This is a genomic window from Blastomonas natatoria, assembly GCF_003201955.1.
GTDB classification, from domain to species: domain Bacteria; phylum Pseudomonadota; class Alphaproteobacteria; order Sphingomonadales; family Sphingomonadaceae; genus Blastomonas; species Blastomonas natatoria.
On record NZ_QJJM01000004.1, the window covers coordinates 227,037 to 284,172 of the forward strand.

Annotated in this window: 52 protein-coding genes and 1 pseudogene (2 of these 53 only partly in view); 25 read left to right on the top strand and 28 right to left on the bottom strand. The window is 63.9% G+C overall.

Features of this window, described 5'->3' with window-relative positions; all coding sequences use genetic code 11:
* Together C7451_RS06765 and C7451_RS06770 are read right to left on the bottom strand one after the other, a co-directional pair.
* On the bottom strand, positions 1-366 hold the 5' portion of the coding sequence (locus tag C7451_RS06765; RefSeq protein ID WP_110298192.1) for a prenyltransferase/squalene oxidase repeat-containing protein. Its footprint begins 858 nt before the window's first position; the window shows 366 of its 1,224 coding nt (coding positions 1-366); the start codon lies at positions 364-366; its stop codon lies beyond the left edge, outside the window.
* A 23-nt stretch (positions 367-389) separates the two neighbouring features.
* Positions 390-1,664: a glycosyltransferase family 4 protein gene (locus C7451_RS06770; RefSeq protein ID WP_146215299.1), complete on the bottom strand. Its 1,275-nt coding sequence runs from the start codon at positions 1,662-1,664 to the stop codon at positions 390-392.
* An 819-nt stretch (positions 1,665-2,483) separates the two neighbouring features.
* On the opposite strand from C7451_RS06770, the gene C7451_RS06775 reads away from it, so the two are divergent.
* Positions 2,484-3,407 carry a hypothetical protein gene (locus tag C7451_RS06775; protein WP_110298194.1) on the top strand — a complete coding sequence of 308 codons (924 nt, stop codon included), beginning with the start codon at positions 2,484-2,486 and terminating at the stop codon, positions 3,405-3,407.
* Positions 3,408-3,425: 18 nt separating this feature from the next.
* Here C7451_RS06775 and C7451_RS06780 read toward each other — a convergent pair whose 3' ends face one another.
* The 4 genes from C7451_RS06780 to C7451_RS06795 all read right to left on the bottom strand — a co-directional run bounded on the left by C7451_RS06780 (position 3,426) and on the right by C7451_RS06795 (position 8,144).
* Positions 3,426-4,256: a hypothetical protein gene (locus C7451_RS06780; RefSeq protein ID WP_244181685.1), complete on the bottom strand. Its 831-nt coding sequence runs from the start codon at positions 4,254-4,256 to the stop codon at positions 3,426-3,428.
* Between the two features lie 94 nt (positions 4,257-4,350).
* A complete protein-coding gene (locus tag C7451_RS06785) occupies positions 4,351-5,664 on the bottom strand; it encodes an MFS transporter (protein WP_244181686.1) in 1,314 nt (437 codons plus the stop codon).
* Positions 5,665-5,770: 106 nt separating this feature from the next.
* On the bottom strand, positions 5,771-6,607 hold the full coding sequence (locus C7451_RS06790; protein WP_110298196.1) for a p-hydroxycinnamoyl CoA hydratase/lyase: 837 nt from the start codon (positions 6,605-6,607) through the stop codon (positions 5,771-5,773).
* Positions 6,608-6,698: 91 nt separating this feature from the next.
* A complete protein-coding gene (locus C7451_RS06795) occupies positions 6,699-8,144 on the bottom strand; it encodes an aldehyde dehydrogenase (protein WP_110298277.1) in 1,446 nt (481 codons plus the stop codon).
* Between the two features lie 75 nt (positions 8,145-8,219).
* Between C7451_RS06795 and C7451_RS06800 the strand changes: the two genes are divergently transcribed.
* Positions 8,220-8,663 carry a MarR family winged helix-turn-helix transcriptional regulator gene (locus tag C7451_RS06800; protein WP_110298197.1) on the top strand — a complete coding sequence of 148 codons (444 nt, stop codon included), beginning with the start codon at positions 8,220-8,222 and terminating at the stop codon, positions 8,661-8,663.
* A gap of 52 nt (positions 8,664-8,715) precedes the next feature.
* Here C7451_RS06800 and C7451_RS06805 read toward each other — a convergent pair whose 3' ends face one another.
* A complete protein-coding gene (locus tag C7451_RS06805; RefSeq protein ID WP_110298278.1) occupies positions 8,716-9,186 on the bottom strand; it encodes a DUF2269 family protein in 471 nt (156 codons plus the stop codon).
* Positions 9,187-9,422: 236 nt separating this feature from the next.
* On the opposite strand from C7451_RS06805, the gene C7451_RS06810 reads away from it, so the two are divergent.
* From C7451_RS06810 to C7451_RS06830, 5 genes are all read left to right on the top strand, one after another.
* Positions 9,423-10,361: a LysR family transcriptional regulator gene (locus C7451_RS06810; protein WP_110298279.1), complete on the top strand. Its 939-nt coding sequence runs from the start codon at positions 9,423-9,425 to the stop codon at positions 10,359-10,361.
* Between the two features lie 87 nt (positions 10,362-10,448).
* Complete coding sequence (locus C7451_RS06815) at positions 10,449-11,342, top strand: sterol desaturase family protein (RefSeq protein ID WP_110298198.1); 894 nt, start codon at positions 10,449-10,451, stop codon at positions 11,340-11,342.
* Positions 11,339-12,916 carry a tetratricopeptide repeat-containing sulfotransferase family protein gene (locus C7451_RS06820; protein WP_110298199.1) on the top strand — a complete coding sequence of 526 codons (1,578 nt, stop codon included), beginning with the start codon at positions 11,339-11,341 and terminating at the stop codon, positions 12,914-12,916. Before C7451_RS06815 ends, C7451_RS06820 begins: the two co-directional genes overlap by 4 nt.
* A 17-nt stretch (positions 12,917-12,933) precedes the next feature.
* On the top strand, positions 12,934-13,290 hold the full coding sequence (locus C7451_RS06825; protein WP_110298280.1) for a hypothetical protein: 357 nt from the start codon (positions 12,934-12,936) through the stop codon (positions 13,288-13,290).
* Positions 13,291-13,414: 124 nt separating this feature from the next.
* Complete coding sequence (locus C7451_RS06830; RefSeq protein ID WP_110298200.1) at positions 13,415-13,750, top strand: UrcA family protein; 336 nt, start codon at positions 13,415-13,417, stop codon at positions 13,748-13,750.
* 61 nt (positions 13,751-13,811) lie between these two features.
* Here C7451_RS06830 and C7451_RS06835 read toward each other — a convergent pair whose 3' ends face one another.
* Genes C7451_RS06835 through C7451_RS06875 form a run of 9 tightly spaced genes read right to left on the bottom strand, consistent with a single transcriptional unit; the run spans position 13,812 to position 24,800 of the window.
* Positions 13,812-14,741 (bottom strand): Vgb family protein, encoded by a 930-nt coding sequence (locus C7451_RS06835; RefSeq protein WP_110298201.1) that lies wholly within the window; start codon positions 14,739-14,741, stop codon positions 13,812-13,814.
* 27 nt (positions 14,742-14,768) lie between these two features.
* A complete protein-coding gene (atzF, locus tag C7451_RS06840) occupies positions 14,769-16,538 on the bottom strand; it encodes an allophanate hydrolase (protein WP_110298202.1) in 1,770 nt (589 codons plus the stop codon).
* On the bottom strand, positions 16,535-20,128 hold the full coding sequence (uca, locus tag C7451_RS06845) for an urea carboxylase (RefSeq protein ID WP_110298203.1): 3,594 nt from the start codon (positions 20,126-20,128) through the stop codon (positions 16,535-16,537). The genes atzF and uca overlap by 4 nt, the downstream gene beginning before the upstream one ends.
* Positions 20,125-20,760, bottom strand: a complete 636-nt coding sequence (locus C7451_RS06850) for an urea amidolyase associated protein UAAP2 (RefSeq protein WP_110298204.1) — start codon at positions 20,758-20,760, stop codon at positions 20,125-20,127. Before C7451_RS06850 ends, uca begins: the two co-directional genes overlap by 4 nt.
* Positions 20,761-20,778: 18 nt before the next feature.
* On the bottom strand, positions 20,779-21,603 hold the full coding sequence (locus C7451_RS06855) for an urea amidolyase associated protein UAAP1 (RefSeq protein WP_110298205.1): 825 nt from the start codon (positions 21,601-21,603) through the stop codon (positions 20,779-20,781).
* Complete coding sequence (locus C7451_RS06860) at positions 21,600-22,076, bottom strand: CopG family ribbon-helix-helix protein (protein ID WP_060980054.1); 477 nt, start codon at positions 22,074-22,076, stop codon at positions 21,600-21,602. Before C7451_RS06860 ends, C7451_RS06855 begins: the two co-directional genes overlap by 4 nt.
* Positions 22,076-22,870: an ABC transporter ATP-binding protein gene (locus tag C7451_RS06865; protein WP_110298206.1), complete on the bottom strand. Its 795-nt coding sequence runs from the start codon at positions 22,868-22,870 to the stop codon at positions 22,076-22,078. The genes C7451_RS06860 and C7451_RS06865 overlap by 1 nt, the downstream gene beginning before the upstream one ends.
* Positions 22,867-23,682, bottom strand: a complete 816-nt coding sequence (locus C7451_RS06870) for an ABC transporter permease (protein WP_110298207.1) — start codon at positions 23,680-23,682, stop codon at positions 22,867-22,869. Before C7451_RS06870 ends, C7451_RS06865 begins: the two co-directional genes overlap by 4 nt.
* A 26-nt stretch (positions 23,683-23,708) precedes the next feature.
* Positions 23,709-24,800 (bottom strand): putative urea ABC transporter substrate-binding protein, encoded by a 1,092-nt coding sequence (locus C7451_RS06875; protein WP_208625151.1) that lies wholly within the window; start codon positions 24,798-24,800, stop codon positions 23,709-23,711.
* A gap of 739 nt (positions 24,801-25,539) precedes the next feature.
* Between C7451_RS06875 and C7451_RS06880 the strand changes: the two genes are divergently transcribed.
* The 5 genes from C7451_RS06880 to C7451_RS06900 all read left to right on the top strand — a co-directional run bounded on the left by C7451_RS06880 (position 25,540) and on the right by C7451_RS06900 (position 31,827).
* Positions 25,540-27,993, top strand: coding sequence for a TonB-dependent receptor (locus C7451_RS06880; RefSeq protein ID WP_425266465.1), 2,454 nt, complete (start codon positions 25,540-25,542; stop codon positions 27,991-27,993).
* Positions 27,994-28,049: 56 nt separating this feature from the next.
* Positions 28,050-28,931, top strand: a complete 882-nt coding sequence (locus C7451_RS06885) for an MBL fold metallo-hydrolase (RefSeq protein ID WP_244181687.1) — start codon at positions 28,050-28,052, stop codon at positions 28,929-28,931.
* Positions 28,932-29,085: 154 nt separating this feature from the next.
* On the top strand, positions 29,086-30,075 hold the full coding sequence (locus C7451_RS06890; protein ID WP_110298210.1) for a sterol desaturase family protein: 990 nt from the start codon (positions 29,086-29,088) through the stop codon (positions 30,073-30,075).
* 17 nt (positions 30,076-30,092) lie between these two features.
* Positions 30,093-30,764, top strand: coding sequence for a hypothetical protein (locus C7451_RS06895; protein ID WP_244181688.1), 672 nt, complete (start codon positions 30,093-30,095; stop codon positions 30,762-30,764).
* A 58-nt stretch (positions 30,765-30,822) separates the two neighbouring features.
* Entirely contained in the window at positions 30,823-31,827 is a 1,005-nt protein-coding gene (locus tag C7451_RS06900) for an XdhC family protein (RefSeq protein WP_110298211.1), read from the top strand.
* Between the two features lie 26 nt (positions 31,828-31,853).
* On the opposite strand, the pseudogene C7451_RS20215 reads toward C7451_RS06900, so the two are convergent.
* The 3 genes and pseudogenes from C7451_RS20215 to C7451_RS06915 all read right to left on the bottom strand — a co-directional run.
* A pseudogene (locus tag C7451_RS20215) lies at positions 31,854-32,351 on the bottom strand (nucleotidyltransferase family protein); the annotation flags it as partial.
* Entirely contained in the window at positions 32,348-34,612 is a 2,265-nt protein-coding gene (locus C7451_RS06910; RefSeq protein WP_167398450.1) for a xanthine dehydrogenase family protein molybdopterin-binding subunit, read from the bottom strand. The gene C7451_RS06910 and the pseudogene C7451_RS20215, both read right to left, overlap by 4 nt.
* Entirely contained in the window at positions 34,612-35,139 is a 528-nt protein-coding gene (locus C7451_RS06915; protein WP_167398451.1) for a (2Fe-2S)-binding protein, read from the bottom strand. Before C7451_RS06915 ends, C7451_RS06910 begins: the two co-directional genes overlap by 1 nt.
* A 365-nt stretch (positions 35,140-35,504) precedes the next feature.
* Between C7451_RS06915 and C7451_RS06920 the strand changes: the two genes are divergently transcribed.
* Entirely contained in the window at positions 35,505-36,146 is a 642-nt protein-coding gene (locus C7451_RS06920) for a peroxiredoxin-like family protein (protein WP_167398452.1), read from the top strand.
* 144 nt (positions 36,147-36,290) lie between these two features.
* Entirely contained in the window at positions 36,291-36,866 is a 576-nt protein-coding gene (locus tag C7451_RS06925) for a sigma-70 family RNA polymerase sigma factor (RefSeq protein WP_244181689.1), read from the top strand.
* 6 nt (positions 36,867-36,872) lie between these two features.
* On the opposite strand, the gene C7451_RS06930 is transcribed toward C7451_RS06925, so the two are convergent.
* Positions 36,873-37,793 carry an MBL fold metallo-hydrolase gene (locus C7451_RS06930; RefSeq protein WP_167398453.1) on the bottom strand — a complete coding sequence of 307 codons (921 nt, stop codon included), beginning with the start codon at positions 37,791-37,793 and terminating at the stop codon, positions 36,873-36,875.
* A 289-nt stretch (positions 37,794-38,082) separates the two neighbouring features.
* Here C7451_RS06930 and C7451_RS06935 point away from each other — a divergent pair, with 289 nt between their 5' ends.
* From C7451_RS06935 to C7451_RS06955, 5 genes are all read left to right on the top strand, one after another.
* Complete coding sequence (locus C7451_RS06935; RefSeq protein WP_167398454.1) at positions 38,083-38,724, top strand: DUF1109 domain-containing protein; 642 nt, start codon at positions 38,083-38,085, stop codon at positions 38,722-38,724.
* 91 nt (positions 38,725-38,815) lie between these two features.
* Positions 38,816-39,085, top strand: a complete 270-nt coding sequence (gene bufA2, locus C7451_RS06940; RefSeq protein WP_110298216.1) for a BufA2 family periplasmic bufferin-type metallophore — start codon at positions 38,816-38,818, stop codon at positions 39,083-39,085.
* Positions 39,086-39,163: 78 nt separating this feature from the next.
* Complete coding sequence (bufB, locus tag C7451_RS06945) at positions 39,164-40,009, top strand: MNIO family bufferin maturase (protein WP_110298217.1); 846 nt, start codon at positions 39,164-39,166, stop codon at positions 40,007-40,009.
* Entirely contained in the window at positions 40,006-40,758 is a 753-nt protein-coding gene (locus tag C7451_RS06950; RefSeq protein ID WP_110298218.1) for an HvfC/BufC N-terminal domain-containing protein, read from the top strand. The genes bufB and C7451_RS06950 overlap by 4 nt, the downstream gene beginning before the upstream one ends.
* Before the next feature lie 75 nt (positions 40,759-40,833).
* Positions 40,834-41,490: a peroxiredoxin-like family protein gene (locus C7451_RS06955; RefSeq protein WP_208625152.1), complete on the top strand. Its 657-nt coding sequence runs from the start codon at positions 40,834-40,836 to the stop codon at positions 41,488-41,490.
* An 11-nt stretch (positions 41,491-41,501) separates the two neighbouring features.
* Here the strand turns inward: C7451_RS06955 and C7451_RS06960 are convergent, their stop codons facing one another.
* Entirely contained in the window at positions 41,502-42,371 is an 870-nt protein-coding gene (locus C7451_RS06960) for a LysR family transcriptional regulator (protein WP_110298220.1), read from the bottom strand.
* Positions 42,372-42,573: 202 nt separating this feature from the next.
* Here C7451_RS06960 and C7451_RS06965 point away from each other — a divergent pair, with 202 nt between their 5' ends.
* Positions 42,574-43,470 carry a LysR family transcriptional regulator gene (locus C7451_RS06965; RefSeq protein ID WP_110298221.1) on the top strand — a complete coding sequence of 299 codons (897 nt, stop codon included), beginning with the start codon at positions 42,574-42,576 and terminating at the stop codon, positions 43,468-43,470.
* A gap of 50 nt (positions 43,471-43,520) precedes the next feature.
* On the opposite strand, the gene C7451_RS06970 is transcribed toward C7451_RS06965, so the two are convergent.
* A complete protein-coding gene (locus C7451_RS06970; RefSeq protein ID WP_167398456.1) occupies positions 43,521-44,306 on the bottom strand; it encodes an alpha/beta fold hydrolase in 786 nt (261 codons plus the stop codon).
* Between the two features lie 184 nt (positions 44,307-44,490).
* Here C7451_RS06970 and C7451_RS19930 point away from each other — a divergent pair, with 184 nt between their 5' ends.
* The 3 genes from C7451_RS19930 (at position 44,491) to C7451_RS06985 (ending at position 45,955) form a co-directional block, all read left to right on the top strand.
* A complete protein-coding gene (locus tag C7451_RS19930) occupies positions 44,491-45,042 on the top strand; it encodes a TetR/AcrR family transcriptional regulator (RefSeq protein ID WP_167398457.1) in 552 nt (183 codons plus the stop codon).
* Between the two features lie 92 nt (positions 45,043-45,134).
* Complete coding sequence (locus C7451_RS06980; RefSeq protein ID WP_110298223.1) at positions 45,135-45,557, top strand: hypothetical protein; 423 nt, start codon at positions 45,135-45,137, stop codon at positions 45,555-45,557.
* Complete coding sequence (locus tag C7451_RS06985; RefSeq protein WP_110298224.1) at positions 45,557-45,955, top strand: VOC family protein; 399 nt, start codon at positions 45,557-45,559, stop codon at positions 45,953-45,955. Before C7451_RS06980 ends, C7451_RS06985 begins: the two co-directional genes overlap by 1 nt.
* Here the strand turns inward: C7451_RS06985 and C7451_RS06990 are convergent.
* The 3 genes from C7451_RS06990 to C7451_RS07000 form a co-directional block, all read right to left on the bottom strand.
* Positions 45,952-47,610 (bottom strand): DUF885 family protein, encoded by a 1,659-nt coding sequence (locus C7451_RS06990; RefSeq protein WP_110298225.1) that lies wholly within the window; start codon positions 47,608-47,610, stop codon positions 45,952-45,954. The genes C7451_RS06985 and C7451_RS06990 overlap by 4 nt on opposite strands.
* Before the next feature lie 48 nt (positions 47,611-47,658).
* Entirely contained in the window at positions 47,659-48,828 is a 1,170-nt protein-coding gene (locus C7451_RS06995; RefSeq protein ID WP_110298226.1) for a pyridoxal phosphate-dependent aminotransferase, read from the bottom strand.
* A gap of 164 nt (positions 48,829-48,992) precedes the next feature.
* Positions 48,993-50,318: a M24 family metallopeptidase gene (locus tag C7451_RS07000; RefSeq protein ID WP_208625153.1), complete on the bottom strand. Its 1,326-nt coding sequence runs from the start codon at positions 50,316-50,318 to the stop codon at positions 48,993-48,995.
* A 397-nt stretch (positions 50,319-50,715) separates the two neighbouring features.
* Here C7451_RS07000 and C7451_RS07005 point away from each other — a divergent pair, with 397 nt between their 5' ends.
* Both C7451_RS07005 and C7451_RS07010 read left to right on the top strand, forming a co-directional pair.
* On the top strand, positions 50,716-51,189 hold the full coding sequence (locus C7451_RS07005) for a MarR family winged helix-turn-helix transcriptional regulator (RefSeq protein WP_167398458.1): 474 nt from the start codon (positions 50,716-50,718) through the stop codon (positions 51,187-51,189).
* A gap of 134 nt (positions 51,190-51,323) precedes the next feature.
* The gene (locus C7451_RS07010) at positions 51,324-53,138 is read left to right on the top strand and encodes a tetratricopeptide repeat protein (protein ID WP_167398459.1); all 1,815 of its coding nucleotides are present in this window, start codon (positions 51,324-51,326) and stop codon (positions 53,136-53,138) included.
* Positions 53,139-53,144: 6 nt separating this feature from the next.
* Here C7451_RS07010 and C7451_RS07015 read toward each other — a convergent pair whose 3' ends face one another.
* From C7451_RS07015 to C7451_RS07025, 3 genes are all read right to left on the bottom strand, one after another.
* Entirely contained in the window at positions 53,145-54,923 is a 1,779-nt protein-coding gene (locus tag C7451_RS07015; protein WP_110298230.1) for a DUF885 domain-containing protein, read from the bottom strand.
* A gap of 5 nt (positions 54,924-54,928) precedes the next feature.
* Complete coding sequence (locus tag C7451_RS07020) at positions 54,929-56,239, bottom strand: NAD(P)/FAD-dependent oxidoreductase (RefSeq protein ID WP_110298231.1); 1,311 nt, start codon at positions 56,237-56,239, stop codon at positions 54,929-54,931.
* A 137-nt stretch (positions 56,240-56,376) separates the two neighbouring features.
* Positions 56,377-57,136: the 3' portion of a bile acid:sodium symporter family protein gene (locus tag C7451_RS07025; RefSeq protein WP_110298232.1), read on the bottom strand. 140 nt of this gene lie beyond the right edge of the window; only the last 760 of its 900 coding nucleotides appear in the window; the start codon falls outside the window, past its right edge; its stop codon occupies positions 56,377-56,379.

Sequence of the window (57,136 nt, forward strand, 5' to 3'; positions counted from 1 at the left end):
CTGCAAGCCCAGCAGAAAGTCGATCGCGCGGGCCGCACGGTCATGCCATTGCGGTTCATCCCAAAGCCTTGCCAGCCTGAGCAGGGTAGGAATGATATAGCCGGTCGTTTCCGGATAGCTGGACGACCAGCCGCTTGCCAGCTTGTAGCGCCCGGAAAAGCCGCCATCTCCCTGACTGTCCTGCGCAGCAGCAAGCCAGCGGGCAGCCGCGCGCATGGCGGCGTCGTCCTGTGCGCCCGCCTCGTCGACCGGGCCTCGGCCGCTGACCTGATGGAGCAGATAGGCGCCGTGCCCTGACACCCAGGGGCGGCAATCGAGCACATGGCGGGCAGCGGACTTGACGGCGGAGAGCATGGTTTCAGCCATAGCAGACGGGCTTTAAGGCGGGGCTAACGGAGGATCTGGGCAATGGCTGCATCCACCTGTTGAAACTGGGTTTCGCGCAGATAGGCATGGGTCGGACCTTCCGGCAGGTCGGGCAGCCGGCCTGCATGCGCATCCTTCTGCGCCAGCCATTCGACCAGCTGACGCGCTATGGCGTCCGGATCGGTCATGACAAGGCCGAACGGCCCCGCGCGCACGATGTCCGCAGCTTCCCCGGTGTCCGACCCGATAGACAGGATGGGGCGGCGCGCGCCGATATATTCGAACACCTTGCCAGGAATGATGGCATCTTCCGCCGGGTCGTTCCAGCGGCACAGCAGCAGCACGTCGGCCGCCCGCTCCAGCTCGAGAATATCGCGCCGGGGAATGGGCGGGCGAAGTTCGATACAGTCCGCAACACCGAATTGCTCGGCACCGGCCACGACGGCCGATTCCTCGTCATGGAAGAACACCACCCGGATGCGCGCACGAACCGAAGCATCGAGCCTCGCCAGTGCCGCAAGCAGCATGGTCGGCTCGCGCTGCCCCGCATAGATGATCCCGGCATGGACGATCGTCAGGCGGTGCGGATCATGGGCCGCGACGGAACCGAGCGACGCAAAGTCATCTGCGCCAAATCCGTTGTAGCTGAGCGTCACCGGGCGACCCAGCTTGTCGCCGATCCGCAGTGCAGCACCGCGGGTCAGCGCGACATGGCCTTGCGCCCTGGCCAATATGCCCCAGGCGTAGCGGCGCTGGACGGGATCGAACAGGGGATGGCCGTCGTTATAGGGGTTGCCCGCCCAGAGGTCGCGCAGTTCGGCCAGCCATGGCCGTTTCAGCCGCCGTGCGATCCGACAGGCGACCACATGGCCCGAATGCGGCGGGGCCGTCGAATAGATCAGGTCCGGCTGCCAGTGCTCAGCCATCGCGACGGCTTCGTCCACCGCCGGCTCGATCCAGTTGCGATACCGATCGGGAAAATGCGCGATCTGGCGATAGAGGGTCTGCAGACTGACCAGATACGGCTTGAACCGGTTCTCGCGCTTGACCAGCAGCTTCTTGACGCTGCCGGCTGCCTGCTCGAGCGGGGGCGCGGCCCGGCTGAAGGGAATGTAGCGCACGGCCTCTGGCGCCAGACAATGTTCGATCTGCCCCTTCACTGCAGGATTCTCGAGCGCGATCACGCGGACGTCATGCCCCTGTTCGCGCCACCAGCGCACCAGCATCGGCGCGCGCACGGCACCCAGCGGAGAATATGGCGGAAAGAAGCCGGCAATGAGCAAGATACGATGGGGCACGGATCAGACCTGATCAGCAACCGGCAACCCGTCGACGAGCATGATACCCGATGTGCGATGAATCGACTTGGATTGGGACACGCGGTTTCTCAGCCTCTGTTATCAGTCTTGTAAAGTCTGTTGCCCCGCTTCGCTGTCCGCGGATCGACCGTACCCAGGGCGCGGCTGGCGTCAGCAAAGATGCGAAACGGCACTGCGAAAGCGATGAGGCGCCTGATGTTCGGGCGCATTCACATGCCCTGGACAGGCGATGCCCCGCTGGCTTCAACTGCGACCCGAAGCCATCGAGGCATCACCGATATTCCACCCCCGGCATGATCCAGTGCAAGGCATCGCCTGCTCAAAGCAAGTCCACACATTGTTTCCGCACAAGGGCACACGTACCTTCCACAGCATCGAAGCAAATGAAATTAGAAAGCGACCGGCCATGCCAATAGAGAAAAACTATTGAAAACATTTAAAATCGGGTATTCTCATGTAAATTCCGGATTCCGCTATCTTCAAATTATCATATATAATAAAAATGTCCCGTCACAATCTGGAGAACATCAGACAGGAATTGCTGCTCACCTGCGGTGATTGAGGCATTTTTTCTATGGCTTTTCAACTCTGTGACGGCCTGACACCGCCTGCTCAGCCACCAGAGAGACGGATGCCCCACCTGCCCGCGTGTTCGTCGGCCTGCTGGTCTCATCGTCCGACGCTCCCTCCCCCGTCATGGCTTGGTCGGACCGATCAGGGCCATAGCCCGTTCCTGTATTCAGCCATCGTTCAGCGGATTTCGGAAGACATCGAAGCCCAATTTGCAGGGGATAGAGGATGATATTTCGTACGACTGCAGCGATCGCGTTTCTGGCAAACATCGCCCTGCCGGCGGCAGCAAAACCCGCAGCGCCGCTGAATTCCGAACTTGCCGTTCGGGCCGATGAGACAGTCGACTTCATCGCCAATGGCCAGACCTTGCGGTTTCGCCTGGCGCCAGACGCCATTTCCGTGCCGACCCTGAATGCCGATGCCGCAGAGCGGGCAGCATTGAAGCCAAGCATGATCGGTTACATCTATGTCATCGGGCCCGAGAAGATCGGGTTCCGCACCGACAATGTGCGCTATGGAGAGGGAGAGGCATCGTTCCGCAGCCGCACCGCCTTCAGCGCACGCAAGATCGTCGAAGGCGCCGATGGCGTTGCCGGACCCGAGACGTTCCCGCACAAACGGACCACCTTCATCCTGCGCGACGGACAACCGGGCGATCAGGCCATCACCTTCCCGCTCGACAAGGAAATGGGCCGCAGCCAGACGAGTGTGCGCATGGATGTCGGAGGGCGCCCGATCTACGCCGCCTTCAGCCTCTCGCGCCAGGAAAGCCTGGTCACGGCGACCGGCGGGCGCTGGATCGCGGATGCGAATGGCGGTCAGTTTGCCAGCGGCGCGCGCGAAGCACCGATACTTTATGGCGTAGCGCGGCCGATCCGCTCGCTTTCCCTTGCCCGCCCCCTGATGCTGGGCGATCTGGAAATCCGCAATCTTGCGGTGCGGGTATCGGACATGGGCAGCGCCCAGGGCATCGCGGAAGGCCCGTCGCCCGATCAGGATCCCAACGAGATCGTGGTGACAGGCGACAGCAAGCGAAAGATTCCTACCCAGCGGCTCTATATCGGCATGGACACGATCGGGCACTGCGCCTCGATCAGCTATGATTTCGAGGCGGGGACGGTGACGCTGATGTGCCCTCCCCAGCGCTGACAAAGCGCTGGCTGGCTTTCAGTCTGCTGGCGGCAGAGCGATGGCCCTGCCGCCACGGACGACCGGCACCGAGGGCTCGGCGGCGGCATGAGCCTGGGCGATCCCCACACTGGGCTGCATCAGCCGCTGCTCGCTCTGCGCATTGGGTGGCGTCGGGGCCGGCATCGGCGGGGCGGGCCGATGCCAGACCAGCGCAGAAAGCCCCAGCCATGCGGAAAACATCAGCGCATATGGCCAACGACGTGGCCAGAGCCGGGCCACCAGTAGCGTAACCGCCCCGGTCCCTGCCAGGGCGATCAGCGCAGAGCTCGCCGCGCGTGTTCCGGTGCCCGTCAGCGCGGTCTGGATCGCCATGCTCGCCCATTGCGCCGGTAACAGCACCAGCAGCCAATCGGGCAGCGCGCCCGGCATGGCCGCAGCGGTCAGCAGCATCGCTGCTTCGCCAGCAACCACGAACAGCGCTATCCACCATCCCTTGTCGGCGGCGCTGCGCGCGAACAGCTTGCCCCGGGCGGCAAAGCTGAAACCAGCTATCGCAAAGGCAAGGACCGTGGACACGGGATGCGGCAGCAACGACATGCCCAGCGCTCCGGCGAGCAGGACAAGACCGGCAGCAGTCAGCAGTGCGAGCGCGATGCCGACCCATAGCCGGGCCGCGATGGCCGCAGCGATCATCCCGCTACCCATGAGGCCCAGAGAGAGGATCGGGCCGCCGAAAAACACCAGCGGCGCAGGCGCATCGGCGAGCATCACCATCGCGAGGGTGGGCGCTGCAATCCCGGCCAGTGCTGCAGCAAGCCAGGCCAGAGGGGATATCACCGATCGCTGCGGACGCACCATGGAACTCATGCCGTCGATACTGATCGATGCGCGCCGACTTGTCGAGCGGAGCCCCGGCCCACGGCATTCGCGTGTCAGCCGGGCGCTGTCTCGGCCGCGGATGTCAGCGCACCTGGCCGCGAACCAGGAGTGCCGCTGCAGCGATGATGGAACCCAGGCTCATCAGCAGCGCGACCATCGGCAAGCCATAGCCTGCCGCAAACAGCATTCCGGCCAGCGCAGGCGCCAGTGCGGAGCCTCCGCGGCCCACGCCGATGACAAAACCCGTTGCAGAAGCGCGCAACGCCACAGGAAAACTTGTCGCCACCAGCGCATACAGCCCCACGACCCCGGCATTGGTGACGAACCCGGCGGCTGCAGCCACCAGGGAGAGCCGCGCCAGATCGCTCTGGCCGAGACCGAAGAGAACGACGAGGACGGTGGATAGTGACATTGTGCCGATGGTCAGGCCGCGTACCGGCAGGCGCAGGGTCAGAAGCCCGAAGATCAGTGCGCCGCTTGCGCCGCCTACACTGGCCCAGACAAGCACGCCTGCGGCCTCGGGCGGCGGATAGCCCATGTCGGCGACAATCTTGGGGATCCATTTCATCACGAAATAGAAGGTCATGATGTGCCCCAGATAGGCGATTGTCATGGCTGCTGTGACCGCAAGCCATTGGGGTGCAAACAGGCGCGCGAGCGGGACCTTGCCCGAAGTGCCGCCCGATCTGTCAAGCCCTGCCACCGGGCGATGGCCCATCGCGGCAAGCGTCCGGTTGATGCGCTGGAGAGCGCCTTCTGGCTGGCGGCTGGCGAGAAAGGCGATCGATTCGGGCACCCGCCACCAGGTAATGGCGATCATCAGCCCCGACCAGGCCGCACCGAAGAGGAAGATCGACCGCCAGTCGAACTGCTCCAGAAGCTGAGCGGCAACCAGTCCGCCAAGCACCGTGCCGACCGGATAGCCGCCGGCCATCAGCACCACGGCCAGCGGACGATAGCGCGCATTGGCAGCTTCAGCCGCCGCCGCGTTGATGGCTGCCAGCATGCCGCCAATGCCGAGCCCGGTCAGCACCCGCCAGATCGACAGCGCCGTAACCCCGCCCGCGCTCGCCGCACCGATCATGCCCCCGGTCATCAGCGACAGGCACAACAGGATGGTGTTGCGCCGTCCCGCCGTATCGGCGAGACGCCCAAGGGTCAGCGATCCGATCGCCATCCCGACCAGTTCCATCGACAGCACCAGCCCCAGCACGGCGCGATCGATCTGCCAGTCGGCAGCAATTCCCGGAGCGGCAAAGCTGATCGACATGACATCAAAGCCATCGAGCGCGTTGAGCGCCACCATCGCCGCAATGATCGACCATTGAAACCGCGACATCGGCCCGGCATCGACGATGGCTGCCGGATCCTGGGCCTGACTATCTTGCTGATCCAATGCCGAATTCCTCTTCCTCTCGCCCATCCCTCCTTGCCGCGGGCCATCAGGCCTGCGGGGGGAACCGGTGCGTCGCGGTCATGCAGTAGGGAACATTGCGTGCGCTTCAGCCAGACTGCTTGTTCACGGCATAGGCGCCGAGCCCCGGCTTGTAGCTCTTGTCATCGATGAACTGCTTGATGCCTTCCTTGCGTCCGTCATTGTCGAAGCTGTTGGCAGCCTCCTGCGCCCGGATCAGGAAATCCTCGGCATTGTCATAGGTCATCTCGCGAACGCGCCGGATCGCATCCTTGGTAGCCTTGAGCGCCGCCGGATTCTTTTCCAGCAGTACCTTCGCGACCTGCTCCACCCGTGCGGGCAACTCGGCAAGCGGCAGCGATTCATTGACCAGCCCCCATTCGGCGGCCGTCTTGCCGTCGATATTCTCGCCCATCATCGCATGGTACATCGCCTTGCGGAACGGCATCAGCTCGGTCGCGACCTTGGAAGCGCCGCCACCGGGAAGGATGCCCCAGTTGATCTCTGACAGACCGAAAGTGGCCTCGTCCGCAGCAAAGGCCAGGTCGCAGCCGAACAGCGGACCATAGCCACCGCCAAAGCACCAGCCGTTGACCATCGCGATCGTCGGCTTCTGAAACCAGCGCAGCCGCCGCCACCAGCCATAGGCCTCACGCTGGGCCTGCCGCGTGGCGCACAGCCCCTGCGCCTCGGTCTCGCGGAAATATTCCTTCAGGTCCATGCCCGCCGACCAGCTGCTGCCTTCGCCCGTCAGCACGACAACGCCGACGTCATCGCGAAACTCCAGTTCATCGAGCACCCGGCCCATCTGACGGTTGAGCCGCGGGCTCATGCAGTTGCGCTTTTCGGGACGGTTGAACTTCACCCAGGCGATGCGGTCGGTCACCATAAAGGCGACGGTCTCTTGTTCGGTACGGTCGGTCATCGGTCAGAAGCCTTTCTCGGAAATGTCTGGACGAAACTTGCAAAGCGGCGCTTGCGCCCTTGCCGTGCTGCGAGGATGTGCTGGCGGCGGATCAGATCGGATAATGGCCGGGTTCGGTCTCGACCGTGATCCAGCGCAATTCGGTGAATGCGTCGATGCCGGCCTTGCCGCCGAACCGGCCATAGCCCGAGGCCTTGACCCCGCCGAAGGGCATCTGCGCCTCGTCGTGCACGGTGGGGCCGTTCACATGGCATATGCCCGACCTGATCGCCCTCGCAACCTTGAGCCCGCGCGCAATGTCGCGCGTGAAGACCGACGCGGACAGGCCGTATTCGGTATCGTTGGCCAGCGCGATCGCCTCGGCCTCGTCGGCAGCACGGACCACCGCGACGACCGGCCCGAAGCTTTCCTCGCGGAACAGCCGCATGTCGGGCGTGACGCGATCGATCACATGCGCCGGCATCAGCACGCCCTGTGCCTCGCCACCACAGGCCAGCACCGCGCCTGCCATCAGCGCGTCATGGACCAGCCCATCGACATGCTCGACGGTCTTGCGGTCGATCACCGCTCCCAGCGCCGCCTTGCCCTCGCGCGGATCGCCGACACCCAGCGTCGCCACCTTCGCTCCGAACTTGCTCACAAAGGCATCTGCCACCGCATCGACCACGATGATGCGCTCGGTCGACATGCAGATCTGCCCCTGGTTCATGAACGCGCCAAACGCCGCGGCCTTGACCGCCTCGTCCAGATCGGCATCCTCGAGCACGAGCAGCGGTGCCTTGCCACCCAGTTCGAGCAGGCAGGGTTTCAGATGTTCGGCGGCGCGGCGCGCAATGATCCGGCCCACGGCGGTCGAGCCGGTAAAATTGATGCGGCGCACCGCCGGATGATCGATCAGCGCGCCGACCACCTCGCCCGCATCCTGCGGTGCGTTGGTGATCAGGTTGACGATACCGCCGCCAAGCCCTGCCTCGACGAAACAGCGCGCAATCAGCGCGTGCGTTTCGGGGCATTGTTCCGATGCCTTGAGCACCACCGTGTTGCCACAGGCGAGCGGCATGGCAATGGCACGGACACCCAGGATGATCGGCGCATTCCACGGCGCAATGCCCAGCACGACCCCGGCAGGCTCGCGCACTGCCATGGCCAGACAGCCCGGCTTGTCGGAAGGGATCACCTCGCCGCCGATCTGCGTCGTCATGGCGGCAGCTTCGCGCACCATGTTGACCGCCAGCATATGGTTGAAGCCCGCCCAGGCGGCCGTTGCGCCGGTTTCGGCCTGCATGGCGGCAACGAACTCGTCCCTGCGTTCGACCATTACGTCAGCCGCCCGGTTGAGCGCGGTACGCCTTGCGCCGGGCCCCAGTGCCGACCAGCCCGGAAGCGCGGCTTCGGCAGCCTCGGCAGCCGCGACCGCCTCGGACGGGGTCGCCGCTGCGGCCCGGGTGGCGGGATCGCCCGTCAACGGATCGATCCGATCGAACCAGCTTGCAGCTTCGATGTCCTTTCCGCCGATCGACAAAAATGTCCTGAACATTCCGGTCATCCTCTCGTTGATTGATATGCGACATATCAATGTTGGCGAGGCGATGCAATCGGGGTAAAGCCGGTTATGGCCAAAAACGATCCACCCGCCGAACTGCAAGATCCGCTTGATGATTTGCTCGGCTATCAGCTGCGCCGGGCCTCGAGCGTGATGATGGCGGATCTTGCCAACTCGCTGCGCGAGACGGGCCTGCGGCCGGTCGAGGCCTCGATCCTGCTGGTCATCGAGTCATCCCCGGGCTGCACCCAGAGCGATATCGGAAGGCTGCTCGCCATCAAGCGGGCGAACATGGTGCCGTTGATTGCGGGCCTTGCCCGGCGCGATCTGATCTACCGCGCCCCGGTTGACGGCCGCTCCCAGGCCCTGTTCCTGTCTCCGGCAGGAGAAGCGCTGGCCTGCGATGCGCGCCGGGCCATCGACACGCATGAACAGGGTTTCCGGTCGCTGTTCGACGAGACGATCGCTTCGCAGCTGCTGGATGCCCTGCGCCAGATCCGCACACATGGCTGAACACGGGCAATAGCTGGGCGCGGATCGGCGAGGCGTGCTCGCGGACCGGAACTCAGCCGGGCTTGTCCAGCATGAAATAGAGCGCCGCGACCAGAGGCACCGTCGCGATCAGGCCCCAGACCAGCCATTGCCGGGCCAGCGCGCGATAGCCTTCGGGCACTGGTGCGCCATGCTCAAAGGCTCTTGCCATGCGCGCCTGGCGCACCTGGATCGGAATCAGCAGGCCCAGCCAGATCACGCCCGCCGCGACAAAGCAGATCTGGCTCCACAAAAGCCATGCCGGGCCGGGAAAATCATAGCGCGCCTCGTACATCGCGCCATAGCCGCCGATGATCGTCAGCACGATGCCGGGTACGGTGAGGCCGAAATCGGTGCCGGTGACCATGCGCTGGCCGAAGCCGATGATCGACGCATCGCGGGTCCGGTCGGCAAAGACCTTCCAGACCGCAGTCACCGTGATGTTGCCGAGCAGCAGGATGATGCCGAGCACATGGGCAAATTTGTAGATCGCAAATGTCGTCATGGCCCCGCCCTGCATGGCTGACCCCGTCAGCCCCCTGGGCACGATAGACTGAAGGCGGCGCGCATGTCTGCCACTTTTTCAAGCCTTCGCAACGCCCTTGGCCATTGCGAGCCCGCTTGTACGCCCCGTTGGCCAGGCGCATGAGCTCCCCAGCCTCATAGACCAGAATTGATTGGTTGCGCTTCGGGCATCATTCTGGCCTATGATATGCACCCGACACCATGGGGAAGCCTGCCATGCCCGATCGGGAACCGTTGATTGACCGCAAGTTCGCCAGCCGGGTCGACTGGAACCTGTTGCGCACCTTTGTCGACATCGTCCGGGCAGGCGGCATCGGCGCCGCCGCGCGCAAGCTCAATCGCCAGCAGCCGAGCATCAGTGCCGCATTGAAGCGGCTCGAGGAGCATGTCGGCACGACGCTTCTGATTCGCACCGCCACCGGGGTGGAGATGACCGCAGCAGGCAAGGCGATGATGGCCTTGTGCGAGGACATGCTCGAATCCGCCCGGATGATGCCGCACCAGATCGCTCAGGCGACCAAGCGCGTCGAAGGTTTCGTCCGCATCCAGATCGTCTCCGGGCTGATCTCGCCCGAATTCGACGAGGCGATAGCCAGCTTCCATCGCCGCAACCCGGACATCCATATCGAGATCCGCGTGTCGCCCTGGCGCCAGGTGCTTGATGCTCTCGAACAGGGTGAGGTCGAGATCGGGGTCAGCTATGATGCCAGCGTGCGCGGCGGGCTAATGTACGAACCGCTGCTCGTCGAACGCCAGCAGCTTTACTGCTCGCGCTCCAGTCCGCATTTCGGCCATCGGTTCAGTCGTCTCAACGAACTGCGCGACGACCATTTCGTGCTGACGGGTGACGACGAGATCGAACTCATCACGCATCTGCGGCGCCGCAACGGGCTGGGAACCAAGGTCAGCGGAATGGCTGAAGACATCAACGAGGCGCAGCGGCTGATCCGGCTTGGTGTCGGCATCGGTTTTCTCCCGGTCCTCGCGGCCGAGGAAGATGTTGCCAAGGGTCGGCTCTGGCCGATGCTCTATGCCGATATCGAGCCCGCCTATGACATCTACCTGCTCGCCCGCACCGATCCGGCGCGCGACACGGCCACCCAGCTGTTCTGGGACGAGGTTTTCCGACGGGTCAGGGCCATGCGCGAGGCATAGCTCCAGTCTATGACTTTCATCATTTTTTTGCGCCTCCCCCCATGATGCAGTGCAGCGCAGACTTCCGGCAGGATCCGGAGCTGCGTGATGACCCTCAAGAAGACGATTTTCGATCACATCCCGCCTGCCATGATCGCGCTGGTCCTGCTTTTCTGGGCCTTTGCGCCGAAGGAACTGACAAGCATTCCCTGGATGCTGATCGTGACGTCTTCTGCCATCACCCTGACCGTGCTCCTGCTCGAATTCGCGCATGAACGGCATGCAGGCTGGCGGATGAACTGGCAGGAGTTTCGCACCGACCTGTTCTATGTCGTGCTGAGCTCGACCGTCATCGCCTGGCTCAGCAAGACACTGGCCGAGGATCCGCTGCTCGCACTCAAGGACTGGCTGGGCGTCAGCACCGCCTGGATGGCACAGGTGCCGTGGCTGGTGCAGGTGATCATGGTCGTCGTCATCCTGGAATTCGGCCAGTACTGGATGCACCGGCTGATGCACAATGTGACGCCGTTCTGGCTGACCCATGCGCCGCATCATCACATCACCCAGCTCAACGCTGCCAAGGGCTATGTCGGCAACCCGATCGAGCTGTTCCTCATCAGTCTGAGCGTCCTCGCCTTTTTCGACTTCGAGATGACAGCGCTGTTTGCCGGGCTCAACACGCTCAATGTCATTTCCACCTTCGCGCACGCCAATGTGAAGGCCGATCCGCCGATCTGGTATTCGTTCTTCTTCACCACCATCCGCCACCACAGCCTGCACCATTCGACCGACTACGAGGCAACCCGCTGCAATTACGGCAATTCGCTGATCCTGCTCGATCGCATCTTCGGCACGTACAAGGAAGGCGAAGGTGTGCTGGTGGGTCAGGACGATCGCAAGCGGCTGACAATCTGGGAACAGACGATCTTCCCCTTCGTGCCGCTGCTTGATCGCTTCAAGGCGCGTCGAGACGGCAATGGCGGGAGCAGCGCCCCGGCATGATCGGCCTGCGAACCCGGCGGATCGACGCAGCGCGCGAGGCCCTGTCGCTCGGCGACCTCGAGACGACGCACCGGCTGGCGGCATCGCTGATCAGTGACAACCCGCGCGATGCCGAGGGCCATTTTCTGCTCGGCGCGGTTCTATCGAGCGCAGGCCAGGTCGTGCAGGCCATCGCCAGCCTCGAGCGCGCGGTGGCGCTCGATGCGAGAGGCGAATATCGCGCACAGCTCGCCAAGCTCTATGCGATGGTCCGGCGTGAGGGCGATGCCGCCGTCGTGCTGGAACAGGCCGAAACAGCGCTACCCGCAGATGCGCTCAGCCGGGACACCATGGGCTGTGTTTATGCGCGGCTTGGCAACCATCATGCCGCCCTCGCCCATTTCCGCGGGGCCGTGCGGATCGAGCCCGACGACGGCGAGTTTCGCTACAACCTTGCCGTCACGCTCAACTTCCTGGGCCAGATCGACGAGGCGGAGCAGCAGCTGGAAACGTTGATCGCGATGGCGCCCGATCAGGCGCGCGCGCATCATCTGCTCGCCAGCCTGCGCAAGCAGAGCGCAGCCAGCAATCATGTTGCCAGGCTGGGCCAGACCTATGCGCGGGCGCGCGAAGGCCGCGATCGCCTGCTTCTGGGCTATGCGCTGGCCAAGGAACTCGAAGACATCGGCGAACCCGAGCGCGCGCTGGACATATTGTGCGAAGCCAATGGCGAACATCGCCGCGCGCTCGATTACGAATTTGATCGCGATGCTGCCAATTTCGACGCGATCGAGGCGGCCTGGGACGGCGTGAAGGCAGCGCCGCAGACCGATACGGCTGCCGACGCACCGATCTTCATCATCGGGATGCCGCGTACCGGCACGACCCTGGTTGATCGCATTCTCTCCTCGCATCCCGCTGTGGAAAGCGCTGGCGAACTGCAGGCGATGCCGCTCGCCGTGAAGCGCGCTGCGGCAACCCGCAGCCGCAATGTGCTCGACCCGGAAACGGTCGCAGCCGCCGCCTGCACCGATATGGGTGCGATTGGCCACGATTATCTGGAGCGCGCAAGACACCATCGGCGCAACCCCGAGCTTCGCTTCATCGACAAGTTTCCCGGCAATTTCCAGTATGTTGGCTTCATCGCACGGGCACTGCCGAAGGCCCGGATCATCTGCCTGCGCCGCCACCCGATGGATACGGTGCTGAGCAACTTCCGCAATCTTTTCGCGGTCAGTTCCCGCTATTACGATTACAGCTACGACCTGCTCGACATCGCCGCCTATTACGTACGGTTCGATCGGCTGATGCGCTTCTGGGCCGAAGCGCTACCGGGCCGCGTGCTGCAAATGCGCTATGAGGATCTGGTGGCCGATCAGCAGGGCCAGACCCACCGCCTGCTCGACCATGCCGGGCTCGGCTGGTCGGACGATTGCCTGTCCTTCCATACCAACAGCGCGCCCGTGTCGACGCCCAGCGCCGCGCAGGTGCGGCGACCGATCTATGGCGATTCGGTCGCCCGCTGGAAGCGCCATGCCGATGTACTGGCCCCGGTCGCCTGGTTTTTCGAACAGCACGGCATCGATGCCGGATGATGAGGAGTGCACTGCCGATGATGCGCCTGACCCTGATTGCCGCAACTGCGCTGGCTGCCGTACCGGCGCTGGCCCAGGCGGAACCATTGCCGCGCACCAGGCTGGTCGAATGCGGAGTCGAAAGCTGCCTGCAGGTTTCGGGCCGGCGCGCAAGCATCGACGCTCCGATCAGTATCAATGGCCATGAAGTGCCAACCACCGGACGCCGTTTCTGGAAGGCGCGCATACCGGTGAGCGAGGTGCGGCGCTGGGCCGCACCCTTTGACCGCAACGTGACAGTTTCGGTGGAAAATGAAGAGCATATCGCGCGATTGCCGGTCGGCATGCTGGGCACCCGCGGGGACCTCGCGATGCTGGTGGTCTCGGTCAAGTAATAACGGAGGCAACGCAAAGTAATAAAAGTACAAGATTGGGTTATATATTGAAAGTTTTCTCCCGCAGGGCTATATCAGCCCCAGCGGCCGCAGAGCTGCACCCGTCCGTTGCAGGAGAAGACCCATGAAAATCCGGCTCGTGGCGCTTGCCACTGTCACCCTTGCGCTGTCCGCCACCGGCGCTGCCGCTACCGAAAACCCCTTTGCCAAGGACAAGGCTGTCCTGAATCTCCAGGATCTCGACCTGTCGACCGCTGACGGTCAGCAGCGCCTTGCCATCCGCGTCGATCAGGCCGCCCGCACCGTGTGCGGCGATCGCCTGTCGAGCGTGCATCTCGCAGCCCAAGCCAAGGCGCAGGAATGCCGTGCGTCGGTTGCTTCCGATGTGCGTGCCCAGATCGAACAGCGTCTCGCTCGCGCAGATACCGCATCGGGCAAAAGGCTGGCCTCGCTGCGTTGATGCTCTTGACCTGATCCGCGACCGGCCAAACCTCTTGAGGGAACGCCCGGTCGCGGAAAGGTCATTGCGCCGGAGCCAGGATCGGTTCTGGCCACCAGGTCAGCGTGTGCACATCATGCGCCGAAGTCCACAGACCACCGCTGGCATAGCGCAGCGCGCCGCTGCCCTCCGCCTTGCCCATCCGCGCGACGACCGCGAGGCTTTCGGGATCGATCGCGACAAAGGTCTGGTCCTCTGTGGTGCGAAGCCACACCATGCCTTTTCCGGTATCGATATCGCCATAGGCCAGCACCTTGCCCACCTTGGCGCGCCCGGTCACCTCGCCAGTCGAAGGGTCGATCCGAGCTACCGTGCCATCACCCTGTTCCTGCACCCAGATCGCACCCTCGCCCGCCGCCGAAAAGGCCGGCGATTTGCCCATGGCAATCGTCTTTGTCACGGCATTGGTGGCAGGGTCGATCCGCTGCACGGTCCTGCCTTCGCTGCTGATCGCCCAGACGGCGTCGAACCCGGAGGTGAGGTAATGCGTCCCCGGCGTCACGGCGATGGTCGCAATGACTCTATTGGTCGCCGGATCGATGCGCGACACCACACCCTTGTTGTCGCTCGCCACCCAGATCGAGCCTGCGCCCGCCACCACGTTCAGCTCTCCCTTGGGATTGGCGATGCCGGTGGCAATCGTGGCGACCTTTTCGGCCTTGGCCGTATTGATGCGGACGAGCGCGTTTTCCTTGCAATCGGCAACCCACAGGCTCCCGGCATGGATCGCCATCGCGCCGCAGGGCCGCGCCATCTCGACCGCCGCCTGCTTGCCGCTGCGTGACCAGCGCTCGACCCGGCCCGCGTTGGTCGCCCAGACGCCGTCGCCTTCCACCGCGAGAAAATCGGCAAAGCCCGGCACGTCGATCACCTGTTCGGCCGACGCCGGCGTGACAATCAGCGCGGAGAAACCTGCGGCCACGGCAGCGGCAGTCTTGCGGAACTTGGTCATATTCAGCCCTTCCCTTCTGCGTTCAGTTCAGGCCATTTGCGCGATATAGGCGCGCCAGCCGCCCAGATGCGTGATGTCCTCCGCGCCCTCGAGCGCGCGCGGTTCGGCAACGAAACCCTTGACGCTGGAGCCGTCGGCCAGCGTCACCGTGCCGATCGCCAGCGGCGGCGGCACCTCGACGGTGAAGCTGCCGAACTCGGCCACGCCCAGTTCGTACACCTCGACCGCAATCGACGCCCCCTCGCCCGTGTGCACCAAGGCAGGCTTGGGCGGAACGCTATTGGCAATCGCATAGAGCCGGTATTCCGGCGCAGTCTCGAACGCGCCGACGAACTTCGCATCACGCGAGGTGAGTTGCCAGTGCAGCGGCATGTCCTTCAGATGCGCGCCGACGACGGCGAGTTTCACGGTCTGCATTTTGCCCTCCAGATCAAGCGGGGGTGGGGATGGAAGCGACGCCGCGGCAAGATAGGCGTCGGCCGTGTCGAGCAGCGCGCGGTCGGTATCCGCCGGGCCGATCAGCGTGATACCAAAGCCAGTGCCGTTGCCGCGCGCCCCAGCAGGCACGGCGAGCGCGGCCATATCGAGCAGGTTGACGAAATTGGTGTAGAAGCCGAGCGCGCTGTTGAGCGCGATCGGTGCGGCGAGCATCTCGCTCACGCGATAGGTCGTTCCCGCAGTCGGGAAGGCCATCACGTCGATGCTCTCCCAGAGTTGGTCGGCATGACGCTTGAGCTCGGCGAGCCTGTAAATGCCTTTGAACAGATCGACCGCTTTTGTCTCCAGCCCTGCCGCGACGATCTCGCGCACGGTGGGGTCGATGGCATCCGGGTTGCTGACGAGCAGGTCGGCCAGCGCGGCAGTCCGTTCCGCCACCCAGGGGCCGCCATAGAGCAGCTGTGCTGCTTCCTGCAGCGGAGCGTAATCGATCTCGACCACGGTCCCCAGGCCCGCGAGCACCTCCAGCGCCTTGTCGTAGAGATATTCCGCTTCGACATCGCCGAAGAACATCCGCTGGTCGCGCCGCAGCACGCCGATGGTGCGATGGCCACGCGGCTGATCGGCGAGCGGTTTGGAATAGGCGTCAGCCGCATCGAACCCCGCGACGATGGAATCGATCAGCCGCGCATCGGCGCTATCGTCGGTGAACACCGTGATGCAGTCGAGCGTGCGGCAGGCCGGCACCAGCCCCCGGTTGCTCCACCGCCCCTTGCTGGGCTTGAACCCGATCAGATGCTGGAAGGCCGCAGGCACGCGCCCCGAGCCTGCGGTGTCAGTGCCCAGCGCAAAGGCGACCAGCCCCGCAGCCACGGCGCTCGCCGAACCCGAGCTTGACCCGCCGCTGACATAGGCCAGGTTATGCGCGTTGCGCGGCGCGCCATAGGGGCTGCGCGTGCCGTTCAGGCCGGTGGCGAACTGGTCGAGATTGGTCTTGCCGACGCACAACGCACCCGCCGCCAGCAGCTTCTCGACGACGCTGGCCGAGGCTTCCGGTGCATAGGCGAAGGCCGGGCATGCCGCCGTGGTCTGAAAGCCGGCAACATCGATATTGTCCTTCACCGCGAACGGCACGCCGGCGAGCGGCAGATGCTCCCCCGCCGCGACCCGCGCATCGATTGCCTGCGCAGCCTCCAGAAGGGCTTCGGGCGACGCGCGGCTGATCCAGATTTGCGGCTGAACCGCATCATAGGCCGCGATCCGCCTGAGCGCGGCTTCGGCCTCGGCCACCGCGCTGCTCTGGCCGGTCCGCACCGCCGCTGCGATGCCCGCAGCGCTGAGGCGAAAGGCTGCGCTCATGCGTGCCTCGTCAGCGCCAGGATCGGCTCGCCAGGCTGCACTGATTGCCGCTCCTTGGCATAGAGCGCCGCGACCGTGCCTGCACCGGGGCTGTCGACGCGGCATTCCATCTTCATCGCCTCGATGATCGCAATGGCATCGCCCGCCGCGACCTCGTCGCCGACATTGACCAGCATCTTCCAGACGCTGCCGCCGAACGGCGTCTCGATCAGGTCCGCGCCTTCGGGCACTTCCACCGCTGCGCTTTCGGCAACCGGCGCATCCGCCGGATCGAGCCGGTCGAACTCGCCCAGACGCTGCCATTCGGCGCGCTCGGCATCGAACGCGGCTTGGCGGCTGGCCTCATAGGCGGCGATGGATTCGGCATTGTCAGCAAGGAAGGCGCGATAATCGGCGAGGCGGAATTCGGACGGCTCGATGCGGATCGACCGCCTGCCACTCGGGAAATCGCGCCGCCATTCGGCCAGTTCCTCGGCGCTGACCGGATAGAAGCGGATCTGGTCGAAAAAGCGCAGCAGCCAAGGCTTGCCCTCGGTGAAAGCCTCGGTCTGGCGATAGGTGTTCCACACCTGGATCGTGCGCCCGAACAGCTGATAGCCGCCCGGCCCCTCCATGCCGTAGATGCACATGTACGCGCCGCCGATCCCGACGACATTGGGCGGGGTCCAGGTGCGCGCCGGATTGTACTTGGTTGTCACCAGCCGGTGGCGCGGATCGACCGGGGTCGCAACCGGCGCACCCAGATAGACATCGCCCAGACCCAGCACGAGATAGTTGGTCTCGAAGATCAGATTCTCGACCGCTGCCGCATCGGGCAAGCCGTTGATGCGGCGGATGAATTCGATATTGTCGGGGCACCAGGGCGCATCGTCGCGCACCGTGCCCATATATTTCTCTATCGTCTCGATCGTCGCCGGGTCGCGCCAGCTCAACGGCAGATGCACGATGCGCGAGGGGATGGTGAAATCCTCGAGATCGCCGAGCCGCTCTTCGGCTGCCATCAGCGCGGCGAGCGCTGCGGCCTGGTTCATCGTGCTGCCGTCGAAATGGAACTGCAGCGAGCGGATGCCGGGCACGATGTCGATCACGCCGGGCAGCGCCATGCGCTCGAGCTCGGTCAGCAGCGCCTGCACCCGGATGCGCAGCTCGATATCGAGCACGATCGGACCATATTCGACCAGGATGTTGCGGTCGCCCTGCTGGCGATAGACGGTGCGCGGGCGGCTCGGTCCTTCAGCGATGATGCCCAGGATCGGCGAAAGTGTCTCGATCGGACGCGCAGGGCTCTGCATATGCCCCTCGCCGGTCGCCACCAGCCGCCGCTGCAGGCTGTCTGCAGCAAAGGCATCGTGCGCGTTGACGGGGACAAAGCGCAATTTGTCACCGGGCGCGAGCTGCCCGATCTTCCAGCGGTCCGCCGCGATCACCACGAACGGGCAGACGAAGCCGCCGAGCGAAGGCCCATCCGGCCCCAGGATGATCGGCATGTCGCCGGTGAAATCGACCGCGCCGATGGCATAGGGATTGTCGTGGATGTTCGACGGGTGCAGCCCCGCCTCGCCGCCATCCTTGCGCGCCCATTGCGGCTTGGGACCGATCAGGCGCACACCGGTGCGGTTCGAATTGTAATGCACCTGCCAGTCGGCAGTGATCAGCGTGTCGATATCTTCGGGCGTGAAGAAATCGGGCGCTCCGTGCGGGCCATAGAGCACGCGCAGCGTCCATTCGCTGCCGATCTCGGGCAGCGCGACTTGCGCCAGCGGCTCGGTCGTCGGCCCGTGCGCCAGATGCAGCGTATCGCCCGCGAGCAGCCGCCGCGCGGCATGGCCGCCGAACTGGCCCAGTTCGAACGTGCTGGTGCTGCCGAGATAGGGCGCGATATCGAGCCCGCCTGCAAACAGGATATAGCCGCGCAGCCCCCCGCCTGTCGCGCGACCCAGGCTCAGCGTCTGGCCTGCCGCGACATCCACCGGCGCACCGCGCGCCACCGGAGCGCCATCAATCGTCGCACCAAAATCCGCGCCCATCAGGCAAATGCGCGCATCGGCGTTGAACAGGAGCGTCGGGCCGGTCAGCGTCAGTTCGAGCCCGGACGTACCTTCGGGATTGCCGAGCAGCCGGTTGCCCAGCCGGAACGACTGGTCGTCCATCGGCCCCGAGGGCGGCACGCCGACCGCCCAGAGCTTCTGCCGCCCCGGCCAGTCCTGCACGCTGGTAGCGGTGCCGCCGCTCACCACCTGGATGCTCTGCGGAAAATAGGCCACGCTTTCGAGCGCGCGCGTCGAGACCTCGCCAGTAACGAAGGCCGGCGCGCGCACCACCTCGCGCAGCCAGCGCAGGTTGCTCTCGATACCGTCGACGCGTGACTGGTCGAGCGCGGTCTGCATCGCGGCGACCGCAAGTTCGCGCGTCTCGGCATGCACGATCAGCTTGGCGAGCATCGGATCGTACCAGCTGCTCACCGTGCTGCCCGCCATCACCCAGGTTTCCGTGCGGATGTCTTCCGGGAAGCGCACCGAGGTCAGCGTGCCCGAGGTCGGACGGTAATCCTGCGCAGGATCCTCGGCATAGAGCCGCACCTGCACCGAATGGCCCCTGGGCGCGGTCGGCGCGCTGCCCAGAAACGCAAAATCGCCCTGCCCGCCGCGCACCATCCATTCGACCAGATCGATGCCGAACACCTCTTCGGTGACGCCATGTTCGACCTGAAGCCGGGTGTTCATTTCCAGGAAAAAGAACTCCTTGCGCTCGGCATCGTAGAGGAATTCCACTGTCCCTGCCGAGCGATAGCGCGCTGCTTCGCCCAGCCGGATCGCGGCGGCGTAAAGTTCGGCGCGGATGGAATCGGGCAGCAATGGCGCGGGCGCTTCCTCCACGACCTTCTGGTTGCGCCGCTGCAGCGAGCAGTCACGTTCGCCCAGCGCCACGACGCGGCCCTCGCCATCGCCGAAAATCTGCACCTCGATATGCCGGGCGCGGCGGATGAAACGCTCGAGGAATACCCCGGAATCGCCGAAATTGCCCTGACCGAGCCGCGCCACCGTGGCAAAGCCTTCGCGCACGTCGTCGGCAGTCTCGCACACGCGCATACCGATGCCGCCGCCGCCCGCCGTGGCCTTTAGCATGACCGGAAAGCCGATGCGCTCGGCCGCCTCGACCGCTTCGGCCTCGTCGGTCAGCAGGTCGGTGCCGGGCGCGAGCGGCACATCGTGCGCCGCGGCGAGCGCGCGCGCGCTATGCTTGAGACCGAAGGTGCGGATATTGTCGGGATCGGGCCCTATGAACACGATCCCCGCCACCGCGCAGCTTTCCGCAAACTCGGCATTTTCGGCGAGAAAGCCATAGCCCGGATGGATCGCCCCTGCCCCGGTCGCCTTGGCGGCGTCGAGAATGGCGGCAACGTTGAGATAGCTCTCGCTCGCCCGTGCCGGGCCGATGCACACCGCCTCATCGGCGAGCGCCACATGCAGCGAATCCTCGTCGGCCTCCGAATAGACCGCGACCGAGCGAAGCCCCATCTTGCGCAGCGTCCGGATGATCCGCGTCGCGATGGCGCCGCGATTGGCGATGAGAACGGTGTCGTAGCTCATGCGGTGACGATCATGCGCACAGGCGTGGGGTTGAAGCCGTTGCAGGGGTTGTTGATCTGCGGACAGTTGGAAACGACCACGGTCACGTCCATCTCGGCGCGCAGATCGACCGTCAGGCCCGGCGCGCTGATACCATCGACAATGCCGAGCGAGCCGTCGGCTTCCACCGGAACGTTCATGAAGAAGTTGATGTTCGAGACGATGTCGCGCTTGCCGCGCCCCTCGATCAGGTTTGCCTCCAGGAAATTCTCGACACAGGCATGTTCGGACTTGGTGTGATGACCATAGCGCAAAGTGTTGGATTCACACGAGCACGCACCGCCGATCGTGTCGTGATAATCGACTGCGGTGCCGACAATCTTCATCATCGCTCGCCCCTCGTTGGAGCGCAGCACGCTACCTTTCCGCAGGAACAGGTTGCCCTGCGCGGCCACCGTATCCTGCGCGCTGTAGCGTTCGGCATCGTCGGCGGTGGAATAGAGCAGGAAATCGACCGCCTGGTTGCCTTCCAGATCGACGATGCGCAGCGTCTGCCCGGCGGCGATATGGTGCAGCCAGGGCGCGCGCGCAGGCACGATCTCATCGTGAACGATGGAGCCGGACAGGCCAGCGATATGGGGATCGGCGCTCATTCGGGCAAACTCCTGCGATCAGCGACGGAAATAGTCTTCGACGTTCAGAAAGCCGCGCTGGCCCTCTGGCGTCGCATTGCGAATGGGGTCGGCTTCGGGCGTGATCGCCCCGCGCCAGGCGGTGACGCGCAGCGGCGTGACGGTATATTCCGGGCGCGGGTCGAGCACGTGCGGGACGTTGGCGATCACGACGATCAGATCCATCTCCGCGCGCAGAGTGACGCTGCGCCCGCCCTCGAACGGTCCGACCTGTGGCACGATGCTGCCATCCTCGGCGATGGTCGCGCCCTTGAACAGGTTGATGCACGGATGCACATCGCGCCGCCCCAGCCCGTGCTTGGCGGCGCCCAGCAAAAACCGTTCACGACCATTGGGATAGGGGCTGTAGTTCGCACCCTCTCCGTACTTATTGGCATTGGTCTGAGCGTTGGAAGTGCCGCAAAAGGCATCGTGCGTGCCTGCGCTATCCCCGACGATGCTCGCCAGCACCCGGCCCATGTCCGAAAGCAGCAGCTTTCCCTCGCCCAAATAGGCGTTCCACTGCACCTTGACCGTGTCCGCCACATTCAGCCGCTCGGTCGGCATTTCGGCGTTGAACAGTTGCAGCCCGGCACAGGCATCGCCCTTAAGGTCGATCAGTCGAAGCCGCGCACCGCGCGCGAGCTTGCGCGTGGCATAGCCGCCCGGCGCGATGGTCTCTTCCCAGAGCAGGTCTTCGCTCGCGACGCCCTCGGGCAGATCGTCGGCGACGGGCGGCAGCACCGGCATCGATTCTACTTTCGTCCCGGCCATGCTCCGCGCATGGGCGCGGGCGGCGGACGGATCGCTCAGGACTGCGGTCATGCAGCGGCTCCCTTGGCATGTTCGCCCGCATCCGGCTCATAGAGCGGCGGCAGCAGGGCGGTGGTGGTGACGAGTTGCAGCTGGTGCACGCCGCGCACCCGGCGCAGCGCATCGCATAGCTCGTTGAGGCGGACGGCAGGCCCCTGGACCAGCAGCACCTCGAGCGACTGGTCGTCCTCAAGGAACACGTGCTGCGAGGAGATGACCTCCTTCAGATATTCGGCCTGGGTCTGCGCCAGCTGATGGCGCACCCGGCCGCGGTCGCCGCGATAGACGATGGTCAGCGTGCCCGCGAGCATCTCGTCGGGCCGCGTCGTCGCCTCGTGCGCGGCGAGCGCATGGCGGATCAGCTCGGCGATCAGCTGCGAGCGCGAGGGCAGCCCGCGTTCCTCGACCATCATGTCGAGCTGGCGGAACAGCTCGCTCGGCAGGCTCATCGACAATCGTGCGACGCTGGTCGGTTCGGTTCCCATCATGCGTTCTCCTGGGTCTTGGCAATCTCCAGAACCGCCGGTTTTTCCGGGGCTTCCGGGTTGCTCTTCTTGTTCAGTGTCAGATCGTAGACGGCCGTCGCGCCGAAGCGGTGCGGCGCGTGCGGATCGTGCCGGCGCTTGTCGAGCGCAAGCACACGCGTGCCCAGCGTGAACGCCTCTCGAATGTCGTGCGTCACCATGATGATGGTGAGCGCATAATCGCTCCACAGCTGCTGGATCAGCACGTGCATGTCGGCGCGGATGCCGGGATCGAGCGCGCCGAAGGGTTCGTCGAGCAGCAGGATGCGTGGCCGCTTGATCAGCGCCTGCGCGATGGCGAGCCGCTGCTGCATGCCGCCGGAGAGCTGCGCAGGATACTGGTGCATGCTGTCGGCCAGCCCCACCGCGACGAGCATCGCCTCGGCCCGGTCGCGTGCCGCCTTGCGCGCTCCGCCGAACAGCCTTGCGCTGAAGGGTGCCTGTTCGCATTCCAGCCCGAACATCACATTGCCCAGCGCGGATAGGTGCGGAAACACCGAATAGCGCTGGAACACCACCCCGCGATCCGGTCCGCATTCGGGCGCAAGCGGCTGGCCGTCGAGTTCGATCACGCCGCGCGTCGGGCGTTCCTGCCCCAGAATGACGCGGAGCAGGCTCGACTTGCCCGCGCCCGACGGGCCGACAATCGACACGAACGAGCCGGGCAGGATATCGAGATCGACCTTTTCCAGCACGATCTTGTCGCCATATTCGACCCAGACATTCTGCAGGCTGAGGATCGGTGCAGCGCTCATCGGCCCTGCCCTTCCGCCCAGGGGAACGCCTTGCGGCTGGTCAGCGCCAGCGCCCAGTCCATGAGAATCGCGAGCAGCGCGATCCAGGCGACATAAGGCAGGATCACGTCCATAGAGAGATAGCGGCGGACCAGGAAGATGCGGTAGCCCAGCCCCACATCCGCCGCGATCGCCTCGGCCGAGATCAGGAACACCCACGCCGGTCCCAATGCCAGCCGGACGGCATGGATCAGCCGTGGCATCGCCTGCGGCAGCGCGACGCGGATCATGATCTGCCAGGAACTTGCGCCCAATGTCTGCGCCTTGATCACCTGTTCGGCGGGCAAGGCCGCGATATAGGCGGCGATGTCGCGGATCATCACCGGCGCCACCCCGATCGCGATCAGCGCGACCTTGGCGGTTTCGCCCAGCCCCAGCGCGATGAACAGGATCGGCAGCAGCGCGATCGGCGGGATGACCGCGATTCCTGTGACCAGCGGGCCGAAAGTGGCGCGCACCGGCGGCAGCACGCCCAGCACCAGGCTGACGACCAGCGCGGTCAGCGTCGCAATGCCCAGCCCCAGGCCCAGGCGATACAGGCTCGCCAGCGTGTCAGCCCAGAAAGTGACCTGCCCGGTGAGCTGATCCGCCTGAAACATCAGCGCCGACATCGCCTGCCCCATCGCCCCGGGCAGCGGCAGGATCTTGTCGAACGGATTGTCGGCATGGCGCTGCGCCGCGACGATCAGATAGGCGATCAGCAGCACCGCCACCGGCAGCGCGCCGAGCAGGATGCGTTCGCCCTTTTTCGGATGTCGGTTGACCCAGCGCATGGTTGCTCCCCAGCCCCGATCCGCGCTTACAGCTTGCCGTCGGCGGCGAGCTTCATGAACGTGTCGTCGAAGCGCAGCGTCACACGCGCCGGATCGCCGAGCACCTTGCCGCCGGGAAAGGCGATACCCACCGCATCTGCGCTGCTCGCGCCCTTGAACAGGCCCTTGGAGAAGCTGAAATCGCGTACCTGGGTCATCGTCGTCACCAGAGAAGGTGAAGTCGCCGCCGCGACCGCCGCCTTGGGATCGGCGTACAGGAACGTCGTCTTGAGCTGGCTGTCGAACATCTCCGGCGTCGCGCCCGAGAGCGTGGCCATCGCGGCGCGCGCGGCCTTTCCTTCGGCGTCATCGCGCTGCATCAGCGCCACCGTCTCGTACCAGATGCCCGCGAGCGCCTTGCCCAAATTAGGATTGGCCTTGAGCGTCGCGGTGTCGACCACCATCAGGTCGAGGATCTCGCCGGGAATATCGGCAGAGCTGAACACCTGGGCGACGCCCGGCTCGCCCTTCATCACCGACAGCTGCGGGTTCCATGCGACGGCGGCGTTGACATCCGCCGCGCCAAAGGCTGCGACGATATCCGCATCCGAGGTGTTGACCGTCTTCACGTCGGTAGACTTGAGCCCCGCCTTTTCGAGGGCGCGCGTCAGCAGATAATGCGAGACCGACAGTTCGACGAGATAGACCTGGCGGCCCTTGATCGCGGCAAGGCTGTTTGCGCCTTTCAGCAGCACGCCATCATTGCCGTTGGAATAATCGCCGATGATGACTGCAGTGGTATCCTTGCCGCCCGCCGCAGGAATGGTCAGCGCGTCCATATTCGCGACGGTGACCCCGTCGAACTTGCCCGCCGTGTACTGGTTGACCGACTCGACATAGTCGTTGACCTGCACGAAGTTGATCTGGATGCCGTATTTGTCGGCCCATTTCTTCACGATGCCCGCCTGCTGCGCATAGGGCCAGGGCATCCATCCCGCATAGATCGACCAACCGATATTGAACTCGGTCTTGGGCTTGGCAGGTTCGGGGGAACCGGAGCAGGCGCCGAGCGCAAGAGCGCCTATCATTGCCAGAAGGGTGGCCATAAGGGCGGAAAGCCTGTGCAACAGCCTCGTCATGATTCGATCCCCTTTCGCAGTGCAGCATCACCACGAGGGACAGCCTTGTCCACCAAAAAATATTACGAAGGTCAAAAAAAGTAATAACGCCACGCATAGCAGGAATCTCGCCACAGCCTCATCGCCTTGGGAGCGTCGATCGCTCAACTTTCATCAAGCCCCTGAAATTCCTTCACATTATCGCGCATGCTGGGCTCGGGTGATTCGTGGACCAATCGTGCCGAACCCCGGGGTCGGCGACTCGACGCGATGTTGCGGCACAACAAGCTGAGGATTTCTCACCTGGACACAGTGCCGTGCCGAACAAGCTCAACCTGCCAGAATTGCTGGATATTTTGCAATGCAGCATGATTTCCGTTCATACTGAGCAAGTGCAAAATTATTACGCTTGACGCAATCCGTAATATCCATACCGTAATGGATGTTGCTGCCAGACCGGCAGCGGCGCACTTTAATTTCGTCAGAGCGAGAGTTCGTGAACCGAAAGCCTGCCTGTTTGAATTCTTGGCTAGGCGCTGCGCACTGCGCAGGCGGCAACACGACCCTGCACTGCACGATCTTTCATCCCGCAGGCATCACCGCCGCGCGACGGGCAACAGCCCGCGCGCACCCGATGCGGCGCGTGCGGGGCTGTTCAGGGAGAACAGGCCGGAAAACCGGCGATCAAGGTGTCGGCATGGCCAGAACACCAGGGGAGATGGGTGTCATTTGAAAAGGCTCACCAAGAATTGGGGGTCTGATGATGACGAAGAAACTGTTCCGCGCCACCTTGCTGGGCGCCACCATGTTGATGGGCATGGGCACTGCCCCGGCCTTCGCGCAGGATGCCGGAGGCGATGCCGCGCAGGATTCCGAGCAGGAAAGCGGCAGCAATGTCATCGTCGTCACCGCGACCCGCCGCGCAACTTCGCTCCAGGATGTGCCGATCAACATTTCCGCGATCGGCGCCGAGCAGCTTGCCGACCAGCGTCTCAACGACATTCGCGATCTGGGCGCATTCACGCCCGGGATCACCATCACCGACACGGGCCCGCGCGGCGCAGGGACGATCGTGATGCGTGGCCTTTCCGCAGACGATTCCAGCACCTTTGCTGATAACAGCAACAACGCCATCGGCATCTATCTCGGCGAAGTTCCGCTCTATTTCGACTTCAAGCTGATCGACATGGAGCGCGTCGAGGTCCTGCTGGGACCGCAGGGCACCCTGTACGGCCTGGGGACACTGGCTGGCGCGCTGCGCTACATCCCTGCCCGTCCGGATTCGACCAAGGTCAGCGGCAGCGCCCATGTGCGCGCCTTTGCCATGGAGCAGAGCCAGGACATCGGGCATGTCATCGACGCGACGATCAACCTGCCGATCATCAGCGACCGGCTCGCCTTCCGCAGCGCGACCGGATATTTCTATGATCCCGGCTTTATCGACTATCCCTTCACGGTGCAGCAGATCGGGGTTTCGCTGCCGCAGCCCGGGCCTGCATCCAACCCGCTCGGTACGCCGGCCCAGCGCGCTGCCAACCTCCGCCGTCAGAAGGATGTGAACTTCGGCAAGACGTTCACGACGCGCAACCAGCTTGGTCTCACGCTCGAAAATCTGAACGCCTATCTGACCTATGCCTTTCAGGAGGTTCGCACCGATGGTCGCCAGGCCAATGGCGGCGGCGTGCTGGGCGAGGGACGCTATGAAGGGCCGTGGCGCGTGCTCGAGCCGACCACCCGGCGCGCCCATCTGGTCAGCCTTGAGGTCGAAGCCCAGCTTGGCGAGATTGCCCAGCTCGTCTCGTCATCGGGCTATACCAAGACGACCAACAAGGGCTCGGTCGACGTGACCGATCTGCTGCTCGACCTCGATTACGGTTATGAAGGCTTCCCGGCCTTTACCGGCTTTACCCGGTCGCGCGCCCGGACAACGCAGTTCAACCAGGAACTGCGCCTGGTTTCCACGCATGGCGGACCGTTCAGTTGGGTGCTCGGTGGTTTCTACAACGAGCTGAAGACCCGCAACAGCTATCGCGAGTTCATTCCCGGCTTTGCTGCCTCGCCGACAGGACAGGCCTTTGGCGTCATCCCCAATGCCGACGACAACGAATACGCGTCATTCGGCCGGAGCACCGTCAAGGAGCGCGCCGTGTTCGGCGAGGTGACCTTCAAGGTCACACCCGAATGGCAGATTACCGGAGGCCTTCGCTATTATGGCTATGATCTCGACCGCATCGGCGGTTCGACCCTGCCCTATTTCGACGGTCCGGTGGCCAGCGATGACGACATCCCGTCCAGCAGCGGAACCGCGAGCGCCTCGGGCTTTGTCTACAAGGCCAACACATCCTACAAGATCACCGACAGCACCCTGGTCTATCTGACGTACAGCACCGGATACCGGATCGGCGGTGCCAATACCGGCGCGGCGCCGTGTGTGCTGCCGCTCAATCTCAACCAGCAGAATATCTGCGCACTTCCGGAAGAACTGTTCTACGGACCCGACGAGACCGAGAATTTCGAACTGGGCGTGCGCGCCGGGTTCTTCGACAACAAGCTGAACATGAACCTGTCGATCTTCCAGGTAAACTGGGATGGCATCCAGCTGGCCAGCGCAACCCAATTCGGTGGCATCGGCATCCTCACCAACGGCGGTACAGCGCGCAACCGGGGGCTTGACTACTCGTTCACGGCCCAGATCACGCCAGAATTCTCGCTGCGCGGCAACTATTCCTACCTCGATGCGCAGCTGACCTCCGACGTTCCCAGCCTGTTGCAGATCCGCGCCAGCCAGAACGAGCGGGCCCGGCCCAAGTTCGTTCGCGTCGGCGTCTTTGACGGCGACCGGCTGCCCGGTTCGGCCAAGCACAGCGGGTCGCTGGCGGCAGATTACCGGGTGCCGGTCGGCGACAATGGCGAGCTCAATCTCAACTGGACCGCCACCTATACCGGCAACATCCTGAGCCGGGTCGGCAATCGCGGCTTCGGTGAGACGCTGCCCGACTATCTGACCCATCGCGCTGCGATCACCTACCGGCTGGGGAACAGTTACGAAGTCTCGCTGTTCGCCAACAACATCACCAACCAATATGCGGTGACGGGCATCAGCAACGATCGCAGCCGCTTCGGCTTCGTGAACGGCGGCGTCATTTCGCGCTATTACGGGCGCTCGGTGCTGACGCCCCGGGTGATCGGCATCGAAGCTCGATACAGTTTCTGACCATGTCGGCGTTGCGAAGCCTGAAATTGCCCGTCAGGTTTTGCTCGGCGATCCTTATGGCGGGGTGTCTGATCGGCATCCCGCCAGCGGGAGCCGGAACGGATGCCCTGCCCCGCCTGTTCGCCGAACGATGGATCAACGGCGCTGACGGGGCGGAACCGGTCGCACAGGTCCAGGAGCTCGATGCCGACACCTTCGTCATCCGTCAGTCGGTCGCCACCAATTTCGAGGCTCCATTCCTTTATCTGCTGTTTGGGCGCGACAGGGCGCTGCTGATCGATACCGGTGCGGAAGGTGGGGTCATCCGTCCGGTGGTCGACCGGGTGATCGCCGAATGGCTCGCCGCGCATGGGCGCACTTCGATCCCGCTCGTCGTCGCGCACAGCCACGCGCATGGCGACCATATCGCGAGCGACGCCGCGTTTCGTGACCGGCCCGATACCGTGCTGGTCGGATTGAAACCGGCCGATGTCGCGGCCTTTTTCGGCATCGATCCCTGGCCGGGCGATGTAGCAACATTTGATCTCGGCGGCAGGGCCCTTTCCGTGATCCCGACACCGGGTCATCAGGCCGCCGCGATCATGGTCTATGACCCGCGGCTCAAGATCCTGCTGTCGGGCGATACGCTCTATCCGGGGCGGCTCTACATTCCCGTCAACTTTCTGGCCGACAATCGCGCAAGCATCGACCGCCTGGCCGCCTTTGCTCGCACCCACCCGATCCGCGCGGTGCTGGGCGCGCATGTCGAAATGACGCACACGCCGGGCCGCGACTATCCCCATGAAGCCCTGACGCATCCCGACGAGCACCCGCTGGAGCTTCCCGCCTCCGCCATTTCCGAACTGCGCGAGGGGCTGAAAGCCAGGCTCGACACTCCAGGGCAGAATCAGGTGCACGACCGCTTCATCATCGTCCCGGTGGAGCCGCGCGATGAATGACCGCATAGATCATGTCTATGCCGACCATTTCTCATTGCCGTCTGGTATGATGGGCCGGTTTCCTCAACCTTTCGACCACTGCGAACCTCAACCGTTTCGCCGCCTGCGCTGCTGTGCATCAGGGCGCCGAGACCAGCTTGCGAGTAGATAAGCCATGAACGGAGTCCGCGTCGGCAACCGCATCATCGGAGCGCAATCGCCGGTAACCATCGGCTGGGAAAATGTGCCCAAGGTCGAAGGCGGGCCTTTCAAGCGGCTGTTCTTCACCTGGTTCCAGCCGGCCGTGCTCTTCGCGATGATCGCATTCTGGTACTATGCGCCCAATTCGATCGCCAAGGCCTCGACTGCCATCGGCATCGGCATTGCCTTCCGCGCCTTCCTGCTCGCGCTGGAATGGGTCAATCCGCGCTTCAAGAGCTGGGAACTGACCTGGAAGGAATGCGTGACCGATCTGTTCTATGTCGGCCTCGGTTATACCATCCTCAATCTTGTCGACAATTTCATCGGCAGCGACGTGCTGATCGAAAACCTGCTCGCCAGCTTCGACTGGGACAAGTTTTCGTGGTTTACCGGCCTGCCGCTGCTGGTCCAGGCCTTCCTGATCCTGTTCATCTTCGATTTTGGGCAGTACTGGATGCACCGCGGGATGCACAACTGGTACCCGCTCTGGCTCACCCATTCGGTACACCACTACATCACCCAGCTGAACATCAACAAGGGTGCGGTCGGCAACCCGGTCGAGCTGTTCCTGATCGGCCTCGGCATCGGCGGGCTCTTCGACTTTTTGCCCCGTGCCGCCCTGCTGGCGGGTGCGATCGGCATGTCCATTGGCGTCTATCAGCACATTAACGTGCGCTTCAACACCCCGGCCTGGTGGCGCTTCCTGTTCAACACGACCGAGCATCACAGCCTGCACCATTCGCAGGATTTCGAGGCGACGCGCAGCAACTATGCCAGCAATTTTATCTTCATCGACCGCATCTTCGGCACCTGTGTCGACGGCGAGGCGGAACTGCTGGGCATGGAAGGCGGCCGCCGCATGTCGATCCGCGAGCAAATGCTCTTCCCCTTCACCGAGGGCTGGAAGACGATGAAGGAAAAGCTCGGCAAGTCCGACGAGACCCATGCGGTGCCCGCAGAATGACCGGCCAGGCCCAAAGCATGAAGGGCGCAGGTGACATGATGCCCGGGGTCGCGCCGACCGGCGACGGACGCAGCTGGATGCGGCTGATTGACTGGATCTGGACCGTGCGGGGCGAACTGACGCTCCCTGCCGGTCAGAGCGCCGACGAGGCCTTTGCACGGCTCGAACCCTTTTTTCGCGAGCCCGGCACCAGCTTCGATCAGGCAGCGGGAAGCCTCAGCTTCACCAAGAAGGACCCGATCGCCCAGGACAGGATGTCGATCTACGATGCCGGCGAGTTGCGCGTCGAGCAGCGCCCCGATGGCGGCATCCTGCGCTACTGGATGACCAGCAGGTCGCTCCTTTTCTGTTTCCTTGCCCCTCTGCTGTTCGTGGCCTTCGGCCAGATCATCGTCGGTGTCGGCATGCTCGTCGGCCCGGAAACCGAACAGGCGGACAAGAAGAAGAAAGAAGAGAAGGAAAAGGTTCGCGAATTGCACTGGATCGACCAGATGCTTGGCGCGCCTGCCCCGGAAAAGCCGAAAAAGGACGAGAAGGACAAGAAGAAGGAGGAAGGCAAGAAGAACCGCTATTCGCCGACCTCTGCCTATGTCTTTGCCGGTCTGTTCGCGCTGCTCTACATCATCGGCCGCATCCTCGAAGACCGGCTGATCCGCAAGCGCTTCCTGCGAAGCCTGGCTGAAGGCTGACCTGGAGCCGGGCTGCACGCGATTGCCGAGCGGCTCGGCGCGGTCTAAGCGGTGCGCCATGAGCAGATGGCCTTTCGATGCGCAGACCGATGATATCCGCCCGCTGCTGATGGCGGCTCAGGGTGACCGGCTGGACCTTGCCATCGCCACGCTCGTCGAAACCTCAGGGCCCGCGCCGCGATCCATCGGCGCACAGATGCTGGTCACCCGCGACCAGCATTGGGGCTATCTGTCAGGCGGATGCATCGAAGCTGATGTCGCGCGGCATGCGCGCGAAGCCATGGCCGATGGCGCGCCGCGCCTGCTGCGCTATGGCGAGGGCAGCCCCTGGATCGACATCCGCCTCGCATGCGGTTCGGGTATCCTGGTGCTGGTCGAACCGGTTTCGGTGGACGAGCCTGCCATCACGGCCCTGATCGAAGGCATGCAGGGACGCTATCCAATCCGCTGGTCCAGCGACGGCAAGACGCGTGAAGCCCGGGCCTGTAACGCGAAAGGCGAATTTGCCTGGGACGGAACCCGCTATGCGCAATGGCATGAACCGATCCTGCGGCTGGTGCTGATCGGCGAGGATGCGACGACACTGGCGTGCGCGGCACTGGGCCAGACCATGGGGATGGACGTGGTGATGATCACCCCCAATGGCCCGCAAGCCGCGCCCATGCCCGGCATCGCCTATCACCGCTCTGCCGCGGCGGCGGTGCTCGATGCGCTGGACCTTGACCGCTGGAGCGCGGTTGCGGTGCTGTCGCATGACCGCGAGGATGATGAAGCGGCGCTCGCTGCGGCGCTCCGATCACCCGCCTTCTATATTGGCGCGATCGGCGCCAGGGTGCGCCTTGATGGCCGCATTGCGCAACTGCGCGCGCACGGCGTTGGCGAGGCCGACATCGCCCGGTTGCGCGCCCCGATCGGGCTTCAGGGCTTTGGCAAGGCCCCGCGCGAGGTCGCACTGTCCGTCGTGGCAGAGGTCGCGCGCGATTTCCATGCGCGCTCGGCAGCGGCCAATCCTTCGGGATCATCGATATCGAGCACCGCGCCGCCATCCTGGATGTCGAGATAGGCCACCGGTCTGCCCCTCAGCACATCGCCCGCGCCGCGATCGCCCGAAAGCGCCATCAGATCCGGCAGTGCGCTGGCGACAAAGCACACCGGATGCCCGGGTTTGCCCGCCACTCTGGGTCGCGCGGCATAGCCCGACTGCCGGGCGAGCCGTGCGAGTTCGCCGCACAAGCCATGCGGCACCAGCGGCATGTCGCCCAGAAACAGGAATGCGCCGAGCCCATCGTCCGGCAGCGCCACGATCCCTGCGCGGATCGAGGCAGCAAGGCCCTCTTCCCAACCAGTAGCCTCGACCAATCGGCATGGCAGTCCATCGAGCACCGCGCCGATCTCGCTTCCCAGCGCGCCGGTGACGACAATGGTCTCGTCGAAACCCGATGCCACGACCGCGTCGACCGTGCGTCGTATCACCGGCACGCTATCAAGCGGCGCCAGCAGTTTTGCCCCGCCAAAGCGCCGTCCTGCCCCCGCTGCCAGGATCAGCGCGCGCCAGCCGGTCAGCGCCGTGGCTGACGGGTCGCTCAGACCTTGGCCTGATCGCGCAGCGGCAGCGTGCGGACGCGCTTGCCGGTGGCGGCAAACAGTGCATTGGCGAGCGCAGGCGTCGCCGGCGGCACGCCCGGCTCGCCGATCCCGCCGATCTTCGCGCCGCTCTCGATGAAATGCACATCGATCATGGGCGGCGCATCGGCCAGCCTGATGATCTCGTAATCGTTGAAATTGCTCTGCACCACCGCGCCCTTGTCGAGCGTGATCTCTTCGCCGATGGCCGAGGAAAGCCCCATGATCAGCCCTCCGGCAATCTGCGCCTCGGCATTGAGCGGATTCACCGTGGTGCCGCAATCGACCACCGCCCAGGCCTTGAGCACCTTGGGGCGGCCGTCTTCCTTGACGGTCGCTTCGACCACCTCGGCCACGATGGTGCCGAAGCTTTCGACGATCGCAATACCGCGCCCGACGCCTTCAGGCAGCGGTGTGCCCCAACCCGAACGCTTGGCGACCGCGTCCAGCACCGCGCGATGCCGCGAGCCTTCCGCCAGATGCTTGCGGCGGAACTGGTACGGATCCTCGCCCGCTTCCTTCGCCAGCTCGTCCATGAAGCTTTCGTTGTAGAAGCCGAATTGAGTCGAGTTGACCGAACGCCAGGGCCCATCATTCTGGTTCGACTGATACTTGAAATGCCGACGCGAGACGGCGGGAATGTCGTAGATGAACGTCACCTCACCCTCGGCGGTGTCGCTCTGGACATAATCCGCCTGCCAGGCTGCGATCCTGCCGTCCTTGTCCAGAGCCGCCTTGAACTGGCTTGACGATTGCGGGCGATAGGTTCCGTGCCGCACCTCTTCCTCACGGCTCCACACCAGCTTGACCGGATAGGGTACCTGCTTGGCAATCACTGCAATCTGGTCGACAATCTCGGTAACATTGGGAAAGCGCCGCCCGAAGCCGCCGCCCATGATCATCGGGTTGAACGCGACCGCATCCACATCGAGACCAGCCGCCTCGGCCGCGCGCGTCCGCGTGGTCAGCGGGTCTTGCAAACCGCCCCAGAGAGTGAGCTTTCCGTCCTTGTAATGGCCGGTCAGCGCGAACGGCTCCATCATTGCGTGGTGCAGGAACGGCACGCGATAGTCGGCGGTAACCACTCTGGCACCAGGCGCTCCAAAGGCTGCTGCGACATCGCCATCACCGGCCTCGCCTTCGGGTTTGCCGGTCTCGCGCAACTTGACCTGCGCAGCGTGCACGGTCTCGCTCGAGAGCGCACCATGACTGCCATCGGAAAATTGCGGGCTGAGCGCCTGCAAGCCCTTGAGCGCCTGCCAATAGCGCTTCGCCACGACGACCACGGCATCGTCGAGCCTGATCACCTTCTCGACCCCCGCGACTGCCAGGGCCGGCTTTTCATCGACGGAAACGAGCTTCCCGCCGCGCACCGGCGCGGCTGCGATGGTCGCGACGCGCATGTCTGGCAGGATAAGGTCGATGCCGTATTTCGCGCTGCCATCGACCTTGGCGGGGATATCGATGCGCGGGATCGGCTTGCCGATCAGCTTGTAATCCTTCCGCGTCTTGAGTTCGGGCGATCCGGTCAGCGACCGTTCCGCGGCGCCGGCGGCCAGTTCACCATAGCGCAGCGACTTGCCCGACTTGGCATGGATCACCTTGCTGTCCGAAGTGGTGAGTTCGCTCGCAGGAACGCCAAGCCGGTCGGCGGCCTCCTCGATCAGTGCCAGCCGCACCGAGGCTCCGACGACGCGCATGCCGACCTGACCGGTGAAGCGCACGGCAGACGAACCGCCGGTGATCTGCAGCGGCATCGATCGCGCGAGCATTGCCATCACCGCATTGGGCAAGGCGTTGATCACGCCTGGAACCCCCGAGGTATCGGCAAGAAAGCCCCTGCCCAGAGCCGCATTGGCGAAGGCGAGATCAGCAGGCGCCTGCTCGACCTTCACCTTGCTCCAATCGGCATCCAGCTCATCGGCCAGCATCTGCCCCATGGCCGTATGCGTGCCCTGGCCGAAATCGATATGCGGCGAATAGACGGTGACGGTATCGTCCTCGGCGATCTTCATCCAGCTGAGGAAATTGTGGTCGTTGCCCGTTTCGGTCAGCGCCTTGGCGCGCGCATTGGCCGACCTGTCGGACCAGTGGACGCCGAATACGCCGCCGCCGACCAGCAGGGCGCTACCCACCAGAAACGCGCGGCGCACGATGCCGCGCTTCTTCCTGGGCGGAGCCGCCGGTTCGATCACGTCCATGTCGGGATTGGGATTGTCCGCCATCACGCGTCTCCCATTGCAGGTGCGCTGGCAGCCGCCGCCTTGCCGGTGGCAGCAAGGATGGCCTTGCGAATGCGCGGATAGGTGCCGCATCGGCAGATATTGGTCATCGCCTCGTCGATCTGCTCATCGCTGGGGCTGCCGGTGCGCTCGATCAGCGCGACCGCCGCCATGATCTGGCCCGACTGGCAATAGCCGCATTGCGGAACCTGCGCTTCGATCCACGCCTGCTGCACCGCGTGCAGCGTACCATCGGCAGACTTGAGTCCCTCGATCGTGGTCACGGACTTGCCTGCAATATCGGCAATCGGAACGCTGCACGAGCGTGTGATCTGGCCGTCGACATGCACCGAACACGCCCCGCAGGCGGCAATGCCGCAGCCGAACTTGGTGCCGGTCATTTCCAGATCTTCGCGCAATACCCAAAGCAGCGGCGTGTCGGCATCGGCCTCCACGCTGACCTGCCTGCCATTCACCTTGAAGTCGATTGCCACGCCCTGTTCCCCCGGATGATCGCTGAAGTGTTGCATAGCAGCAAGCGCTGCTCGCCGCCAAGCGAAACAGGCTGATAACCGGCCTCGCTGGCAAGAAATTCAGGGAATCCTGATCTTCCCGCCGGTGGTCCGCTCGACCAGCCCCACGGCGTTGCCAGCCGGATTGCCCAACCGCGCGAGCAGATGTCGATCAGGATCCCAGAATAGCCAGACTCCGCCACGCAGGGGGGCATCCGGCTGGCATTCCCAGTATGTAATCATGGCTTGACGCCCGCAATGACATGTCAATTTTTCATACAATTACTTGGCGTCAAGTATCATGGACACCCATGCACACCACGTATCGACTTGATGCGCCCGTACTGCTTTTGCGAACAGCGCAAAGGGTGCATAGCCCCGTAATGCAACAGACCACCCGTATTTACGAAGAGCTGCAACGCTACGCGCATGGCGATGCCGCATGGACCGGCATGTATGATCGCTTTGTCGCGCGGCTGGCTGCGCTGGAAGCCGGAAACAGCGCGCCGCGGCCCGGCACCACCTTTCCTGATCTGCATCTGCCCGACCATCTCGGGCGATATCGCAGCCTTGCCGAAATCCGTGCCGCCAGTCCCGTCGTGCTGAGCTTCGTGCGCGGAACCTGGTGCCCCTTCTGCCGAGCCGAGCTCGCCGACTGGAGCGACCATCTGGCTGCCTTGCGGGCGGCGGGCGGGCAGCTGGTCGTCGTTGTCGGCGAGATATCGGGCGGCGCGGACCGCGTTCATGCAGCGCTTGGCGAAGAAGCGATCGTGCTGTGCGACGTCGACCATGGCGCAGCGCTTGACCTGGGGCTCGCCCACCATGTCGGCACCGAACTGCTGCGGCGCTATCTCGATGCCGGGCTGAACCTGACCGATGTCTATGGCACAGACAGCGGCATTCTTCCGATACCAGCCACGTTCCTGCTCGATCAGACCGCTATGGTCCGCGAAGCATTCGTCGATCCGGACTTTCGCGTCAGGGCCCGGGCCGAGACCATGGTCGAGGCGCTCAGGCAACTGTGAAACGCGCGCGCGCCGCAGAATTCTCCGGCTTCATGCACAACGCGTATCGAATCCATGTCCGCCTGATACGTTCTCCAATGGTGGAGGCGCGGCGATAACCGGTCAGCACCAGCGGTATCCCCCGCGATGCGCCGGAGACCGACCATGGCCCTCGACAGCATGCCCGACCAGCTTACCGAGGCTGCATCGCCCCTGGACGAATGGGGGCGGCTGATGGCGGCAGCGCTTGACGGACACAAGGGGGCGTACAACCGGCTGCTGGGCGAGATCCAGCCCTGGCTGGAACGATATTTCATGCGGCGCCTGCCGATGAGCATCGCCGAGGACCTGGCACAGGATTGCCTGATCGCGGTCCATCAGAAGCGCCATACCTACGAGCCCGGCAGGCCTTTCCGCCCATGGCTGGCAACGATCGCGCGCTACAAATGGATCGACCGGCTGCGCGCCATGGGGCGCAGGCCGACGGTATCGATCGAGGACGAGTTTGCCGAACCACATGTCGAAGGCCATGAACGCAGCGTCACCAGCGCGATCGTGCTGGAAGAACTGCTGACCCGGCTGCGTCCTGCTCAAACGGCGGTCATCCGGCTGGTCAAGCTACAGGGCTTCAGCATCGAGGAAGCTGCAGCGATGACCGGACAATCGGAGTCTCTGGTCAAGGTCAACATCCATCGCGGTCTCGCCAAGCTGTCCGGTCTTGCCGCCGCCTCTGCCGAATGACCGTCTTCAGGGACGAAAGCAGGCAAGATCGTCGGCAACGACCATCGGCCCCTTGTAATGTTTCCGGATCGCCGCTTCGCCCTCGGCCTGGCGCACCAGCGCGCGCTGCATGTTGTGCGACAGGACCAGCAGGCGAGGATTGATCGCCGCTGCCATCTCGCCGAGCGACGAGGGAGGCCGGTGAAGACCGCGCGGCTGCCCCTCGCCTTCCGGGATGACGTTATGGGCGACCAGTATGTCGGGCTGCCGCCCGGCCAGCGCGGCAACAAAGCCATCGCTCATCGCGTTCTGGTCGCCGGCAAAGACCATCGCCTTGCCCGCGATTTCGACCAGATAGGCGAGTGCAGGCACCACGCCATGCTCGACCGGAATCGCCGTTACCCGCAGTGACGCAACAGGGTCGTCCAGCACCTGAACAGGCCCCTCCGAGCCGACGTCCACCGGCAGGAGCTTCGCCTTGCCTTCGGTTCCATCACGATACCCGGACAGATACCGATAGGCGCCCGTTTCCGGATCGATCAGCGCGCGTAGATGATCGCGCACGCCGGGGAAATAGTCGCTGCCCGCAGGTCCGATTACCGGCAGGTCTTTGGTCCTTTCGGAAAAAGCGCCGCTGTTCAGGATGGCATCGAGATCGGCGACATGATCAGCATGAAAATGGGTGATGGCAATTGCCGCATGGTCCTCGAACCGAGCGGCGGCCTCGCCATAGCGCACGAAGGCGCCGCTCCCGGCATCCACCAGCAATACCGCCTTGCCATCGCGCCAGACCAGCGCGGAGGCACCGGCACGGCTGCCTTCGGCAATGGGCCCTCCCGATCCCAGAATCTGCAATGCAACCGGACCTTCGCAGGCAGCCCGTGCTTCCGGCGCTGCGCAAAGCAGCAGTGCCAGGGCCTGCACGCCCAAGCCGATCGATCGCACCATCGTCCACCTTTCAATCTGCCATAACGGCGCATGCGACAGCCTGGCCTTCGGGGTTTCGGGGAACGGATGGGCCGAAGCTGCCGCATGATGACCCGAAACTTGCCACCGGATCATGCAGGTGATTTCGCGCGGCAATGGGCATCGGTTACGCAGCCTTTGGCCTCGGGGTAATAATTCCGCCGTGCCGGAATGTAACCGATGCGGACCCATTCGCGTAATGCTGCCGGACAGCCTGAGCCGTCGAGTGCGTCTGCAATCATGCGATGCCTGTTGGACCCCGGACAATCTCATGAACCAAGCCGCACTCATTCAGGCGCTATGCGATGACCTGACGCCGGTCAGGCAATCCCCGCCGATTTTCGGGTTGATGCGCGCCGCGCTGGTCGGCGCGGGCGCCTCGCTGCTGGTGCTGCTGGAATGGCTGGGCGTGCAGGCCGGGCCAGGACAGGGCCAGGCCTTTGCCGCTCTCGTCCTCAAGGCGGGGACGATGTTGACCCTCGCCATGCTTGCCATCCGCAGCCTCGCTGGTCTTGCACAGCCAGGTATGCAGCCGGTGGCCGTGATGCCCGGCCTGGCCCGGATCATCGGAGCGACTGTCTTTGTGGCGCTCGGCCAGATGCTCGTCGCGCACGAGAGCGGTTCGGCACGGCTGCTGTTCGGCACGTCGTGGCAATCCTGCCCCTGGCGCATAGCCATCCTGTCCTTGCCCCTGCTCGCCGGGCTGCTCTGGGTCGTGCGCCAGCATGCTCCCGTGCAGTTGCGACGTGCCGGCGCGGTAGCGGGGCTTTGCGCCGGATCGATGGCAGCGGCCCTCTACGCGCTTGCCTGCCCCGAGCAGTCTGCCGCGTTCATGCTGACCTGGTATGGCCTCGGCATCGGTGCGAGCACGCTGGCGGGCATGGCTGCCGGCCCGACAGTTTTGCGGTGGTAGCGATCCGCCCCTGTAACCAGCGCAGGTCCGGGCGCGAACGACACTGTGCCAGAGAGGCATTGCAACGACCCAATTCCCGAAGGACATTTTCATGAACAGCGCAAACAAGACAATCAGCCTTGCCGCCACCGCCGCCATGCTGGCGATGACCGGCCTCAGCATCAGCGCCCATGCCGCCGAAAAGGCCAAGCCGAAGGATCTGGTGCACTGCTATGGCATCAACACCTGCAAGGGCACATCGGACTGCGCGACGGCCAAGACCTCCTGCAAGGGCCAGAACGAGTGCAAGGGCAACGGTTTCATCGCAACCACCGCCAAGGAATGTGCGGCCAAGGGCGGCAGCCTGACCGAGCCGAAATGATCGCCTGATCCCGCGCGAACCGACCCGACACGCCCGCCGGGCGTGCCGGGCACGGACCCCACCCGGACTATGGTACCAATGGCCGAAACATTGCTGCCCCCCTTTGCCGGCTTTGGCCTTGGCATGCGTCCGCCGCATTATGCGGCCTATCTCTCGGGCGAAGCACCGGTCGACTTCGTCGAGATCATCTCCGAAAATTTCATGGGCCACGGCGGCCGACCACTGCACACGCTGGACAAGGTGCGCGAAATCTATCCCGTCGCCATGCACGGCGTATCGATGTCGATCGGTTCGGCCGATGGCCTGAAGGCCGATTATCTGGCCCGGCTCAAGCGTCTGGCCGACCGGATCGAGCCGATCTGGGTTTCGGACCATCTGTGCTGGACCGGCATTGACGGCTTCAATTCCCACGATCTGTTGCCGCTCCCCTATACGCAAGAGGCGCTGGACATGGCGTGTGCGAACATCGGGCTGGCGCAGGATTTGCTGGACCGCCCCATGCTGATCGAAAACCCGTCCAGCTATATCAGCTTTGCCGATGACAGCATGCCCGAATGGGATTTTCTGGCCGAACTGACGCGCCGCACAGGCTGCTATCTGCTGCTGGACATCAACAACGTCTTCGTCAGCGCGACCAATCACGGCTTCGATCCGCTCGCGTATCTTGATGCCATTCCAGCAGACCGCGTTCGTCAGATTCACCTCGCCGGGCACAGCGCCGGGCGCGACGGGCTGTTGATCGACACCCATGACCACCCTGTACCCGATCCGGTCTGGGCGCTCTACGCCAAGGTCATCCGCCGCTTCGGCGAAGTCGCGGTGATGATCGAACGCGACGACGACATTCCGCCGCTGGAAGAGCTGCTCGGCGAACTCGAGTTGGCGCGAAGGCTGGCGGTGTCCAGCGAAAGTCTGGCAGCATGAGCCTCCGCGCCTTGCAGAGCGACTTTTGCGCATTTCTGCGCAAGGACAGCGCGACCACGCTTGCGTCCGTTCCGACGTACGCGCAGCGCGGCCTGAAGGTCTATCATTACGCCCACCGCACGACACTGGCCGACGCGCTCGCCGATGTCTTCGAAAGAACGCATGGCTGGCTGGGCGATGCGCGCTTTGCGAGCGCCTGTCGCGTTCACATCGCCAGCCATATGCCGACCAGCTGGACGCTGGCCGATTATGGCCGGGGGTTCGAACAGACTCTGGCCCTGCTCTATCCCGACAATCCGGAACTGGCCGATCTGGCCTGGCTGGACTGGTCGCTGCGCGAGGCGTTCAACGGGCCGGACAGTCCAGAGATCGACCTTGCGGCGCTGACCGAAATCGATTGGGATCGCGCGCGGTTGTCGATCAACCCGACGCTCGCCTGTCGGCGCGTCGGCACCAATGTCGCGCTGCTCTGGCAGGCCCTGGAGGATGGCCGCAGCGATCCGCCCGAAGCGCAGATCCTGTCGACGCCTGCGGTCCTGACTGTCTGGCGGCAGGCGCTCATGCCGCGTTACCAAACGATCGAGCTGGCCGAACATGCTGCACTGTTGGCGGCGAAAAACGGTGCTTCCTTCGGCGAAATCTGCCAGGCCATGGCTAGCAGCGCGGCCGACACGGACGCCGCTGCGGCCACTGCCGGAGCGATGCTGGGTCGATGGATCGCGGAGAATGTCGTTGTCGCGATCGGCTGAGCGCGGGCGGAGCATGCTGAGTGGCTATCGAACCCATGCGCCATGCCGCTCTTTGCAATTGACGGGACAGGGTGCATGTATCTGCAGATGAATGCCCCTCCCCCCAGACAGCCTGCCAATCCCGTGGTCGATCCCTGGGAACAGCCCACTAGGGAACTGATTGCACGCCTGTGCCGCAGCGGGGCTGGCAGCAACGCCCCTCGCATCGGCGCGGCTTTTCCTGATTTCGCCCTGACCGACTCGCACGGCCAGCATGTCGGACTGGCGCAGCTGATCGAACCCGGCCCGGTGGTTCTAAGCTTCCTGCGGGGCCGATGGTGCCCCTATTGCGCGCGCGAGCTGAAGATGTGGCATGACGCCATGCCGCGGCTGGAAGCCGCAGGAGCCCGCTTTGTCGCGATCAGCGCCGAAGCTGGCGGCAGAGCCGAAGAATTTCGTCGCGATATCGCGCCAGCGGCCACCATGTTGTGCGATATCGACCATGGGCTGGCGATGCTGCTGGGTCTGGCCTTTCCGATGGGCGAGGATCTGCATCAGCGCTATATCGAGGCCGGTCTCGATCTCGGCGCGATCTATGGCAATTCGGGCCGCATCCTGCCGATCACCGCGACCTATGTCATCGATCGCGGCGGTATCGTTCGCTATGCCCATATCGATCCCGATTTCCGGGTTCGCGCCGATGCCAATGTCGTGATTGCCGTCGTCGAGGGGATCGCGCGGCAAGGTCATTAAGACGCTTGCCCTTATCCCCAGGCGCGCGCACGGATAGCGCGTACCAGCGCATCGGTTGCCACCGAGCGCTTGCGCCCGGCAACGGTGGCAAAAACCGTCGTCCGGCTGAGCGAGACGCCATCGACGACGATCTGCCGAACCCGATCGGGCAGGTGCAGCCCTTGCGGCACCCAGGCGCAGCCCAGACCATTGGCGACAAGATCGATCAGATCGCCCTCCACATTGGCGCTATGGCGCATTCTGGGCTCGAACCCCGCTTCGGAGCACAAGGCCAGAAACGCTGCAGTGACATGGGCATCGCCATCGATCCATTCGAGCCTGGCAAGATCCTGCAATCCAACGGTCCCGTCGACCAGCGGTGCGCATCGGGTCGAGGTGATCAAGCAGAACTGCTGGTGCGCGAGCACCAGAGTGTCCAGCCGCTCGGGGGGATCGGGCGGCTCGGGGATTACGGCCGCATCGACATCGCCCTTGAACAGGCTCTGCATCACGCTGGCCGCATCCGCCTTGACCAGCGACAGCTGAAAACCCGGCAGCCCATCGGCTACCTGCGCCAGCGCCGCCCCGAGCGGGTCCGACACGGTGCCCGCTACCCCCAGCGTCACCGGCGCGTGCACTTGCCTTGCTATGCCCTTGGCCAGCAGCTTCGCCGCCTGGGCGGCATCATAGGTCCTCTGCAGATGTGGCACCATCTGGCGCCCCAGTTCGGTCAGATGCGTCAGCGAACGTTCGCGCCGGAAAAGCTGGCCGCCAAATTCCTCTTCCAGCTTCTGGATGGCGCGGGTGAGCGAAGGCTGGCTGACATTGCACTCCTGCGCCGCGCGCGTGAAATTGAGCGTGCGCGCTGCCGCCAGAAAATATCGAACCTGATACATTTCCATCGATAGCGCTCCGGGAGGTACGGACAGAAACTCCAGCCCCGTTCCGACCTGCCTGTCGTTTTCGCAGCCGAACCAAAGTGATCTAACGGCAAACACGCGTCAATTGCGGCAATCGGACTTTCATTTAGTCTGCATTAGAATTAATCTCGGGTCGCATTTCCAAACGGAGGGGGGTGAAGCGCTGGCCGATATCGCGATCTGGATGAAAAGCTTTGCGGCGGTGACCGATGCCGGCAGCTTTTCCGCTGCCGCAGCGCGTATCGGCAGCAGCCAGTCGACGCTTTCGAAGCATGTCGCCGCGCTCGAGGCGCATCTGCAGACCCGCCTGTTCAACCGTACCACCCGATCGCTGACGCTCACGACCGATGGCGCGCGATTCTACGAAAAGGCGATGAGCGCGCTCGACACGATCGAGGCCGCCGAAGCCTCGGTGGGTCTGGAAGGCGAGGCCGAGGGCATATTGCGCCTCACCGCACCGCTGACCCTGGCAGAAAGCCGGTTGGTGGCGATGCTGACACGCTTCATGGCGGACAACCCCAGGATCGAGATCGACTTCACCGCATCCGACCATGCGCTCAATCTGGTGGCGGACAATCTGGACCTTGCGGTGCGCGTCGGGCAACTGGCGGACAGCCGCTTGATCGCCCGCAAGATCGGTGTTGCGCGCCGTATCGCCGTTGCCTCGCCAGCCTATCTGGAACGTGCGGGGGAGCCGCGCCATCCGCACGATCTCGCCCAGCATCAGTGCATCGTCTATTCGCTGCTCGGCACAGGTTCGCGCTGGACCTTCGAGGATGGCGGGTCGGTCGAGATTCGCGGCAATTTTCGCGCGGACAGCCCCAATATGGTGCGCGCCGCCGCCATGGCCGGCCTGGGTATTGCAGTCAACGCGCGCTGGCTTTTCGAGGATGCGCTGGCAACGGGTGAACTCGTACATGTCCTGCCCGACCACGAGCCGGTGCGCATGCCGATTCATATAGTGCTGCCGCCGGGACGGTATGTCCCTGCCCGAACGCGCAGCCTGATCGATTTTCTCAGCCGGGAATTTGCCGCAGACCCGCTGCTCGCGCCCGATCAATCCGGCATTCCCGCGCCCTGACGATGCGATGCGGCGAGCAGGCCTCGGCTCTGCCCTGACCCCGCAGCACATCAGGCAGCGCTTGCCAGAATTTGCGTCAGCAATGCGTTGAAATCGTCCGGCTGTTCGAAATAGGGGGAATGGCCCGCTTTCGGGATGACGAACTCTCTCGCCCCTGCCTCGTCCAGCATGCCGGTCAGGCTGGCAGGCGGCCAGATCGGGTCGTTCTCTCCCATGATGAGTGTCACGGGAAGCCCGAGAGCAGCCAGGCGTGTGCGAGAAATCAGGACATCGGGCGCAAACAGGCTTTGTGCCAGAGCAGGGTCAAGCGGGCGGTTGGCCGCGCTGATATGGCGATAAAGCAACGCGCGGGCGGGCTGCGCGGCCTCGAATGCAGGCTGCAGCCCAAGCGCTGCCGGACCGCGCGCATCCATTCGCGCAGTGGCATCGCGAAATGCAGCCAGGCCCGGCGGATGCGCCACGCCCGCCAGCGTGCAGCACAGCACCAGCGAGTGGACAAGGTCGGGACGGTTCAGGGCTGCACGCAGGCCAGCCCATCCGCCCAGCGACTGGCACACCAGATCGGCGCTCCGGACCCCGTTCTCCGCAAGGACATCGATGACGGCCTGCACCATCGCCGCGACGAAATCGCTGCCAGGCGCAAGCTGTTGCGAACAGCCGAAACCTGGAAGGTCGATGGCAAGGACATGCCGATCCGCTGCGAAAACGTCAAACTGCTGCCACCAGCCGGCACTGTTGCCCCCAGCGCCATGGATCAGCATCAGGCTGGGCTTGCAATCCTGCGCAGCGCCACGGGCGATCCAGGCAGTGCCATTCACATTTCCGGATGTGTGCATGGTCAATACACTATCGGCACGAGCGTCGCTTCCGAGCGAATTTCCGCGTTGTCCAAGGGACATTTCGACGCACGGCACGTTTGCATATCGGCTCCCAACTTGTAACGATCAGGGTCAGGGACAGGATGTTCGGGTTGCGACCCCCCAAGTTTATGGGAATGTAGCACCTATTACAAGGATGATCATGGCAGACAGGCAGGCGCAGCGCGAAAAGGTGATCCAGGCCCTGGCCGATCATCTTCTTGCCAATGGGCTTGGTCAGACAAGCCTGAGGCAGCTTGCTGCAGCATGCGATACCAGCGACAGGATGCTGCTCTATTATTTCACCGACAAGACCGAGATCATGACGACGGTGCTGGGCCGCGTGACGGAACATTTTTCGGTGGTGCTCGATCAGGCGCTGCCAGCTCAGGAAATGGCACCGCATGACCTGCTGCTCAAGGCGACAGCGCTCATCAGAACACCCGCCATGCGACCGACGATGCGCCTTTGGCTCGACATGGTCGCCGCCGCAGCAAGAGAGGAACCTCCGTTTCCGGCCATCGCCAAATCCCTCCTGCATCAGCTTATGCACTGGATCGAGGTCCGGCTGGAAGGACCGTCAGGCGATGCCAAGCGGCAGCGTGCGGCCTTTCTGCTTGCCGTGATCGATGGCATCGCCATGTTCGACATGAAGGGCGGGGTGGCAGAAGCCGATGCTGCTGAGGCTGCCCTTACCAATATCGCGATGCTTTGAGGCGCGCCTCCCGTCGCCATCTTCCAAAAGTCGACAGCTTGATGTAGCGCTTGCTACACAGGTGCCGTTGATTGATTCGGAGGTGGATACGGATGACTCAGGCGCAGCATCGCCGCTGGTTGAAGTTCACCGCAATTGCCGTAGCAATCTTCGGCCCGATCTTTTCCACCGGAACCATGGAAGCCATTGCCGATCCGGCGCGCTGGTCGCTCGATATCCTGGCCTGGCCGATGGACGGGGAACAGGATTTTGCGGCGCCGACCACGCGCTTTCTGGCAGCACTGACCGGTGGATTTCTGCTCGGCTGGGGGGTGATGATCTGGTTTCTGGCCACCCGGGTTCACCGCCTCGCCCCCGAACCCGTCCGCCAGGCGGTTCTGGCAGGGCTGCTGGCCTGGTTCGTCCTCGATAGCTGCGGCTCGATCGCCTCCGGTCAGGCCGTCAACGCCGTCTTCAACATTGCGGTGCTTCTGATCCTGGTCGGCCCGCTTTGGCTTCCGGCCACGGATAGCTGATGCCGCCCCTGCCGCTCGACCATCTGACAATCCTGAGCACCAATGCTGACGCCAGTGCAGCATGGTATGGCGCACTGCTTCCACGGCTGGGTTTCGAGCGGATCAAGACCGGGATCTGGCGCAATGCAAATGGCCTGTATCTGCAATTCGCAGCCGCGAAGCCTGATACCCATCCCTATGAACGCCATGGTGCGGGACTGAACCATCTGGGGTTCACCGCGCCAGATCCGGTCTTTGTGCACGCTCTGGCCACGCACATGCAGGACCTGGGCCATGAGGCGCGGCTGCAGCAATTCGGCGATGGCGTTGTCGCGCTGTTCCTGCCCGATCCCGATGGCCTGCGGGTCGAGGTTTCCTGGTATCCCGAGGGCGTGCCCCCGGTGGACGGGAAAGCCTAGCGCATCGTCCTGACCTCGTCGTCCCGGCCCGTCATCTCCCAGCGGATCAGCGAGATGGGAATCGAGCCAGCGGCGCGGAAACGGTCGTGGAAGGCCTTGATATCAAACGCTTCGCCCTGTTGCATGGCGACGTCCGCCAGCAGCTTTTCCAGTTCCACCTTGCCCATGTAATAGCCGATGCCATAGCCAGGCTGGCGCAGGTACAGTTCGATATCGAACTGCGCCACGGCATCGCCCGGCTTCATCCATTTGGGCGTTCGCGCGATCAGCGATTCATTCGCCTGTTTCCATGTCCATTCATTGGCCTGCATGCGGATTTCCGGGACGACGCGCGCCGCGCGCTTGGCCCCCAGGATATAGTCGATCTCGCGCGTCTTGGGCCGGTCCTCGAGCATGCCCGCCTGCAGGATCATCTCCTCGAGATAGAAGGCCCAGCCCTCGTTGCGCAGGCCGTTGACGAAGAACAGCCGCGGCTTGCCCCGCACGGGACGGGTATCGCGCGCGGCCTGCAGGCCATCGAACATGTGCCCAGGGAGGTTATGCGCGCGCAGCGGAAGCCCATCGCGAAACTCGGCCTGAAAGAAGAAGTGCAGATTGAGTGGGGGATCGAACAGCCCGGGCTTCGACGGGTCGCGATCGAACGGAAACTGATAAGGCCCTTCTTCGGGATCGTGCTGCACATAATCGGGAATGGTCACCCATTGCCCCTCGCGCAGCAGCTTCAGCAGATGCTCGTCCTCTGCCTTGCGCTTGGCATCGAACTCGGCGCGCGTGGTTACCGGCTCGGGCATCGGTATCGCGCGATTGCGATGCTCCTCGATCTTCAGGAACGTCACCTGCCGCTGATATTCGCGCTCGCCGATCGTCTCGACCTCTTCCGGCGTATAAGGCAGCAGCAGGACGTTCCTGAGATACCAGGCGTAATTGTCCTTGCCGACCCCGCCATGCGCGGGCAGCCCCGCCTCGATCGATTCGAGCCAGGCCTTGAACTCTGCGGCTGCGGCCTGCGCCTTGCGCGCAGGTTGGACCAGTTCGGGTTGCAGCCTGGCGGCTGCCTGCGCCAGTTCGCCGAACACGTTGACCTCGACCTGCTTCTGCACGATCGCCAGCCGCGCAAGGTCGCCGCGGGCATCGGTCAGGTTCGCCCGTGCCTGCTTCAGCGCACCGGGGACGGCATTCAGCTTTGCGCGCAGCGCCCTGGCCTCGTCCGGCTTGACCGGCAGCTGCGGAATGCCGAACGCGCCGTGCATCTTCGGACCAAAGCCCAGATTGGTGGTGCTGTAGAACGCCGGATCGCGTTTCCACGGCTGCATCACCCGATGCTGGAACTCAAGGCCGCGCATCTCGGCCAGCACGACCATGTAATCCACGCGCTCGCTGATGGGCCAGGAACTGTCATCCATGGCCTTCAAACGGGCCTGGAAGCCCTGCAGCCCCTCGTACTGGCGCGCCATCGCCGCCGGGGAATAATCGGGCAGGCCATCGATCATGTCCGGCGCGACGAAGGCACGAAACTCGTCGTACAGCCTGACCAGATCGGCATGGGTCGCCCGAGCGGGCGCCGAGATCTGCGCCTGCGCCTGAGCGATGGGCGGCAGGACTGCAGTCGAAGCCATGGGGAAAGCGAGCAAGGCCGCCAGAACACGCGTCTTCATTTTCACAGGTCTCTCCCCATTCTGGCCTTTCGCAGCGACGGCAGACTGTTACAGCGCGTTGAAGAAGCGGCTGAGCCGCTCCATTGCTTCGGTTACGCGCGCCTCGGATTCCGATCCGAAGCAGACGCGCAGATGCCCTTCCCCGCCCGGTCCGTAGAAGCTGCCCGATTCGACCACCACATGCGCCTCGTTGAGGATCGCCATGGCAATGTCCTGCGAGCTGCGGCCCGTGCCGCTGATATCGGGAAAGGCATAGATGGTCGCTTCCGGCGCTGCGCAGGTCACGCCCGGCATCTGGTTGAGCGCCTGCACCACGATGTCCCGCTTGCGCCGGTCGGCCTCGACCATGGCCAGCATTGCCTCTTGCGGCCCCTCGACCGCAGCGCGCGCGCCTTCCTGCACGAACACGTTGACATGGGTGACGTCGGTCATCGCGATCCGCAGGATGGCGGGCATCAGCCGGGCATCGGCGGTGAGATAGCCCACCCGCCAGCCGTCCATCGAATAGGCCTTGGTAAAGGCAAAGCAGGTGATGGTCCGCTCGCGCATGCCCGGCAGGCTGGCGATGCTGATATGCTCGGCCTGATCATAGGTGATATATTCATAGACCTCGTCGGAAAGCACCAGCAGATCATGCTCGATCGCCAGATCGGCGATATGCTGCAGTTCCTGACAGGTATAGACCCGGCCTGTGGGATTAGCCGGATTGACCAGAACGATCATGCGCGTGCGGTCGGTGATCTTCGCGGCGATCGCGTCCCGCGTGATGGCAAAGCCATTGGCCTTGTCGAGATGCGCAATCACCACCTTGCCGCCTGCAAGCTCGGTCTTGCCGATATGCTGAGGATAATAGGGATCGAGCAGGATGACCTCGTCGCCCGGATCGATGGCCGCCATGAAAGCCGCGAACGAGGCATGGGTGAGGCCGTTGGTGACCAGCACCTCGTCGATGCCATAATCCAGCTTGTTGAATTCGCTCAGCTTCCTGACCAGCGCCTGGCGGAACGAGAGAGTGCCGCGAAAATCGCCATAATGGACGATGCCGGCATCCAGCGCCGCCTTGGTCGCCTGCTTGATGTGGTCGGGGGTGTCGGCATGCGGCCGACCGAACTCCAGATGGATCAGATCGACCCCCGCCGCATCGAGTTTTGCCGCCTCGTCGTACATGCCGAAGCTTTTCTTCGATCCCGATGCGAGGCGCTGTGCCGGCCATTTCATTCTTGCTCTCCGCTGCTGTGCAGACATTTGCATAATTGCGTGATATGTAACATTTCAAGCCCTAATTGATCGCGCGTGCAGAATCCCTTGGGGCAGGCAGGTTCAAACGGCAGATCTTGCACTCCGGGCCCACCGATCGCGCCGGACCGAAACTGGCCCGGAGCCTATTTGATCAGCAGGATGCGATTGTTGGGCGGCGCGGTCCATTCAAATCCGCGCTCGGTGACCACGCCATTGTCTTCCAGCGGAATCTTGATCTTGCGCGCACCCCATTCGGGCACAGGCGTATAGAGGAAGAGTTCGATCGACAGGAAATTTCCGGGCTTCAGCGTATAGGTCATGCGCAGCGGATTGAACTCGGCCATCGACGGCCCTGATCCATGGCCCAGATCGCCGACCGAATGGCTGCCGATCACGACATCGGACACTCTGGGATCTGCCACCGGGTCGTCATATTTTCCCAGCGCAAGACCCGGCGTCTGCGCGACCCGCTGATTGACTGCGGCCAGAGCGGCGCCCGCCGTCACGCCGGGGCGGATCACGTCGAGGATCATCCGGCGGATCTCGCCGGCCTTGTCAAAGGCGCGCTGCACGCCGGGCGGCGGCGCATTCTCTCCCGGCTTGAGCACATAGGCCATGCGCTTCATGTCGGTATAGACGGTGAGAAAATTGACTCCCCAGTCCATGGTGATCAGATCGCCAGGCTGGATGACATGATCGCCCGAAACCGGTCCGCGCGGACCCGGGCCAAGGATATAGATGCTGGGTATGCCGAAGCTGTTGCCCAGCCCCTGCTTGTGCAGTTCCTCCATCATCCACCAGGCAACCTCGCCGGTCGTGGTCTTGCCCGGCGTGATCACCTCGTTCGACAGTGCCCGCTCGGCGATGGTGCGCGAATATTCGCCGGCGCGTGCAAAGGCAGCAATCTCGCTGGCGGCATGGCGCGAGCGGAAATCGGAGACGAGCTTTTCCGCCGAAACCAGACGCTGCGAAAGGTCCGGCCCCAGAGCCTCGACAAGCTTCTGGTGAAGCGAATGGCTGAGCCCGTCGGCGGTGCCGATTTCCGATGCGATGTTGATGCCGATACGTCGGGGGTTGCGCTGCTTGACATAGGCGACAAGGTCAGCGGGAGACTTGCGCACATCATAGAGCGGACACTGATCGAAAGCCGCGCCCCCGATGCCGAATGCGGCCCGTTCGACCCGGCCAGCGCCGGAATCAGCAAATACATAAAAGCCGACATCGCCGACATAGCCGCCGCCGAGCAGCATGGCATTGGGATCATCATGGCCCTCGCGCGAGGCGACAATCCACATGTCGATCTGATTCTCGCGCATCGCCTCGGGCAGGATCAGATCGAGCTTGTCCTGCCGGATCTGGCACAACTGCTCCCAGCGCTGCCGCGCTTCCTGCGCTGCTGCAGGCATTGCGAGCGCCAGCAGCGCCGCCGCCGCAACACCCATTCTCAGCCCCAGATTCCTTGCTGCCACGCGCTGCCTCCCTGCACCATTCGATCGGAACGATCTTCGATCCTGCTCGCCACTTCACAATATATTCAACTTCACGCGATTTTTGTCAAATTCATTGCGCGACGGCAAGGCAGGATCGGAACCGGCCGGCAACGGGAACGGCCGTTCCGTGGCGCCAATGATCCGCCCTGGTCATGCGCAGCAGCATCCTGGCGAACTTGCAGGCACAAAACTATTGGCAGGCTATCGCATTTTCTTGCACACGCACGTCATAACTCAGTGCAAATACATATGTATTCGGCTAATTCGCCGCGCACGACGGTCCCCTGCCGCTGGAACCGCTTGATCAATCGAGGCTTTTGAGAAACACATGAACACAAGGTCGGCCACAGCATCGACGAAACAGGAAGGGGAACACGTGGAAAATCGCGGTGAATATGACCCGAGCAATCCGACATTCCGCCTGGAAAATTCGCCCTTCTATCTGATGGCGCATGCCGACTTCAAATATCATGAAGACATGGACAAGGTGCTGCACAAGCACGGAGTGTCGAAACCCATTTATCGCGTGATGACCGTGCTGCGCGAGCGGCAGCCGGCCAGCATCGGCGCAATCGCAGAAGCGGCGCTGACCAAACGCTCGACGATCAGCCGCATCATCGACCGCATGCTCGAGCAGGGACTGGTCACGACCGAGCCCAATCCAGAAGACAACCGCGTGACCGAGGTGACGCTGACCCCTGCGGGGCAGCAGACCCTGCGCAAGCTGACCCCGATTGTCGGCCGCCAGTTCTCGCGCGCGATGGAAGGGATCAGCAATCGCGACATCGCGCATCTGCTGCGCACGCTGAAGAAGATCAGCGACAATCTGGGCAAACTGCCGATCGAATGACATCCACTGCCGGTCATGTCAGGTCGGTAATCGCGTGCATTTACACATGATTATCAGCCTGACTGCGTTGACCTGATCGGGCAAAGCTGCTGTCCTTGGCAGATACGGAGGCCATGCCAGCCAGGGGAGCCGCGGTGCAACAGTTTCGATCCACGCCCGGACTTGCCGATCAGCTCGGCCAGGCCATGCAACTCGCCCGCTCCGGCAGGCTGGACGACGCTGAGGCCGTCCTGCAGCGCGTGCTGGCAAGCACTCCCCGGCATCCCGATGCGTTGCAACTGCTCGGCATGATCGCGCGGCAGCGCGGCGATCAGGCAGCCGCTGTGCAGCTGTTCCGCCAGTCGCTCGAGGCACAGCCGCATCAACCGCATGTGCTCAACAATCTCGGAAACGCGCTGGCCGCCCTGGCCGATCACGCCGGCGCGGCCGAAGCCTATCGCCAGGCCCTCGCGCTGCAGCCCGGATATGAAGATGCACGGATCAATCTGGCGCTGGCCCTGATCTCGAGCGGCGCACCGTCTGAAGCAGCAGCGCTGCTTGTTCCGCTGCTGCGTGCGCAACCGATGCTGGCGCGGGCCTGGGCGGTGCTCGGTCAGTCCTTCGCGGCCTCGGGCGACCAGGCCCAGGCGATCCGGGCCTATCGATCGGCGCTGCGGCTGAAGCCGGATCACGGGCCCTGGCTGCACAATCTTGCCGTCGCACTGCGGCTTTCGGGCCGTGCAGACGAAGCCATGCCGCTGTTCGACCGCTGCGCATCCCGGTCGCCCGACGATCCTCGCATCCATTACAACCGGGGCCATTGCCTGCAGGATCTCACCCGGATGAACGAGGCCGCGAGCGCCTATCGCCGGGCGATCGCCCTCGCCCCCACCGAGGTCGACATGCATGATTCCCTGAGCCGGCTGTTATGGCAGCAGGGCGACAATGCCGGGCATCTGCGCAGCTATCGCGAGGCGCTCGCCCACTTTCCCGACCATCCCGGCCTGCTGGCCGCGCTGGCCGAACGGCTGACCCTTTCAGGGCAGGCGCACGACGCCGCGGCGCTGCTGAGCGGACCGGCGTCGCGCAGCATAGGCGGCGCGACCATCCGCTACAGGCTGGGTCAGGCCTGCTGGTCGGCGCAAGACCCTGAGCGAGCTTTCTCTGCCTTTGATGCCGCGCTGGCCATCGACCCTGATCATGCGCCGACACTGCGCGAATCGGCGCGCTGCCTGATCATCGCCGGGAAGTTGGAGGCAGCCGCGCCGCGCATCGCCCAGGCGCTGAAGATCGATGCGGCAGACCAGCAGGCCCTGGCGCTGCAGGGGCTATGCTGGCGGCTCGAGGGTGACCCTCAGGCACAGTGGCTGCTCGACCCCGCGCTGGTCGGAATCGCGCAACTGATGCCCGACACAAGCATTCGGCAAGGGTTCAACGCTCAGCTGGACGCCGCGCTCGGACGTTTGCACACGTCGCATTCGGCGCCGCTCGAACAGACTCTGCGCGGCGGAACCCAGACGACGGACGACCTGTTCGCGCGTGATCTGCCCGAGATCGTCGCGATCCGCGACATCATCCGCAAGGGGATAGAACGCTATATCGCTGCACTGCCCGATGATCCGAGCCACCCGTTCCTGGCGCGCAGATCCAGCGGCTTTGCATTTTCGGGCTCCTGGTCGGTCCGCTTGTCGAGCGGCGGGCACCACAGCAACCATATCCATCCCCAAGGCTGGATCAGCGCTGTCTATTATGTCGCAGTGCCCGAGGCGGTGAGCGATGGCCGCAGCGGCTGGCTGAAGTTCGGCGAGACGGGGCTCAACCTTGGCGCACGCGAACAGATAGCGCAGATGGTCCGGCCGGAAGCAGGTCTGCTGGTGCTGTTTCCGTCCTATTTCTACCACGGTACCGTGCCGTTCAGCGACACGCAGCATCGCACCACCATCGCCTTCGACATCGTGCCGACCGGTTGAAGTGAACTAGCGCGTCCGTGCCTGCGCGGCGATCCAGTCATCGACCGTCTTTTCCAGCAGCGTCATCGGCAACTGGCCCTGCGCCAGGATCAGATCATGAAATGCCCGGATGTCGAAGCGGTCCCCCAGCGCCTTCTCGGCCCGCTCGCGCATCGCGATGATGCGCAATTCGCCGACCTTGTAGGCGACGGCTCCGGCCGGGGCACCGACATACCGGGCGAGCTCGGTGTCGATATTGATATCGGCCAGCGCCGTATTCTCCTCGAAGCACAGGCGCGCCGTGGCATAATCCCAACCCATCACATGAATGCCGGTATCGACCACCATGCGGCATGCACGCCACATCTCGGTCGAGAGGCTGCCGAAAGCCTCGTAACCATCCCGGTACACGCCCATCTCATGTCCCAGCCGCTCGGCATAGAGCGCCCATCCCTCGCGAAAGGCCAGCAGGTCCCGGGCGCGGCGGAACGAGGGAAGATCGGGGTTCTCGCTGGTCAGCGCGCCGTGCGTATGGTGGCCGGGCGCCGCCTCGTGCAGGCTGAGTGCAGGCACCTCATACAATGGCCGCTGGTCGAGATGCGACGTGTTGACGACAAACGTGCCGGCAAAGCCCTTCGAAAAATCACCGCCGCCCCCGCCCCGTGCGGTGGTATATCCCTCTTCCAGCTCGGGCGGCACCGGAACGATGGTGAAGGGCTGACGCGGCAGTACCGAGAAATAGCGGGGAAGCACGCCATCGATCCGCTTCGATGCCGCCGCATATTTCTCGATCAACCCCTCGCGGCTGGTAGCATAGAAGCGCGGATCGGTTCGCAGGAAATGCAGCCAGTCGGCAAAGCTGCCCTCAAAGCCGGTCAGGGTAATGACCTTGTCCATCTCTGCCCGGATGCGCCTGACCTCAGACAACCCAAGCGCATGGATCTGCTCGGCCGACAGGTCCGTCGTCGTGTAATAGCGCAGCAGGAAATCATAATAGGCCCGGCCGCCCGGAATCGCCGCAATGCCCAGTTCCTTGCGCGCTGCGCCGCGATAGGGACCGTCGATATAGTCCAGCATGCTGGCCTGGACCGGTCGGATGTCGCGCGCGATCAGGGCCTGCGCCTCTGCCAGTGCCACAGGATAGGGCCTGAGCGGCGCCAGCATCGGATCATCCGCAACCGGCACCGCGACCTGCTTGCGCAGGATTGCGACTGCCACATCGATGACCAGCCCGGGATTTGTCCACGCGCTGGCTACCCCGCGCTCCAGATTGGTGCGCTGCTCAGCAAAATAGCGCGGGATGCCGCGCATCCGCTCAACCCAGGCCATGGCCTCGGCTTCGGAGCGGATGTCGAGCCCGCGTGCCACTGCATAGGGCGTGTTGTAGAAACCTTCATGCGCGACAAAGGCAAAGCGGCGTTCGTCGAAATCGATTCCCTCGATGCGCCAACCGATCAGCGCACGCAGATACTGCCTGTCGATGCGCTGCGCATGGGTAAGCCCTGCATCATCCAGCCGGTCGAGCTGCTCGGCCAGGATTTGCAACTCCTCGCGTCGCTGGGCCATGCCGCCCAGCGTCTCGTCCGGCCAGCCATCGCGCGATCGGGCGGGGTCCGACCGCCCTGCTTCCATCGGATGGTCGACGGAGAAGCGCTCGTATCGTGCAACGATATCAGGAAATGACTCTGCACTGGCTGCGGGCGGCGTCAGCCATACCGATCCCGCCAGAACCAGGGCGCAGGCAATGCGACCCGCCCGCGCCCTGGCCGACCATGTCCTTCCACCAAGGGGTGCTGGAAGGCGCATGAAGCTCAATTCGTCAGATACGCGAGCGACATCAGCAGGCGCGGCAGCAAGGCTGCGCCCGCGTGAAACCGGACCGGAACCGGGGGCCGCGGCGTCACCGACAGGGCGCCCGCATCACCCGTCGCCAGCATCTCTGCGACTTGCGAACCAATCACCGTGTTGGTGGCAAGACCCCGCCCGTTACAGGCCTGGATCGCGATGGCCTCATCACCCAGATCATAGATTTCGGGCAGGAACGAGGTGTTCACCCAGGCCAGGCCGTGCCACAGATAATCGATCTGCGGTTCGGGCATGGTCGGGAAATACTGTTTGAGCCGTCGCTTGGCCTCACGATAATAGGCCTTTTCGCCATTTACCGCGAACGACATCGGAAAGGCGGAAACGAGGTGTCCCAGCCCGTCGAGCCGCGCGGTAAACAGATAGGGCATCTTGTCGGTAAACGCGCCGCCGCGAGGCAGGATCACCTGGCGCTGCGAGGGATCGAGCGGCATCGAGGCAAACTGGAACACGTTGAGCGGCAGCGACGTCCGCCGCATCGCGGGATGCAGCGCGGCATTGCCGCCATTGGCGGCGAGCACCAGCCGCTGCGCGCGCATCGTGCCGCTGGGCGTGTAGCAGAACCAGCGGCCATCCTTGCGCTCCAACTGGCGCACCGGACTGCCAGCGAACAGCCGGGCGCCATGACGCTGGGCCACCCGCGCCACGCCGCGGACAAACGCAAGCGGATTGAGGCCGCCCCCATCTTCGAAACGCAGCGCACCGCAATAGCGATCGGTGCCGAACAGCGCCCGGGTCTGCGCCCCTTCGACGAAGCTCACCTTGTGGCCGCGCGCCTGCCATTGCTGTGCCATGGCGCGCTGCTGCTCGGCCAGCGCCTCGGTATGCGCCGGGGTATAGAAACCGTCCTGACGCATATCGCATTCGATTTCGTGGCGACGTACCAGATCGAACACATGCGCCCCGGATCGGCCGATCATGTCGGTCAGCCTCTCGCCTGCATCCGCCCCCAGAACATCGCGGATCGTTTCAGGCGTGTGGCGAATATAGTCCGGCGCGATGATCCCGCCGCTCTGGCCGGTCGCTCCATCCCCGAACTGGCCTGCCTCGATCAGGGCCACATCGATATTGCGCTCGGCCAGGTGCAGCGCCGTGGTCGCGCCGGCGATGCCGCCCCCGATGATCAGCACGTCGACATCGTGCACGCCGACCAGGCCCTCTGCCTGCGGCGCGGGCGCTGCATTGGCGGTCCAGACCGGATTGGTAAGCCCCTTGCGGCGCTTGCTGGAAGAGATCGGCTGATACTGCATCACGGCCATACCGTAACTGGCGGCATGCAGGGGATCACGGCAGGCGCGCGGAAGCGAACGTCCCGCTTCAATCCTGCCGATAGGGTCAAGGTCATGGTGGCAACTATCCTGTTCGCCCAGGAACGGGCGGTGAAACGGTCAACGGGTCAGATGGCAGCAGGTTGTCGCTCGGGCCCAGGGCCAACGCGCCGCGCTATGGCGACAAAGGCCAGCACGACGCACAGGGCGACGGGCGTGTTCATGATCATCGGAAGCGACATCTCGTTGTTGCCGACGATCGAGACGGCAATGAAGATCGCTGTGCCTTCCTGGCGCATCAGATGCTCGATCCCGATCGCGACATTCTCGCGGTGCGAGAAGCCGGCAAAGCGAACGATCGAGGTGACGACCGCCACCATCAGCACGTTGAGCGCAACGGTGATCCAGAACAGCGCGCCCAGGTTTTCGCGCAGCACAGGCACCTGATCATAGAGGATCACGGCGAACGAACTGAACAGGACGATGGTCGCAATGTTCTTGAGGTAACGCTTGAACCACAGGGCGAAGTCGGGCCGCCACGCGCGGACAGCAAAGCCGGTGGCCGCAGGCAGCACGGTGATCGAGAAAATGTCCCAGAAAAACGAGGCGAGCGGCACGTTCACATCGGCTTCCAGCCCCATGAAGTGCAACAGCGCGAAATGGGCATAAAAGGGCACGACGAAAATGTAGATCATGCTGAGGATCAGCGTCATCGACATCGACAATGCCAGATCGCCCTTGGCCATGTCGGTGAACAGGTTCGACAGCATGCCCCCCGGCGTGGTCGCCAGCAGCACGAAGCCGACGGCCAGCGCGGCCGTCGGCGCGACGGTCAGCGCGAGCGTGAGACCGATCGCAGGCGGGACGATCAGCATCGAGCACACCCCG

Coding starts and splice junctions, on each gene's coding strand:
- C7451_RS06775 (WP_110298194.1), top strand. CDS start 2,484: ATGATATTTCGTACGACTGCAGCGATCGCGTTTCTGGCAAACATCGCC.
- C7451_RS06780 (WP_244181685.1), bottom strand. CDS start 4,256: ATGAGTTCCATGGTGCGTCCGCAGCGATCGGTGATATCCCCTCTGGCC.
- C7451_RS06790 (WP_110298196.1), bottom strand. CDS start 6,607: ATGACCGACCGTACCGAACAAGAGACCGTCGCCTTTATGGTGACCGAC.
- C7451_RS06795 (WP_110298277.1), bottom strand. CDS start 8,144: ATGTTCAGGACATTTTTGTCGATCGGCGGAAAGGACATCGAAGCTGCA.
- C7451_RS06800 (WP_110298197.1), top strand. CDS start 8,220: ATGGCCAAAAACGATCCACCCGCCGAACTGCAAGATCCGCTTGATGAT.
- C7451_RS06805 (WP_110298278.1), bottom strand. CDS start 9,186: ATGACGACATTTGCGATCTACAAATTTGCCCATGTGCTCGGCATCATC.
- C7451_RS06810 (WP_110298279.1), top strand. CDS start 9,423: ATGCCCGATCGGGAACCGTTGATTGACCGCAAGTTCGCCAGCCGGGTC.
- C7451_RS06815 (WP_110298198.1), top strand. CDS start 10,449: ATGACCCTCAAGAAGACGATTTTCGATCACATCCCGCCTGCCATGATC.
- C7451_RS06820 (WP_110298199.1), top strand. CDS start 11,339: ATGATCGGCCTGCGAACCCGGCGGATCGACGCAGCGCGCGAGGCCCTG.
- C7451_RS06825 (WP_110298280.1), top strand. CDS start 12,934: ATGATGCGCCTGACCCTGATTGCCGCAACTGCGCTGGCTGCCGTACCG.
- C7451_RS06830 (WP_110298200.1), top strand. CDS start 13,415: ATGAAAATCCGGCTCGTGGCGCTTGCCACTGTCACCCTTGCGCTGTCC.
- C7451_RS06835 (WP_110298201.1), bottom strand. CDS start 14,741: ATGACCAAGTTCCGCAAGACTGCCGCTGCCGTGGCCGCAGGTTTCTCC.
- atzF (WP_110298202.1), bottom strand. CDS start 16,538: ATGAGCGCAGCCTTTCGCCTCAGCGCTGCGGGCATCGCAGCGGCGGTG.
- uca (WP_110298203.1), bottom strand. CDS start 20,128: ATGAGCTACGACACCGTTCTCATCGCCAATCGCGGCGCCATCGCGACG.
- C7451_RS06850 (WP_110298204.1), bottom strand. CDS start 20,760: ATGAGCGCCGATCCCCATATCGCTGGCCTGTCCGGCTCCATCGTTCAC.
- C7451_RS06855 (WP_110298205.1), bottom strand. CDS start 21,603: ATGACCGCAGTCCTGAGCGATCCGTCCGCCGCCCGCGCCCATGCGCGG.
- C7451_RS06860 (WP_060980054.1), bottom strand. CDS start 22,076: ATGGGAACCGAACCGACCAGCGTCGCACGATTGTCGATGAGCCTGCCG.
- C7451_RS06865 (WP_110298206.1), bottom strand. CDS start 22,870: ATGAGCGCTGCACCGATCCTCAGCCTGCAGAATGTCTGGGTCGAATAT.
- C7451_RS06870 (WP_110298207.1), bottom strand. CDS start 23,682: ATGCGCTGGGTCAACCGACATCCGAAAAAGGGCGAACGCATCCTGCTC.
- C7451_RS06875 (WP_208625151.1), bottom strand. CDS start 24,800: ATGACGAGGCTGTTGCACAGGCTTTCCGCCCTTATGGCCACCCTTCTG.
- C7451_RS06880 (WP_425266465.1), top strand. CDS start 25,540: ATGATGACGAAGAAACTGTTCCGCGCCACCTTGCTGGGCGCCACCATG.
- C7451_RS06885 (WP_244181687.1), top strand. CDS start 28,050: ATGGCGGGGTGTCTGATCGGCATCCCGCCAGCGGGAGCCGGAACGGAT.
- C7451_RS06890 (WP_110298210.1), top strand. CDS start 29,086: ATGAACGGAGTCCGCGTCGGCAACCGCATCATCGGAGCGCAATCGCCG.
- C7451_RS06895 (WP_244181688.1), top strand. CDS start 30,093: ATGAAGGGCGCAGGTGACATGATGCCCGGGGTCGCGCCGACCGGCGAC.
- C7451_RS06900 (WP_110298211.1), top strand. CDS start 30,823: ATGAGCAGATGGCCTTTCGATGCGCAGACCGATGATATCCGCCCGCTG.
- C7451_RS06910 (WP_167398450.1), bottom strand. CDS start 34,612: ATGGCGGACAATCCCAATCCCGACATGGACGTGATCGAACCGGCGGCT.
- C7451_RS06915 (WP_167398451.1), bottom strand. CDS start 35,139: ATGCAACACTTCAGCGATCATCCGGGGGAACAGGGCGTGGCAATCGAC.
- C7451_RS06920 (WP_167398452.1), top strand. CDS start 35,505: ATGCAACAGACCACCCGTATTTACGAAGAGCTGCAACGCTACGCGCAT.
- C7451_RS06925 (WP_244181689.1), top strand. CDS start 36,291: ATGGCCCTCGACAGCATGCCCGACCAGCTTACCGAGGCTGCATCGCCC.
- C7451_RS06930 (WP_167398453.1), bottom strand. CDS start 37,793: ATGGTGCGATCGATCGGCTTGGGCGTGCAGGCCCTGGCACTGCTGCTT.
- C7451_RS06935 (WP_167398454.1), top strand. CDS start 38,083: ATGAACCAAGCCGCACTCATTCAGGCGCTATGCGATGACCTGACGCCG.
- bufA2 (WP_110298216.1), top strand. CDS start 38,816: ATGAACAGCGCAAACAAGACAATCAGCCTTGCCGCCACCGCCGCCATG.
- bufB (WP_110298217.1), top strand. CDS start 39,164: ATGGCCGAAACATTGCTGCCCCCCTTTGCCGGCTTTGGCCTTGGCATG.
- C7451_RS06950 (WP_110298218.1), top strand. CDS start 40,006: ATGAGCCTCCGCGCCTTGCAGAGCGACTTTTGCGCATTTCTGCGCAAG.
- C7451_RS06955 (WP_208625152.1), top strand. CDS start 40,834: ATGTATCTGCAGATGAATGCCCCTCCCCCCAGACAGCCTGCCAATCCC.
- C7451_RS06960 (WP_110298220.1), bottom strand. CDS start 42,371: ATGGAAATGTATCAGGTTCGATATTTTCTGGCGGCAGCGCGCACGCTC.
- C7451_RS06965 (WP_110298221.1), top strand. CDS start 42,574: ATGAAAAGCTTTGCGGCGGTGACCGATGCCGGCAGCTTTTCCGCTGCC.
- C7451_RS06970 (WP_167398456.1), bottom strand. CDS start 44,306: ATGCACACATCCGGAAATGTGAATGGCACTGCCTGGATCGCCCGTGGC.
- C7451_RS19930 (WP_167398457.1), top strand. CDS start 44,491: ATGGCAGACAGGCAGGCGCAGCGCGAAAAGGTGATCCAGGCCCTGGCC.
- C7451_RS06980 (WP_110298223.1), top strand. CDS start 45,135: ATGACTCAGGCGCAGCATCGCCGCTGGTTGAAGTTCACCGCAATTGCC.
- C7451_RS06985 (WP_110298224.1), top strand. CDS start 45,557: ATGCCGCCCCTGCCGCTCGACCATCTGACAATCCTGAGCACCAATGCT.
- C7451_RS06990 (WP_110298225.1), bottom strand. CDS start 47,610: ATGAAGACGCGTGTTCTGGCGGCCTTGCTCGCTTTCCCCATGGCTTCG.
- C7451_RS06995 (WP_110298226.1), bottom strand. CDS start 48,828: ATGAAATGGCCGGCACAGCGCCTCGCATCGGGATCGAAGAAAAGCTTC.
- C7451_RS07015 (WP_110298230.1), bottom strand. CDS start 54,923: ATGCGCCTTCCAGCACCCCTTGGTGGAAGGACATGGTCGGCCAGGGCG.
- C7451_RS07020 (WP_110298231.1), bottom strand. CDS start 56,239: ATGGCCGTGATGCAGTATCAGCCGATCTCTTCCAGCAAGCGCCGCAAG.